General features: G+C 70.3%; 50 protein-coding genes, 1 tRNA gene and 2 pseudogenes (1 of these 53 cut by a window edge). 21 read left to right on the top strand and 32 right to left on the bottom strand.

Annotated features, from left to right (window positions below; genetic code table 11):
* From FB453_RS31725 to FB453_RS31695, 7 genes are all read left to right on the top strand, one after another.
* Positions 1-562, top strand: partial view of a LacI family DNA-binding transcriptional regulator gene (locus FB453_RS31725; RefSeq protein WP_145796194.1) — the 3' portion only. The gene continues 443 nt to the left of window position 1, outside the view; 562 of the gene's 1,005 nt are visible here — the last part of the coding sequence; the start codon falls outside the window, past its left edge; it ends in the stop codon at positions 560-562.
* Between the two features lie 333 nt (positions 563-895).
* Positions 896-2,275 (top strand): extracellular solute-binding protein, encoded by a 1,380-nt coding sequence (locus FB453_RS31720; protein WP_145796192.1) that lies wholly within the window; start codon positions 896-898, stop codon positions 2,273-2,275.
* 86 nt (positions 2,276-2,361) lie between these two features.
* On the top strand, positions 2,362-3,318 hold the full coding sequence (locus FB453_RS31715; RefSeq protein WP_145796190.1) for a carbohydrate ABC transporter permease: 957 nt from the start codon (positions 2,362-2,364) through the stop codon (positions 3,316-3,318).
* An 11-nt stretch (positions 3,319-3,329) separates the two neighbouring features.
* Entirely contained in the window at positions 3,330-4,217 is an 888-nt protein-coding gene (locus FB453_RS31710; protein ID WP_112586245.1) for a carbohydrate ABC transporter permease, read from the top strand.
* Positions 4,218-4,356: 139 nt separating this feature from the next.
* Positions 4,357-5,976, top strand: a complete 1,620-nt coding sequence (locus FB453_RS31705) for a glycoside hydrolase family 13 protein (protein ID WP_486480557.1) — start codon at positions 4,357-4,359, stop codon at positions 5,974-5,976.
* A 142-nt stretch (positions 5,977-6,118) separates the two neighbouring features.
* Positions 6,119-8,986 (top strand): galactose-binding domain-containing protein, encoded by a 2,868-nt coding sequence (locus FB453_RS31700; RefSeq protein ID WP_145796187.1) that lies wholly within the window; start codon positions 6,119-6,121, stop codon positions 8,984-8,986.
* Between the two features lie 190 nt (positions 8,987-9,176).
* Positions 9,177-12,869 (top strand): galactose-binding domain-containing protein, encoded by a 3,693-nt coding sequence (locus tag FB453_RS31695; protein ID WP_145796185.1) that lies wholly within the window; start codon positions 9,177-9,179, stop codon positions 12,867-12,869.
* A 1-nt stretch (position 12,870) separates the two neighbouring features.
* Here FB453_RS31695 and FB453_RS31690 read toward each other — a convergent pair whose 3' ends face one another.
* Positions 12,871-13,671 carry a crotonase/enoyl-CoA hydratase family protein gene (locus FB453_RS31690; protein WP_145796183.1) on the bottom strand — a complete coding sequence of 267 codons (801 nt, stop codon included), beginning with the start codon at positions 13,669-13,671 and terminating at the stop codon, positions 12,871-12,873.
* Between the two features lie 185 nt (positions 13,672-13,856).
* On the opposite strand from FB453_RS31690, the gene FB453_RS31685 reads away from it, so the two are divergent.
* Positions 13,857-14,711, top strand: a complete 855-nt coding sequence (locus tag FB453_RS31685) for a Rieske (2Fe-2S) protein (RefSeq protein WP_145796258.1) — start codon at positions 13,857-13,859, stop codon at positions 14,709-14,711.
* Between the two features lie 912 nt (positions 14,712-15,623).
* Here FB453_RS31685 and FB453_RS31680 read toward each other — a convergent pair.
* From FB453_RS31680 to FB453_RS31625, 12 genes and pseudogenes are all read right to left on the bottom strand, one after another.
* Positions 15,624-16,691: pseudogene (locus FB453_RS31680) on the bottom strand (LysM peptidoglycan-binding domain-containing protein); the annotation flags it as partial.
* A 14-nt stretch (positions 16,692-16,705) separates the two neighbouring features.
* Positions 16,706-17,155, bottom strand: coding sequence for a pilus assembly protein TadG-related protein (locus FB453_RS31675; RefSeq protein ID WP_145796179.1), 450 nt, complete (start codon positions 17,153-17,155; stop codon positions 16,706-16,708).
* Complete coding sequence (locus FB453_RS31670) at positions 17,152-17,619, bottom strand: TadE/TadG family type IV pilus assembly protein (RefSeq protein WP_112586257.1); 468 nt, start codon at positions 17,617-17,619, stop codon at positions 17,152-17,154. The genes FB453_RS31675 and FB453_RS31670 overlap by 4 nt, the downstream gene beginning before the upstream one ends.
* Positions 17,616-18,059 (bottom strand): TadE family protein, encoded by a 444-nt coding sequence (locus FB453_RS31665; protein ID WP_145796177.1) that lies wholly within the window; start codon positions 18,057-18,059, stop codon positions 17,616-17,618. Before FB453_RS31665 ends, FB453_RS31670 begins: the two co-directional genes overlap by 4 nt.
* 6 nt (positions 18,060-18,065) lie before the next feature.
* Complete coding sequence (locus tag FB453_RS31660; protein ID WP_145796175.1) at positions 18,066-18,269, bottom strand: hypothetical protein; 204 nt, start codon at positions 18,267-18,269, stop codon at positions 18,066-18,068.
* Positions 18,270-18,294: 25 nt separating this feature from the next.
* Positions 18,295-19,167, bottom strand: a complete 873-nt coding sequence (locus FB453_RS31655; RefSeq protein ID WP_145796173.1) for a type II secretion system F family protein — start codon at positions 19,165-19,167, stop codon at positions 18,295-18,297.
* A 114-nt stretch (positions 19,168-19,281) separates the two neighbouring features.
* The gene (locus FB453_RS31650; protein ID WP_112586450.1) at positions 19,282-20,184 is read right to left on the bottom strand and encodes a type II secretion system F family protein; all 903 of its coding nucleotides are present in this window, start codon (positions 20,182-20,184) and stop codon (positions 19,282-19,284) included.
* 4 nt (positions 20,185-20,188) lie between these two features.
* The gene (locus FB453_RS31645; protein ID WP_145796171.1) at positions 20,189-21,730 is read right to left on the bottom strand and encodes an ATPase, T2SS/T4P/T4SS family; all 1,542 of its coding nucleotides are present in this window, start codon (positions 21,728-21,730) and stop codon (positions 20,189-20,191) included.
* Entirely contained in the window at positions 21,720-22,520 is an 801-nt protein-coding gene (locus tag FB453_RS31640) for a P-loop NTPase family protein (RefSeq protein ID WP_145796169.1), read from the bottom strand. Before FB453_RS31640 ends, FB453_RS31645 begins: the two co-directional genes overlap by 11 nt.
* A 2-nt stretch (positions 22,521-22,522) precedes the next feature.
* Positions 22,523-23,182, bottom strand: a complete 660-nt coding sequence (locus FB453_RS31635; protein WP_112731507.1) for an SAF domain-containing protein — start codon at positions 23,180-23,182, stop codon at positions 22,523-22,525.
* Entirely contained in the window at positions 23,179-24,114 is a 936-nt protein-coding gene (locus FB453_RS31630; RefSeq protein WP_145796167.1) for a hypothetical protein, read from the bottom strand. Before FB453_RS31630 ends, FB453_RS31635 begins: the two co-directional genes overlap by 4 nt.
* The gene (locus FB453_RS31625) at positions 24,108-24,674 is read right to left on the bottom strand and encodes a hypothetical protein (protein ID WP_112586273.1); all 567 of its coding nucleotides are present in this window, start codon (positions 24,672-24,674) and stop codon (positions 24,108-24,110) included. The genes FB453_RS31630 and FB453_RS31625 overlap by 7 nt, the downstream gene beginning before the upstream one ends.
* A gap of 797 nt (positions 24,675-25,471) precedes the next feature.
* On the opposite strand from FB453_RS31625, the gene FB453_RS31620 reads away from it, so the two are divergent.
* Positions 25,472-26,149, top strand: coding sequence for a prepilin peptidase (locus FB453_RS31620; protein WP_244220421.1), 678 nt, complete (start codon positions 25,472-25,474; stop codon positions 26,147-26,149).
* Positions 26,150-26,184: 35 nt separating this feature from the next.
* Here FB453_RS31620 and FB453_RS31615 read toward each other — a convergent pair whose 3' ends face one another.
* Entirely contained in the window at positions 26,185-26,814 is a 630-nt protein-coding gene (locus tag FB453_RS31615; RefSeq protein WP_145796164.1) for a phosphatase PAP2 family protein, read from the bottom strand.
* Positions 26,815-26,984: 170 nt separating this feature from the next.
* Here FB453_RS31615 and FB453_RS31610 point away from each other — a divergent pair, with 170 nt between their 5' ends.
* Complete coding sequence (locus FB453_RS31610; protein ID WP_145796161.1) at positions 26,985-29,384, top strand: glycosyl hydrolase family 65 domain-containing protein; 2,400 nt, start codon at positions 26,985-26,987, stop codon at positions 29,382-29,384.
* 60 nt (positions 29,385-29,444) lie between these two features.
* Here FB453_RS31610 and FB453_RS31605 read toward each other — a convergent pair whose 3' ends face one another.
* Positions 29,445-29,909, bottom strand: coding sequence for a hypothetical protein (locus FB453_RS31605; protein ID WP_112586282.1), 465 nt, complete (start codon positions 29,907-29,909; stop codon positions 29,445-29,447).
* 145 nt (positions 29,910-30,054) lie between these two features.
* Here FB453_RS31605 and FB453_RS31600 point away from each other — a divergent pair, with 145 nt between their 5' ends.
* From FB453_RS31600 to FB453_RS31590, 3 genes are all read left to right on the top strand, one after another.
* Complete coding sequence (locus FB453_RS31600; protein WP_145796159.1) at positions 30,055-30,843, top strand: SAM-dependent methyltransferase; 789 nt, start codon at positions 30,055-30,057, stop codon at positions 30,841-30,843.
* Positions 30,844-30,918: 75 nt separating this feature from the next.
* Positions 30,919-32,079, top strand: a complete 1,161-nt coding sequence (locus tag FB453_RS31595; protein ID WP_145796158.1) for a low temperature requirement protein A — start codon at positions 30,919-30,921, stop codon at positions 32,077-32,079.
* A gap of 27 nt (positions 32,080-32,106) precedes the next feature.
* On the top strand, positions 32,107-33,003 hold the full coding sequence (locus FB453_RS31590; RefSeq protein ID WP_145796155.1) for a helix-turn-helix domain-containing GNAT family N-acetyltransferase: 897 nt from the start codon (positions 32,107-32,109) through the stop codon (positions 33,001-33,003).
* Positions 33,004-33,046: 43 nt separating this feature from the next.
* Here FB453_RS31590 and FB453_RS31585 read toward each other — a convergent pair whose 3' ends face one another.
* The 3 genes from FB453_RS31585 to FB453_RS31575 are packed head-to-tail and all read right to left on the bottom strand — an operon-like array spanning position 33,047 to position 34,622.
* Complete coding sequence (locus FB453_RS31585) at positions 33,047-33,430, bottom strand: hypothetical protein (RefSeq protein WP_145796154.1); 384 nt, start codon at positions 33,428-33,430, stop codon at positions 33,047-33,049.
* Entirely contained in the window at positions 33,427-34,329 is a 903-nt protein-coding gene (locus FB453_RS31580; RefSeq protein WP_145796152.1) for a class I SAM-dependent methyltransferase, read from the bottom strand. Before FB453_RS31580 ends, FB453_RS31585 begins: the two co-directional genes overlap by 4 nt.
* Positions 34,329-34,622, bottom strand: a complete 294-nt coding sequence (locus tag FB453_RS31575; protein WP_145796150.1) for a hypothetical protein — start codon at positions 34,620-34,622, stop codon at positions 34,329-34,331. The genes FB453_RS31580 and FB453_RS31575 overlap by 1 nt, the downstream gene beginning before the upstream one ends.
* 56 nt (positions 34,623-34,678) lie before the next feature.
* Between FB453_RS31575 and FB453_RS31570 the strand changes: the two genes are divergently transcribed.
* The gene (locus tag FB453_RS31570) at positions 34,679-35,323 is read left to right on the top strand and encodes a TetR/AcrR family transcriptional regulator (protein WP_486480556.1); all 645 of its coding nucleotides are present in this window, start codon (positions 34,679-34,681) and stop codon (positions 35,321-35,323) included.
* Positions 35,324-35,377: 54 nt separating this feature from the next.
* On the opposite strand, the gene FB453_RS31565 is transcribed toward FB453_RS31570, so the two are convergent.
* Entirely contained in the window at positions 35,378-36,259 is an 882-nt protein-coding gene (locus FB453_RS31565) for a LysR family transcriptional regulator (RefSeq protein WP_145796148.1), read from the bottom strand.
* A 137-nt stretch (positions 36,260-36,396) separates the two neighbouring features.
* Here FB453_RS31565 and FB453_RS31560 point away from each other — a divergent pair, with 137 nt between their 5' ends.
* Both FB453_RS31560 and FB453_RS31555 read left to right on the top strand, forming a co-directional pair.
* Positions 36,397-37,008, top strand: coding sequence for a dihydrofolate reductase family protein (locus tag FB453_RS31560; protein WP_145796146.1), 612 nt, complete (start codon positions 36,397-36,399; stop codon positions 37,006-37,008).
* Positions 37,005-37,949, top strand: coding sequence for a GNAT family N-acetyltransferase (locus FB453_RS31555; protein ID WP_145796144.1), 945 nt, complete (start codon positions 37,005-37,007; stop codon positions 37,947-37,949). The genes FB453_RS31560 and FB453_RS31555 overlap by 4 nt, the downstream gene beginning before the upstream one ends.
* Before the next feature lie 23 nt (positions 37,950-37,972).
* Here FB453_RS31555 and FB453_RS31550 read toward each other — a convergent pair whose 3' ends face one another.
* The 5 genes from FB453_RS31550 to FB453_RS31530 all read right to left on the bottom strand — a co-directional run bounded on the left by FB453_RS31550 (position 37,973) and on the right by FB453_RS31530 (position 46,202).
* Positions 37,973-39,880, bottom strand: coding sequence for an ABC transporter permease (locus FB453_RS31550; RefSeq protein ID WP_486480555.1), 1,908 nt, complete (start codon positions 39,878-39,880; stop codon positions 37,973-37,975).
* A 125-nt stretch (positions 39,881-40,005) separates the two neighbouring features.
* The gene (locus tag FB453_RS31545) at positions 40,006-41,436 is read right to left on the bottom strand and encodes an ABC transporter substrate-binding protein (protein ID WP_145796139.1); all 1,431 of its coding nucleotides are present in this window, start codon (positions 41,434-41,436) and stop codon (positions 40,006-40,008) included.
* A gap of 437 nt (positions 41,437-41,873) precedes the next feature.
* Positions 41,874-42,644 carry an IclR family transcriptional regulator gene (locus FB453_RS31540; RefSeq protein ID WP_145796253.1) on the bottom strand — a complete coding sequence of 257 codons (771 nt, stop codon included), beginning with the start codon at positions 42,642-42,644 and terminating at the stop codon, positions 41,874-41,876.
* 171 nt (positions 42,645-42,815) lie between these two features.
* On the bottom strand, positions 42,816-45,674 hold the full coding sequence (locus FB453_RS31535) for a hypothetical protein (RefSeq protein WP_145796137.1): 2,859 nt from the start codon (positions 45,672-45,674) through the stop codon (positions 42,816-42,818).
* A 456-nt stretch (positions 45,675-46,130) separates the two neighbouring features.
* A tRNA-Lys gene (locus FB453_RS31530) sits at positions 46,131-46,202 on the bottom strand.
* Between the two features lie 176 nt (positions 46,203-46,378).
* On the opposite strand from FB453_RS31530, the pseudogene FB453_RS31525 reads away from it, so the two are divergent.
* The 4 genes and pseudogenes from FB453_RS31525 to FB453_RS31510 form a co-directional block, all read left to right on the top strand.
* Positions 46,379-46,732, top strand: a pseudogene (locus FB453_RS31525) (PadR family transcriptional regulator); the annotation flags it as partial.
* A gap of 65 nt (positions 46,733-46,797) precedes the next feature.
* Entirely contained in the window at positions 46,798-47,847 is a 1,050-nt protein-coding gene (locus FB453_RS31520; RefSeq protein WP_145796133.1) for a GlsB/YeaQ/YmgE family stress response membrane protein, read from the top strand.
* Between the two features lie 104 nt (positions 47,848-47,951).
* Positions 47,952-48,254: a hypothetical protein gene (locus FB453_RS31515; protein ID WP_124861128.1), complete on the top strand. Its 303-nt coding sequence runs from the start codon at positions 47,952-47,954 to the stop codon at positions 48,252-48,254.
* Between the two features lie 148 nt (positions 48,255-48,402).
* Positions 48,403-49,485 carry an NAD-dependent epimerase/dehydratase family protein gene (locus FB453_RS31510; protein ID WP_145796131.1) on the top strand — a complete coding sequence of 361 codons (1,083 nt, stop codon included), beginning with the start codon at positions 48,403-48,405 and terminating at the stop codon, positions 49,483-49,485.
* 112 nt (positions 49,486-49,597) lie between these two features.
* On the opposite strand, the gene FB453_RS31505 is transcribed toward FB453_RS31510, so the two are convergent.
* The 7 genes from FB453_RS31505 to FB453_RS31475 form a co-directional block, all read right to left on the bottom strand.
* The gene (locus tag FB453_RS31505; RefSeq protein WP_145796251.1) at positions 49,598-50,782 is read right to left on the bottom strand and encodes a hypothetical protein; all 1,185 of its coding nucleotides are present in this window, start codon (positions 50,780-50,782) and stop codon (positions 49,598-49,600) included.
* 128 nt (positions 50,783-50,910) lie between these two features.
* Entirely contained in the window at positions 50,911-52,101 is a 1,191-nt protein-coding gene (locus FB453_RS31500) for a GNAT family N-acetyltransferase (RefSeq protein WP_145796130.1), read from the bottom strand.
* A 68-nt stretch (positions 52,102-52,169) separates the two neighbouring features.
* On the bottom strand, positions 52,170-52,862 hold the full coding sequence (locus FB453_RS31495) for a hypothetical protein (protein WP_112586327.1): 693 nt from the start codon (positions 52,860-52,862) through the stop codon (positions 52,170-52,172).
* The gene (locus FB453_RS31490) at positions 52,859-53,704 is read right to left on the bottom strand and encodes an ABC transporter ATP-binding protein (RefSeq protein WP_112698798.1); all 846 of its coding nucleotides are present in this window, start codon (positions 53,702-53,704) and stop codon (positions 52,859-52,861) included. Before FB453_RS31490 ends, FB453_RS31495 begins: the two co-directional genes overlap by 4 nt.
* Entirely contained in the window at positions 53,701-54,039 is a 339-nt protein-coding gene (locus tag FB453_RS31485; protein WP_112586330.1) for a PadR family transcriptional regulator, read from the bottom strand. Before FB453_RS31485 ends, FB453_RS31490 begins: the two co-directional genes overlap by 4 nt.
* A gap of 102 nt (positions 54,040-54,141) precedes the next feature.
* Positions 54,142-54,861, bottom strand: a complete 720-nt coding sequence (locus FB453_RS31480; protein ID WP_112586332.1) for a PP2C family protein-serine/threonine phosphatase — start codon at positions 54,859-54,861, stop codon at positions 54,142-54,144.
* Positions 54,862-54,976: 115 nt separating this feature from the next.
* Complete coding sequence (locus FB453_RS31475; RefSeq protein WP_486480554.1) at positions 54,977-55,534, bottom strand: helix-turn-helix domain-containing protein; 558 nt, start codon at positions 55,532-55,534, stop codon at positions 54,977-54,979.
* A 55-nt stretch (positions 55,535-55,589) separates the two neighbouring features.
* Between FB453_RS31475 and FB453_RS31470 the strand changes: the two genes are divergently transcribed.
* Positions 55,590-56,843 carry a benzoate/H(+) symporter BenE family transporter gene (locus FB453_RS31470; protein ID WP_145796127.1) on the top strand — a complete coding sequence of 418 codons (1,254 nt, stop codon included), beginning with the start codon at positions 55,590-55,592 and terminating at the stop codon, positions 56,841-56,843.
* A 68-nt stretch (positions 56,844-56,911) separates the two neighbouring features.
* Here FB453_RS31470 and FB453_RS31465 read toward each other — a convergent pair whose 3' ends face one another.
* A complete protein-coding gene (locus tag FB453_RS31465) occupies positions 56,912-57,283 on the bottom strand; it encodes a hypothetical protein (RefSeq protein ID WP_091395802.1) in 372 nt (123 codons plus the stop codon).
* Positions 57,284-57,505 lie beyond the last annotated feature (222 nt).

The following is a 57,505-nucleotide window of genomic DNA, read 5'->3' as shown; positions in this document are numbered from 1 at the left end:
CGCCGGTGTGGAGGAGTTGGGCTTCCCCCGGGTCTCCACGGATGACGCCGTGGCGGTGGAGCAGGCGTACGGGCACCTGCGCTCGCTCGGGCACGAACGGATCGGGATGGTGCTCGGTCCGGAGGGGCATGTGCCGTCGCGGCGCAAACTGGACGCGATGATCCGGGCCGCGGGCTGGGACGAGGGCGACAACGAGCGCGTCGAGCGTTCCAGCTTCTCCATGGAGGGGGCGCGGGTCGCCGCGACGAAGCTGGTCGAGCGTGGCGTGACCGGCATCATCTGCGCCAGCGACGTGCTCGCGTTGGGCACGATCCGTGCGGCTCGGCGACTGGGTCGGGCGGTGCCGACCGACGTGTCGGTGGTCGGCTACGACGACTCGGCGTTCATGACCTGCACCGACCCGCCGTTGACCACTGTGCGACAGCCGATCGAGACGATGGGGCAGGCCGCCGTGGATCTGCTGGTCACCCAGATCGAGGGTGCCGGCGTGCTGCACGACGAGCTGCTGTTCGAGCCGGAGTTGGTGGTGCGGGGTTCCACCGCGCCCGCCCCGGGCCGCTAGGCACCACACCGAACGACGCTTCGGCCGTCGACCGCCTCTCGCGGTCGGCGGCCGTTTTCGTCGTTGCTCGCCATGGTCGACATCGACCGGCCCGAATGACCGGTCATAAGGGATCAATAGCCGACAAGCCGGGCTGCTTTCAGCGACTTGCCAACATCTGTCGTCATCACGTCGTGTCCTTTCGGAACAGGGTCGATACCTTGCCGAAATGAGTCGGCCTCGCTACAGTGACTCCACTCACACCTGGCTCCGACGCAGCTACTGGGCGTCAGGTCGTATCACCGCAGATCAGCGAAGGTCATTGGAGACACCCGTTCCCGAAGGGATGGACAGATGTCCGTACCGCAATACCGAAAGGCTGCGGCGGTTGCGCTCGTGGCCGGCCTGGGGCTCAGCCTCACGGCATGCTCCACGAAGAGCGACGACAAGGGCTCGAACGCCAGCGGCAAGGTCACCATCACGGTCGACTGCCAGCCGGTCGGCGCCCAGAAAGAGCTGTTGAAGAACTGGAACGACGACGTCGCCGAGTTCCAGAAGCAGAACCCGGACATCACCATCAAGAGCGTCAGCGTCGGCGAGCAGTGCAACAACCCGCCGGACTTCACCGCCCGCCTCGCCGGCGGCACCGTGACCGACGTCTTCTACGGGTACATGACCGATCTCCAGCAGGTGCTCGACTCCGGTCAGGCGATGGACATCAGTCAGCACGTCAACAAGGACGCGATCTCGACCTGGGACAGCGTCGACCCGGCGCTCAAGGAGGTCTTCACCGACGGCGGCAAGCTCTACGCCGTTCCGGTGAAGAACTACTCGATGGGCCTGGTCTACAACAAGGCCCTGTTCCAGCAGGCGGGGCTGGACGTGAACAACCCGCCCAAGACCTGGGCCGAGGTCCGTGCCGCCGCCAAGAAGATCTCCGCGCTCGGCAACGGCATTGCCGGCTACTCGGAGTACAGCGCCGGCAACACCGGCGGCTGGCACTTCACCTCCCTGCTCTACTCGCAGGGCGGCCGTGTGCTGACCGAGGACGGCAAGAAGGCCGACTTCAACAACGCCATGGGCAAGCAGGTCCTGCAGAACCTCAAGGACATGCGGTACGGCGACAACAGCATGGGTGCCCGTCAGCTGCTCCAGTGGGGCGACCTGCTGACGAACGCCGGCGCGGGCAAGGTCGGCATGTTCATCGGCGCGCCGGACGCCACCCAGGCGATCGTCAGCCAGTTCCAGGGCAAGTTCCAGGACTGGGCGATGGCCCCACTGCCCGGCCAGGACGGCGCGGCGAAGGGGACGCTCGGTGGTGGAGAGGGCTACTTCTTCAAGAAGGACCTCACTCCCGAGCAGGTCAAGGCCGGCCTGAAGTGGATCGCGTACCAGAAGCTCACCCCGGGCAAGGGCCAGTTCGACTACGTGCGGGCCAAGCCGCAGAACTACCCGGTCGGTCTGCCCCAGCCGCTGCTCTTCGCCAACGGCAGTGACGCGCAGAAGCAGGAGCTGGAGCTGCGTAAGGCGAACGCGAACGTCGACACCGCGAACTTCGCGCTCTTCGAGGCGACCCCGGTTCCGATCAAGGGTGAGCCGCGCAACGCCCAGGCCGTCTACGCGGTGCTCGACGCCGCGATGTCGGGTGTGCTGACCAACCCGAACTCGAACATCGACGCACTGCTCAAGACCGCCGAAGAGAAGGTCAACCAGCTCCTCGCCGCCGAGAGCTGACCGATCGTGTGGGGGTCGGGACGCCGACCCGACCCCCACGCCACTCGCACCGCATCTCGACGTCACCGACTCACCCAGGAGTTGCCTTGGCGATCACCACCGTCCCGGAGACCCCCAGGAAACCGGGCCGCCCGCCGTCGCCGTACTCGGCGAGGCCGCAGCGCACCAGCCTCGGCCGCAAGGTACGGGACAACCTCACCGGTCACGCGTTCCTGATCGGGGCGGTGCTCTGCTTCGTCGTCTTCTCCTGGTACCCGATGGTCCGCGGCATCATCATGAGCTTCCAGCGGACCCGGCGCGGCGAGACCACCTGGGTGGGCTGGGACAACTACTCCCGCATCATCGCCGACCCCAGCTTCTGGACGGCCTGGCAGAACACCTTCTACTTCACGGTCCTGGCGCTGGCCCTCGGGTACGTGGTGCCGTTCTTCGTGGCGATCCTGCTCAACGAGTTCCGCCACGCCAAGGGGTACCTGCGGATCCTGGTCTACCTACCGGTGATGCTGCCGCCGGCCTCCGCGCTGTTCCTCTTCAAGTTCTACGCGTACGACCCGAGCGAGGCCGGGCTCTTCAACGCGATCCTCAAGGCACTGCACCTGCCCACCTCGCAGTGGATGCAGTCGCCCGAGATGACGATGCCGGCCATGGTGCTCGCGTCGACCTGGATGAACATGGGCGGCGCAGTGCTGATCTACCTGGCGTCGTTGCAGAACATCCCTGGTGAGCTGTACGAGGCGGCGGAGCTCGACGGCGCCGGGATCTGGCGCCGGATCATCCACGTGACGATCCCGCAGACCCGGTTGATCCTCGCGCTCCTGGCGATGTTGCAGATCGTCGCCACGATGCAGCTCTTCATCGAGCCACTGATCCTCGCCAACGGCGCGGGCGCGGAGGACTCGGCGACCTCGGTGGCGTACCTCATCTACCAGCACGGGTTCTTCCAGAACGACCTCAACGGCGCCGCCGCCCTGGGCGTGATCATGCTCGTGGTGCTGGCCGGCTTCTCCGCCGTGTACGTGCGGCTGACTGCGAAACAGGACTAGGACGGCGAGGAATGGCACAGGATTCCGGAACCCGGACCCTCATCTCCCAATCCCAGCTCAGCCGGGGGCGCGGCCGGGTCATCTACTGGACGTTGCTGGTCGTGGTCGTGGCGGGGTTCACGCTCGTCTTCCTCGGACCGCTCTACTGGATGGTCACCGGCGCGCTCAAGTCCGGCCAGGAGATCGCCCAGACCCCACCGTCGCTGTTCCCGAAGGACCCGCAGCCGCAGAACTACATCGACGCGTGGAACAACCTGGCCCTCGCCAAGCTGCTCTTCAACACCTTCTACTACGCCATCGGCGCGGTGCTGTTCCAACTGGTCTTCGACACCGCCGCCGCGTACTCGCTGTCCAAGCTTCGACCGATCTTCGGCAACGTGATCCTCGCCCTGATGCTGGGGACGCTGATGATCCCGGCGATGGTCCTCATCGTCCCGCAGTACGTGACGGTGATCGACCTGCCGATCGTGCACATCAACCTGCTCGACTCACCGTTCGCGATCTGGTTGCCTCTGGTCGCCAACGCGTTCAACATCTTCCTGTTGAAGCGGTTCTTCGACTCTATCCCCGAGGAGCTGATGGCGGCCGCCCTGATGGACGGGGCGACGTCGCTGCGCACGCTCTGGTCAATCATCCTGCCGCTGTCGCGCCCCATCCTCGGCGTCGTCTCGATCTTCGCCGTGACGGCGGTCTGGAAGGACTTCCTCTGGCCGAAGCTGGTCATGCCGTCACCCGAGACCCGGACGGTCAGCGTCGGCATCTACGCCTTCGCGGGTGGCACACCGATGAACGTGGTGATCGCCGCGTCGGTCATCGCCGCGATCCCCACTGTCATCATCTTCCTGATCTTCCAGCGGAACATCATGTCCGGTCTGACCACGGGCAGCATCAAGGGCTAGTGACCACCGGTCCTCCCGCGCGGCGAACAACGACCGTTCGCCCGACACATAACCAGGTCCGGCGAACCCGCCGACGTACTGACGCAGAAAGCAGGTGCTCGTGTCCACAGCTGACAGAAGTCCGTGGTGGCGTGGAGCCGTGATCTACCAGGTGTATCCCCGGAGCTTCGCCGACGGTAACGGCGACGGCATCGGTGACATCGCCGGCATCCGTTCCCGGCTGAACCACCTGTCCGCGCTCGGCGTCGACGCGATCTGGTTCAGCCCCTGGTACCCGTCCCCGATGGCCGACGCCGGCTACGACGTCTCCGACTACCGCGACATCGACCCGGTCTTCGGCACCCTGGCCGAGGTGGAGGCGCTGATCGCGGAGGCGCACGCGCTGGGCATCCGGACCATCGTCGACGTGGTGCCCAACCACTGCTCCGACGCGCACCCCTGGTTCCAGGCAGCGCTCGCCGGCGGCCCCGGCGCACCCGAACGGGACCTGTTCTGGTTCCGACCCGGCCGGGGTCCCGACGGCGACGAACGACCCACCGACTGGGTCGGCGAGTTCGGCGGCGAGACCTGGACCCGCACCACAAACCCGGACGGCACCCCCGGCGACTGGTACCTGCACCTGTTCGCCCCCCAGCAGCCGGACTTCAACTGGGACCACCCCCGGGTGCGGGAGGAGTTCGAGGACATCCTGCGGTTCTGGTTCGACCGGGGCGTGGACGGCATCCGGATCGACTCGGCCGGGCTCCTGGTCAAGGACGGGACGCTGCCCGAGGTCCGCGAGGACAAGCCGCACCCGTTCCACGACCTCGACGGGGTGCACGAGATTTACCGGGGCTGGCGTCGGGTCGCCGACGAGTACGCCGACCGGGCGCTGATCGGTGAGGTGTGGCTGCCGGACCGGCAGCGGTTCGCCAACTACCTGCGCCCGGACGAGCTGCACGCCGCGTTCAACTTCGACTTCCTCGGCTGCGCCTGGGACGCCGAGGCGCTGCGCGAGAGCATCGACGGGACGCTGAGCGCGCACGCGCCCGTCAACGCGCCGGCCACCTGGGTGCTCTCGAACCACGACGTCACCCGGCACGTCACCCGCTACGGTCGCGCGGACACCCGGTTCAGCTTCGCCGCCAAACGCGAGGGCATCCCCACCGACCTGGAGCTGGGCACCCGCCGGGCCCGCGCCGCCGCGCTGCTCTCGCTGTCGCTGCCCGGTGCCGCCTACGTCTACCAGGGCGAGGAACTGGGCCTCTACGAGGTCGAGGACATCCCGTACGCGATGCGGCAGGACCCCATGTGGGAGCGGTCCGGCCGGATCGACCCCGGTCGGGACGGCTGCCGGGTACCGCTGCCGTGGGCCGGGGACGAGCCGCCGTTCGAGTTCAGCCCTGAGGGTGCCGCGGCGCCCTGGCTGCCGCAGCCGGCCGACTGGAAGGACCGGACAGCCAGCGCGCAGACCGGCGACTCGGCCTCGATGCTGGAGCTGTACCGGGCGGCGATCCAGGCCCGAAAGGCCGACCCGGCGCTCGGTGACGGTGAGCTGACCTGGTTGCCCGCCCCGGACGGGGTGCTGGCGTTCAAGCGCGGCGGTGGCTTCACCTGCCTGGTCAACCTGTCCGCCGCGCCGGTGCCGATGCCAGCTCAGGGGGAGTTGCTGCTGGCCAGCGGGCCGCTCGACGACGGGTTGCTGCCGTCCGACACGGCGGTCTGGCTGCGTACCGCCGAATCCACCGACGGGCCGCGTGGGGCGGACGGCCCGGCCTGACCTGACTCTGCTCGCCGTGGTGCCGGCGGCCCGTCCCGGCCGCCGGCACCACACCACCAGGAAGGGAGAACCGAGGGGGACGCGCGACACCGCACCGACACGGGGGGATCTGGCCTGCCTGACGAAAGGGAGAGCGCAGCTCATGGCCAACCACACCACCGGCACCCCGCACCACCTTCGACACCCGACCCGGGCACTGTTGGCCGCCATCGCCGCCGCCCTGCTCGCCGCCACCTCGGTGACCGCCCTCGCGGTCACCGGCACCGCGACCCCGGCCTCGGCGGCGGGGTTGTCCCCCTTCGACATCCCCAACCGGGGCGCCACGGTTCCGTTCGTCGAGCAGGAGGCGGAGGAGACCGCCCACAACGGCACGAAGATCGGCCCGGACCGGCGCTACGGCACGCTGCCGTCGGAGGCGTCCGGCCGGGAGGCGGTCACCCTCGACGCCGTCGGCGAGTACGTCGAGTTCACCCTCACCGCTCCGGCCAACGCTGTCACCTTCCGCTACAGCCTGCCGGACAGCCCGGCCGGCACCGGCCGCGACGCCGCCATCGACCTGCGGGCCAACGGGGCGCTGCTGAAGTCGGTACCGGTGACGTCGAGGTACGGCTGGTACTACGGCGGATACCCGTTCAACAACAACCCGGGCGACACCAACCCGCACCACTTCTACGACGAGACCCGGGCGCTGTTCGGCAGCACCCAGCCGGCCGGCACGAAGATCCGGCTTCAGGTCTCCTCGACAGCCCAGTCGCCCACGTTCACCATCGACCTGGCCGACTTCGAGCTGGTCGCCCCGGCGATCACGAAGCCCTCCGGTGTGCTCGACGTGGTCACCGACTTCGGCGCCGACCCGAGCGGCGCCACCGACTCGACGGCGAAGTTCCAGGCGGCGGTCGACGCCGGCAAGGCCCAGGGCCGGGCGGTCTGGATTCCGACCGGCACCTTCACGCTCTGGGACCACGTGGTGGTCGACGGGGTGACGCTGCGAGGCGCGGGGCCCTGGTACTCGGTGCTCGGTGGCCGGCACCCCACCGAGCGGAACAGGTCCGTCGGCATCTACGGCAAGTACGTCCCCGGTGGCGGCTACACCGGCCCGGTCCGGGCACACGAGGCGAACGGGCCCAGCCGCAACGTCACGCTGCGGGACTTCGCCATCATCGGCGACATCCGCGAGCGCGTCGACGACGACCAGGTCAACGCCCTGGGCGGGGCGATGACCAACTCGGTGGTGGACAACCTCTGGCTGGAGAACACCAAGGTCGGGGCGTGGATGGACGGCCCGATGGACAACTTCACCATCCGCAACAGCCGGATCCTGGACCAGACCGCTGACGGGGTGAACTTCCACACCGGCGTGACCAACTCGACGGTGACGAACACGTTCGTCCGCAACACCGGTGACGACGCGTTGGCGATGTGGGCGCAGAGCGTGCCGAACGTCAACAACTCCTTCACCCGCAACACCATCGGGGTGACCCTGCTGGCGAACCACCTGGTCAGCTACGGCGGTCGGGACATCAAGATCACCGACAACGTGACGGCCGACTCGCTGACAAACGGCGGTGGCATCCACGTCGCGAACCGCTACCCCGGCGTGCAGGGCGCCACCGGAGTCCAGGGCACCTGGACGATCGCCCGCAACACGTTGATCCGTAACGGCAACTCGGACTACAACTGGAACTTCGGTGTCGGGGCGATCTGGTTCTCCGCGCTCAACGAGGCGTTCCAGAACCCCACCATCAACATCACCGACACCGACATCCTGGACAGCTCGTACGCGGCGCTGCACTGGATCGAGGGCCAGACCAACGGGATCAACCTCACCAACGTACGGATCGACGGCGCCGGCACGTACGCGCTCCAGGTGCAGGCGAACAGCCAGGTGTCGTTCACGAACGTGCGGGCCACCAACATCGCGCAGAGCAACCCGATGCACAACTGCGTGGGCGCCGGCTTCCAGATCACCCAGGGCTCCGGCAACTCCGGCTGGTACACCCCGACCCCGTACTGCGGCCCGTGGCCGAACCCCCAGTGGGGTGGCGGACCCACCTCGCCGCCGCCGACCACCCCACCGCCCACCACGCCGCCGCCGACCACCCCGCCGCCGACCAGCGGAAACCTGGCACTGGGCCGCTCGACGACAGCGACCAGCACCAACCAGAACTACACGGCCGCCAACGTGGTGGACGGCAACGCGTCGACGTACTGGGAGAGCGCCAACAACGCCTTCCCCCAGTCGGTCACCATCGACCTGGGCGCGTCCCGGTCTGTCGACCGGGTGGCGCTCAAGCTGCCCAGCGGTTGGGAGCAACGCACCCAGACCCTGTCGGTGCTCGGCTCCACCGACGGCTCGTCGTACACCACACTGGCGTCGTCCGCCGGTCGGGTCTTCGCCCCCGGTACGGGCAACACGGTGTCGATCGGGCTGCCCTCCGGTGACCGCCGCTACATCCGGGTCACCGTCACCGGCAACTCCGGCTGGCCGGCCGCGCAACTCTCTGAGGTCGAGGTGTACGGCGGCACCCAGACCACCCCGCCGCCGACCACGCCACCGCCGACCACCCCGCCCCCGACCACGCCGCCGCCCAGCGGCAACCTGGCGGCCGGACGGTCGATCACCGAGACCAGTCACTCCGACGTGTACGCCGCCACCAACGCGGTGGACGGCAACGCGAACACCTACTGGGAGAGCGCCAACAACGCGTTCCCGCAGTCGTTGACAGTGGACCTGGGCGCCGACCGGTCGGTGTCCCGGGTCGTGCTGAAGCTTCCACCCTCATCGGCCTGGCAGACGCGCACGCAGACGCTGGCGGTGCTCGGCTCCACGAACGGCTCGACGTTCAGCACGCTGAAGGCGTCCGCCGGCTACAGCTTCAACCCGGCCAGCGGCAACACGGTCACCGTGACCTTCACGGCGACCACCCAGCGGTACCTGCGGCTGACCGTCACCGGTAACAGCGGCTGGCCAGCCGGCCAGCTCAGCGAGTTCGAGATCTACTCCAGCTAGGTCGGGTGCCCCCGCCCGGACCGGGCGGGGGCACCCGGTCCCGGGCGCCCCGGCGCAACGCCGCGCCAGCCGTCTGACCCCGTCCCCAACCCGCACCGTCCCCCACCTGTCGCGGAACGACGGGCGTACCCCTGCACCCGTCACCGGGCAACGCACCCACACCCACCCCCGAAAGAGGTGTAGCGACCCCATGTCCAGGACCGGCACCAGACGAGGCACGCCGCCAACCGGCGCGCCCACCACCGTCCCCCGCACCGCCCGCACGGGCCGTCGGATGCTCGCCGGCGCGCTCGCCGGCATGCTCCTCGCCACTGCCCCGGTCGTCACCCCCATGGTGAGCGCGGCACCGGCGGCCGACCCGTCCGCAGCCGCCGCCCGCGTGGCCATGCTCGCCGGGCTCTCCGCCACCATGACCGCCAGCAGCTACAACCAGAACTACGTGGCGGGCAACGCCAACGACGGCAACGCGTCGACCTACTGGGAGAGCGCCAACAACGCGTTCCCGCAGTGGATCCAGGCGGACCTGGGCGCCACCGTCAGCGTGGACCGGGTGGTGCTCAAGCTGCCACCCGCGTCGGACTGGCAGACCCGTACCCAGACGCTGTCGGTGTTGGGTTCGACAAACGGCTCGTCCTTCACCACCCTGAAGGCGTCCGCCGGCTACACCTTCAACCCGAGCAGCGGCAACACCGCGACCGTCAGCTTCACCGCCGCCAGCACCCGCTACGTACGCCTGCAGGTCACCGGCAACACCGGTTGGCCGGCCGCCCAGCTGTCCGAGGTCGAGGTGTACGGCGCCACCGGCAGCACCGACACCCAGGCGCCCAGCGTGCCGGGCAACCTGGCGTACACCCAGCCGGCCAGTGGGCAGATCCGGCTCGCCTGGTCGGCGTCGACCGACAACGTCGGGGTGACCGGCTACGACGTCTACGCCAACGGCGCGCTGCGGGGCAGCGTCAACGGTTCGACGCTCACGTACACCGACAGCCAGCCGACCACTGCCACTGTCTCGTACTACGTGCGGGCCAAGGACGCGGCCGGCAACCAGTCGGCGAACAGCAACACCGTCACCCGTACCGGAACCGGCAACCCGCCGACCGGCACCAACCTGGCGATCGGCAAGCCGATCAGCGCCTCCGGGTTCGTTCACACGTTCGTGGCCACCAACGCCAACGACAACAACGTGGCCACCTACTGGGAGGGCAACGGCAACCCGAGCACGCTGACCGTGCAGCTCGGCGCCAACGCCAGCCTCAGCCAGGTCGTCGTGAAGCTCAACCCCGACTCGGCGTGGGGCGCGCGGACCCAGAACATCACAGTGCTGGGCCGTGACCAGGGCTCGTCGAGCTTCACCACACTGGTCGGCGCGGCGAACTACGCCTTCAACCCGGGCAGCGGCAACACGGTGACCATCCCGGTCTCCGGCGCGGCGGCCGACGTACGGCTCTCGATCGCCTCGAACACCGGCGCTCCGGCCGGTCAGGTGGCCGAGTTCCAGGTCTTCGGCACCCCCGCGCCGAACCCGGACCTGACCGTGACCGGTATGTCGTTCAGCCCGTCCGCACCGGTGGAGACGAGCACCATCACGCTCTCCGCGACCGTGCGCAACGCGGGCTCGGCGGCCTCCGGCGCTACCAACGTCAACTTCTACCTGGGCTCCACCCGGGTGGGCACGGCATCGGTCGGCGGTCTCGCGGCCGGTGCCTCGACCACTGTCAGCGCCAGCATCGGCACCCGGGACTCGGGCAGCTACCCGCTCAGCGCCAAGGTCGACGAGTCGAACACAGTCGTCGAGCAGGACGACACCAACAACAGCTACACGAACCCCAGCCCGTTGGTCGTCGCCGCGGTCGCCAGTTCCGACCTGGTCGCCTCGGCGGTCGCCTGGTCGCCGGGCAACCCGTCGGCGGGCAACACGGTGACCTTCTCCGTGTCCATCCGCAACGCCGGCAACCAGGCGTCCGCCTCCGGTGCGCACGGCATCACACTGACCGTGCTCAACGAATCCGGCACCGTGGTCCGTACCCTGACCGGCTCGTACTCCGGCGTGATCAACGCCGGCGCGACTGTCGGCCCGATCAGCCTGGGCACCTGGACCGCCGCGAACGGCAAGTACACAGTCCGGGTGGTGCTCGCCGTGGACGGCAACGAGTTGCCGGTGAAGCAGGCCAACAACACCAGTGACCGTCCGCTCTTCGTCGGTCGCGGCGCCAACATGCCGTACGACATGTACGAGGCTGAGGACGGCGTGATCGGCGGCGGCGCCGCCGTCGTCGGGCCGAACCGGGAGGTCGGCGACCTGGCGGGCGAGGCGTCCGGTCGGCGGGCGGTGACCCTCAACTCGAACGGCAGCTACGTCGAGTTCACCACTCGGGCCAGCACCAACACGCTGGTCACCCGCTTCTCCATCCCGGACGCCCCCGGCGGTGGCGGGATCAACTCGACGCTGAACGTCTACGTCAATGGCACGTTCCACAAGGCCATCGATCTGACGTCCCGGTACGCCTGGCTCTACGGCAACGAGACCAGCCCGGGCAACTCGCCGAGCGCGGGCGGTCCGCGGCACATCTACGACGAAGCCAACGTCATGCTCAACTCCACAGTTCCGGCCGGCAGCAAGATCCGCCTTCAGAAGGACCCGGCCAACACCACCACGTACGCCATCGACTTCATCAACACGGAGCAGGTGGCGCCGATCGCCAACCCGGACCCGGCGCGCTACACCACGCCGACCGGCTTCACCCACCAGGACGTGCAGAACGCCCTGGACCGGGTGCGGATGGACACCACCGGCAACCTGATCGGGGTGTACCTGCCGGCCGGTAACTACTCCACCTCGTCGAAGTTCCAGGTGTACGGCAAGGCGGTCCAGGTGACCGGCGCCGGCCCCTGGTACACCCGGTTCAACGCGCCGTCGGGCCAGGACAACACCGACATCGGCTTCCGGGCCGAGAACTCGGCGGCCAACTCGTCGTTCAAGAACTTCGCGTACTTCGGCAACTACACCTCGCGGATCGACGGCCCGGGCAAGGTGTTCGACTTCTCCAACGTGTCGAACATCGTGATCGACAACATCTGGAACGAGCACATGGTGTGCCTCTACTGGGGCGCGAACACCGACTACATGACGATCAAGAACTCCCGGATCCGGAACATGTTCGCCGACGGCATCAACATGACCAACGGGAGCACCAACAACCTGGTCAGCAACAACGACGCCCGGGCCACCGGCGACGACAGCTTCGCGCTGTTCTCGGCCATCGACGCGGGCGGCGCCGACATGAAGGACAACATCTACGAGAACCTGACCTCGACCCTGACCTGGCGGGCCGCCGGTGTCGCCGTGTACGGCGGCTACGGCAACACGTTCCGCAACATCTACATCGCGGACACGCTGGTCTACTCCGGCATCACCATCAGCTCGCTCGACTTCGGCTATCCGATGAACGGCTTCGGTGCCAGCCCGCCCACCCGGTTCGAGAACATCTCGATCGTGCGGGCCGGTGGGCATTTCTGGGGCTCACAAACCTTCCCGGCGATCTGGGTCTTCTCCGCCTCGAAGGTGTTCCAGGGCATCCGGGTCAGCGACGTCGACATCATCGATCCGACCTACAGCGGCATCATGTTCCAGACCAACTACGTCGGCGGGCAGCCGCAGAACCCGATCACCGACACGGTCTTCACGAACATCTCCATCAGCGGTGCCCGCAAGAGCGGGGACGCCTACGACGCGAAGTCCGGCTTCGCCATCTGGGCGAACCCGATGCCGGAGGCCGGGCAGGGGCCGGCCGTCGGGTCGGTCACCTTCAACAACCTCCGGTTGAGCAACAACGCGGTGGACATCCAGAACCCCACGACAACCTTCACCATCAACCGCAACTGAGCTAGCCGGTAGCCGACGCCGTCGGGGGGTGCATCCCTCCCGGCGGCGTCGCGCCGTGTCGGCCCTCGCCCGCGGCGAACCGGGCCGCGCCGGCCACCGCGTCCGTGGCCAGCGAGTCCATCCCGTACGCCAACTCGGTTGCCAGCGCCTCCGGCTCTCCTCGCCCCGCGCCGGCCAGCAGCGCCGCCCGGTCGTTGCGCAGGCAGGTCTGCGGGTGCCGGGCGATCGCCGCCGCCAACTCCTCGGCCGCGGCCCGCGCCTGGCCGGGTGGCACCAACCGATTGACCAACCCCATCGTGTACGCCTCGTCGGCCGGCACCGGGCGGCCGGTGAGGATCAGGTCCATGGCCCGACTCTCGCCGATCAACCGGGGCAGCCGGACGGTGCCACCGTCGATCAGCGGCACTCCCCAGCGGCGGCAGAACACCCCGAAGATCGCGTCGGACTCGGCGACCCGCAGGTCACACCAGAGCGCCAGTTCGAGCCCGCCCGCCACCGCGTACCCGGAGATCGCCGCGATCACCGGTTTGCTGAGGGTCATCCGGGTCGGACCCATCGGGCCGTCCCCCTCCGGCTCGACCCGGTTGCCGCTCGGTGTGCCGATCGCCTTGAGGTCGGCGCCGGCGCAGAACGTGCCACCGGCGCCCCAGAGCACGGCCACCGCCGCGTCCGGATCGGCGTCGAAGGCCCGGAACGCGTCGGCCAACGCCCGAGCCGTAGGACCGTCCACGGCGTTCCGAACGTCCGCCCGGTCCAACACGACCGTGGTGACCGCCCCGACCCGCTCCACCCGCACACCCATCCCGCCAGCATGCCGGGCCCGCCCCACGCCCACAATGCCCGTCGATCTTGCATTTCCGGTTGCCGGTTCGCGGCTGTTGTCCCGGATTGTCGGAGCAGAAACTACAAGATCGGCGGCGTGAGTGGTGCGGCAGGTTTGTCGCGGCCGACCGGTTTGCGACGGCGATCGCCGGGAAGTCGGTACTCGTGCGAGCACTTTTGACGAAAGTTGAGCAGGACTCCCGGCTGGACCGCGCGGGTGACCGGCTGCAGAAGGTCGTCCTTGGGACGCTGCGTCCGCGCCGGCTGCGCGACCTGCTGCACGGGGTGACCCTCGGGCATCCGCTGCACCCGGCGATGGTGCAGGTGCCGGTCGGCGCGTGGATCAGCGCCGCGGTGCTGGACCTCATGCCGGGGCAGCGCCGGCCCGCCACCGTGCTGGTCGGTCTGGGCACCGTCAGCGCGCTGCCAGCGGCGATCGCCGGTCTGAACGACTGGGCGGCACTCGCCCGGGACCAGCGCCGGGTCGGCCTGGTGCACGCCGCCGCCAACACCGTCGGCATGACGCTCTACGCCGGCTCGTTGGCCGCAAGGCTGTCCGGCCGCCACGGCATGGGTCGCGCCCTCGGCTTCCTCGGGCTCTCCACGGTGAGCCTTGGCGCGTACATCGGGGGTCACCTGGCGTACAAGCAGGGGGCGCAGGTCAACCAGAGCATCTCCGAGCTGCACCGGATGACCGATGGCTGGCACTCGCTGGCCGACATGGCCACGCTGCCGCAACGCACCCTGATCACCCGAGAGGTGGACGACGACATCTCGGTGATCCTCTACCGGCACGGTGACGAGGTGACCGTGATGTTGGAGCGCTGCCCGCACCAGAGCGGACCGCTCGGCGAGGGTGAGGTGCAGGAGATCGACGGGCACGCCTGCGTGGTCTGCCCGTGGCACGGCAGCGCCTTCCGGCTCAACGGCGGTGAGGTCGTGCAGGGACCGTCCGGCAACGACCAGCAGATCCTGCCCACCCGGATCCAGAACGGCGTGCTCCAGACCCGCCTGCCTTGACCCGCCTGCCCTGACCGGCCTGCCCTGACCGGCCTGCGGTGCCTTCGGCGTCGGTGTCTGCGACCCCGCGTCGCGGTGTGCCACCCCGCGTCGCGCTGTGCCATCCCGGCGCTGATGCTCCGCACCTCGGAGGCAGTACGTCCTCGACGCTTATACCTGTGAGTCATTGTTTATGACTCACAGGTATATCGCTCTCCGAGACATTGCCCGGGCCGCTCCCGCTAGGGCGGCGTGACCAGACCGTCGCGGCCGCGAATCGGCGCGACCTGGAGGAACCGGCCCGCATGCGATGGCCAGCCGAGTCGCCGGCCTGGCACCCGGCATGACCCTGCCTGAGTTTGCGGAGCCTCCGCAGGGCGGCGCAGAAAACAGGTCGTGCGGGCCCGCTCAGGTGCGTCGGTGTCGGCCGACCGGCGGACCGTCCGGTACGGAGTCCAGGCCGTGCCCGCCGTCGAACAGCCCGCCCTCACCACCAGCATCGGCCCAGCCGTCGTCACCACTCCAGCCCCCGGGGCCGGCGGTCGCCATTCCGCCGCCGGGGGGTGCCGTGCCGCCGGAGAGAGCCATCCCGCTGCCCGGGAACGCCGTGCTGCCAGGGAAAGCCATTCCGCTTCCGGCGGGTGCCGCCACACTGCTTGGTGGTGCTGCCCCGCTACCGGTAGGTGCCGCCCCACTGCCGGTGGATGTCACTCCGCCGCTGCGAGGTGCGAAGCCGTTCCCGCCCGGCGCCGCGCCGCCGTGCGGTGTCGCCGGCGCTTCGATGGCCGCCGCCGCTCGGCTGGCAGCCCAGGCGGCACCGCTCCCGGCCGCCCCACCACTGCCCCGCCGGCCCGCGCCGCTGCTGCCTTGGCCCGCGCCACGGCTTTGGCCCGCGCCACCACTGCTTCGGCCCGCGCCGCCCCGGGATGTGCGGGAGGGCGCCGCCAGTCGGGGAGCCGCCCCGGCGGTGGCTGGACGGCGGCGCAGCCCCAGAACCGCGCCGATCTGGGCGCCGACGATGCTCGCCACCGCCAGTACGGCGGAGACCGCCAGCGGACGGTTCACCCCATCGGCGGCACCGGCCCGGGCTGCACCGACCGTCATCGCTGGTGGTTGGCCCGCTGACTCCGTACCACTGGGTGGTGCCGGGGCCACCCGCGGCGGTGCGGCGCGCTCGGGCGCCGGCCGGGGCGCGGGTGGCTTCGGCGCTGCGGGCCGGTCGACGAGCCGACCGGTAGCGTGCCGCCGGGCCCCCTGGTCGGCGGCCTCGGTGGGCAGTCGGAGCAGTTGGCCGGGGCGGATCTGGTCCGGGTCGTCGAGCTTGTTCAGCTTGGCGAGCTGTCGGTAGTCCCCGAACTCGTCCAGGTACCGCTCGGCCACCTCTCCGAGGTAGTCGCCCCGTGCCACCCGGTACACCGGCGCGGCCTCGTCGTTCGCCGCCGAGGCACCGGGTGCGACCAGCCCTGTTCCGGCCATGCCGAGCAGCCCGCCCCGGGCCACCGGCGCGGCCGTGTCCGGTGTCGTCGCGGCGCGGGTCGGCGCGGCCATGGTGGTGACGGCCGTTGCGCTCGGACTCGCGTACACCGGAGTTCCGTAGACCGCTGCGGCGCTGGCGGCGGCCGGGCTGGCCACCAGGATCAGCGCGACCGAGCCGACCAGCGCAGCGGCGGCCTTCTGCTGGCGGCCCATCCCGGGCAGCTTCGGCGCCGGCCGGCGCAGGGTCTGCGCACCCAACTCGACGAGGACGGAGAAGGCGAACGTGGCCCAGCCGAACCAACCGGCCACGGCCAACGCCCGCAGGAAGAGCTGACCGTCGTCCCGGCTGGTCAGCGCGGTGCCGACCTCGCTGATCGTGGGGAGGTGATCGGGCAGAGGGTTACCGGCGAAGGCGAGCAGCGCGATCGGCGCGCCGACCAGCAGCACCAGGAGCACGGCCAGCGCGCCGATGCCGGTGAGGATCCGTCCGGTCCGCCGTACGACGGACCCACCCGATACGGGCATGGCTGCCTTCCTTCCTACGGTGTTGCGGTGATGGCACGCGCGGTCGCCTCGCCGGTGACGGTGACCGTCTTCTCCTGGACGAACGGTCCGACCATCGAGCGGTGGTAGGTGATGGAGACGGTCACCCGGATCAGGGTTTCCCCGTCGACCTGGGGGAAGTTCACGGTGTGGCTGGCGGTGTCCACGGCGTCCAGGTAGTTGGCGACCGCATCGCGCGCCTCCGGCTCATTGATCCGCTTCGGCCCGCCCTCGATGGCGGTGGCCCGGTCGATGGCCTGACCTCCGGCCCGGGCCGCCTCGGCGGCCAGGTTCTGGGCGCGTTGCAGGGTGCGGAGCTGCCCGGCGGCGTCGAAGGAGAGGCCGATGATGGCCAGTACGCCGACCATCGTCACCGCGAGGAAGATGCTCACCCGGCCGTGCTCACCTGCCCGCGAGGGACTGGCAGCCGACGTGGTGGCCGTCATTGCCGACTCCGGTAACGGTCAAGTGGGGAGGTGAACTGCGCGGAGATCAGCCGTTCACTCTCCATCCCGGGCAGGATGTCGAGGGTGATGTCCTTGAAGGACACGCGGCAGCTGATCGTCACCGTCACCGTGGCGTTCGTACCGACTGTGCTGCTGAAGGCTTTGTCGAAGCTGGACTCATTGCCGGGCGACTTGCCGGTGAATTCCGGATCCAGGCCGTTGGCGCAGGCCAGGCCGTGCCAGTCCAGCTGTTTCTGGGCAGCCTCCCGCGCCTCTTCTTTGGCGACGTCGGAGTTCCGGGAGATCGAGGCGGCCCGGGCGGCGTCGTGCGCGGCCGCTTCGAGCGCCTCCGCAGCAACCGCGCTGCGCCCGACCACGCCGGCCAGCACCATCAGCGCGATGAACGCGGGCGCGAGCACCGCCACCTCGATGGAGACCGAGCCCCGCTCGGCGGTACGGGTCATGGCGGGGTCACCCTCTCCACCGTTCCGTGGGCAGTCTGCTGTATTGCGAAGTCCACGCCCGGCACCACGGACAGGGACCGGCCGCTCACCGTGCAGGTCACGTCGGTCGTGGTGGTCACGCAGGTCGGGCCGGCCTTGTCCCAGCCCACCAGCCAACCGCCGGCGGCCGTCAGGAAGCGGGAGGCGCTGTCCACGCCGGCACCGTTGCGCGCCTGGTACGTCCGCTGCGCGTTGACGCCACTCTGCGCGGCGTTCAACGCGGTGGAGCGGGCGAGGAAGACGGCCGCGACCTGGATTGAGGCGAAGAGCAGCACCAGGATCAGCGGCATCATCACGGCCAGTTCCACCGGGTTGGCGCCCCGCTCCTGGTCGCCGGCCGCGAGGCGGCGCCGGGTGGCGTTGACCGCCCGGCTCCACCTCGGGTACGCGGCTCGACGCATCCCGGGCTACTTCGGGACCGTGTAGTCCGGGATGCCTTCCATCCAACCCTTGGCCTTGGTCAGGGCCAGTGCGGTGATGGCCATGGCGACGGCGACCAGGCCGGCGATGATCACCGCGGTGGGCACCGGGCTGTCGCCCCGTTCACCGTCCCGGCGCAGCTCGGCCAGGCGCGTCGTCACCACGACGTGCAGATAGCTGAGGATGGACATGGCGTTCTCCTTCAAGGGGGAGGGGTCAGACACGGGCGATGAACGGATAGAGGACGAACCCGAGCAGCACGAAGACGAGCAGCGCGCCCGGGATGTCGAGCTTGCTGGTCACTTGCTCGGCGCGGGCGAGGTTGTCGGTGCGGATCTGGTCGCGCAGCGAGTCGGCCCGGCTGCGCAGCGTCTCGTGCACCTGCGCGCCCTCGCTGCCGGAGGAGCGCATGATCGCGCCGACGTCGCCCAACTCCGGAATGCCGATCTTGTCGGCGAGGTCGCGCAGTTCGTCCCAGGGCGCGTGCATCTGCATCTGGGCGATCCGCAGCGACTCCTGGAGTCGGTCGAACACCCAACCGTCGCAGACCGCCGCCGCCCGCTCCAGCGACTGCACCGGCCCGTGGGCGGCGGAGAGCTGCAACGCCACCAGGTCGAGGTAGGTGCAGACGGCTTGGCGGAACTCGTCGCGGGCGGCGTTGGCCTTGGTCAGCACGGCGCGGTGCGCCAGCAGGCCGGCCAGCAGCGCCAGGCCGAGGCTGCCCAGCACCGGCACGACCACTGGGAACGGGATGCCAAGCACCCACAGCGCCACCCCGAGCACTGTCGGCGTGGCCAACCCGATCAGCGCGGAGAGCAGCACCGACAACGCGTACTGCTCGGAGGTCTGACCGATCAGGGCAAGCTGCATCTGCGGCGGCCGCAACCAGCGCGACATCCCGGTCAGCCAGTCGAGCCGCCGGGAAGCGGCCGTGGCCACCCGGCCGGTGCCCGGCGGCTGATGCAGTCGGCGCAGCGCAGGCCCGAGCGCCGGTGTCGCCGGCACCCACTCCCGGACGACCAGGAACACACCCAGACCGACCCCGGCGCCACCGCAGACCGCTAGGGCAAACTGCCAGTTCACGATCATGGGAGCCGCCTTTCGTTCGCGACTGCGGGGCTCCGCGGCGCTGCGCTCCTCGCGCTCACCGGGCTGGCCTTTCGTTCGCGACTGCGGGGCTCCGCTGCGCTGCACTCCTCGCGCTCACGCGATCACCTCGCTGGGGTTGGGCGCCGGCAGGAACCGGGCCGGCCGTTGCGGCTGGCTCATCGACCGCACCCAGGCCAGCAGGCCGATGAAGGCGGCACCGAGGGCGGCCATCACCAGCTGACCCACCGGTGTGCCGTACGGCCTGATGTACTCGGTGTTGATCAGCCCGTACGCCAGGGTCGCCAGCGTCATCCCGGTGAGGAAGCGGACAGCGAACCGGGGCTGGGTGCGCTTGGCCTCGATCTCCCGACGGGTCGCCACCTCTGCGGACGCCGCGCCGGCGATCGAACCGAGCACGTCACCCAGCCGCTCACCCCGATCCGACAGGTGCAGGATCAGCGCCGCGACCACCTGGTCGCAGACCGGGTCGGCGATCTCGTCGGCAAACGCCAACAGCGCGGAGCGGGCCATCCAGCCGGCCTGGAGGCGGGCCGCGAGCAGCCGTACCTCGTCCTCGACGCCGGGTGGCACGCTGCCGATCGTGCCGATGATCGCCTGCTGGAGGCCCTGCCCGGTGCCGGAGACGTCCTTGAGTCGGCGGGTCCACTCGCCGACCGCCTCGATCCGGGCGATCGCCCGCTGTTCGGCCTTGCCCACCCCGAAGAGCCACGGGGTGCCGGGCACCGCCACCGCCACCAGCAGGCCCACCACCGGCAACCCGGTCAGCAGGAACGCCAACGCGCCGGCGGCCAGCGCGGCCACCAGCAGCGCCTGATAGGCCCGGTGCTCGGCTGGAGTGCTGCCCGGCCCGCGCCACAGTCGGCTCAGCCCCGGCCCGCTGCCCGGCCGCGGCCCGGGGGGTCGACGGGTGCCGACCAGCGCGACCACGGCCAGCAGCAGCCCGGCCACACAGGCGGCGCCGGAGACCACCGCGATCAGTTCCAGGCTGTCGAGCATCAGATCACCGCCGGGCCAGTCGGGTCTGCCGAGGCCGCCGCCAGGCACCGGCACCGGCCTCGACCCACCGGGTCAGCAGCCGCGCGTCGTAACCCACCCGCAGCAACTGGTCGCGGACCCGCTCCGGCAGGTGCCGGGGGACCGCACGACCGTCCGGGCCAGGCCCGAAGACAGTGGTGGTGGTGATCCGACCGGCTTCGCCGGCCCCGATCACCTCCTCCACATGCGAGACGAACCGGTGCTTCCGCCCGCCGATCGCGGTCTCGTCCTCGATGGTGACGTAGACGATCAGGTCGAGCGCGTTGCCGGCCATCCGGCGAGCCTGGTCGACGGTCATCTCGCGGCCGTGCGCCAGGGCCAGCTCGACGATCCGTTCACCCACACCTGCGGCGGTACGGGCGTGGATGGTGCACATCGACCCCCGACTGGTGGTCATCGCCTGGAGCATCGGCACGATCTCCCGGGACCGAACCTCGCCCACGATGATCCGCAGGACCCCCATCCGCAGCGACAGTGGGATCAGGTCGGCGATTGTCACCTCACCGGCTGGGCGGCCGTCGAAGCCACGCTCGCCGTGACCCTCCCGGGCCTCGAAGCTCATCACCGCCCGGTGCCGCTCCCGGCGGCGGGCCGGGAGCAGCTCCCGACTCTCCTCCAGCAGCACGTACGGCTCATCCTGCGGGATCTCGTTCATCAGCGCGCGGATGACAGTGGTCTTTCCGGCGCCGGCCAACCCGGCGACCATGATGTTCAGACCGGCGCGCATCGCCGCGCGGAGGAAGTCGCGCAGCAGCGGGTCGATCATCTCGTCCAGGTCACCCCGGGCGCCCGCGAGGTCGTCGAGGCTCACGTCCAGTGTGTTGTGCTTGCGGATCACCGCGTACGGGCGGTGGCTGACCAGGAACACCGCCGCCAGCCGGCTGCCGTCGGGCAGTTGCAGGTCGAGGGTGGGCTTCACTGTCGAGAGGGACCGCTCGGTGGCACCCGCCCGACGGGCCGCCGCCTGAAGGATCTCCACCAACTCGGCGTCGCTGTCGGCGATCGGCTCGGCCCAGTCCACCCCACCGCCGTGGCGGGTGATGCGTACCTGGTCGCAGCCGAGGATGTGCACCTCCTCGATGGTGTCGTCGACCAGCAGCGTCTGTAGCCGGCCGAGCCCGACCAGCTCGGCGGTCACCTGGTCGAGCAGCAGGCGTTCATCGCCGGCGGCCATCGGCGTACCGGCCCGGCGCACCGAGTCCGCGTACGCGGCGACCACAGTGACGGCGAGTCGGGCCCGCTCGGTGTCCTCCTCGTCGGCTGTGAACTCCCGGCCGCGCTGCCAGAGGGTGAGCCGTTCGGTGAGTTCCCGGCGCAGCTCCCGGACCACCTGGAAGTCCATCCGGGCCCGGGGCGGCGACTCCGGCGGCGGGCTGGCCGCGGGCGTCGACTGCGGCTGCGGCCCGGACTGGTGGTGCCGGCCGTTCGGCACGGCCAGGGGCGGCGCGGTGGAGGTCACGGCCGGTGGCTGCTGGCGCGGATCGGTGGAGACCGGCTCAAACCGCATCCGGCACCCCCTGCTGCACGGGCCACGCCAACCGGGCCCGTCGCCGCTCCAGGAGCGCCCCGATCGGGACCTCCAGCGCGGCCGCCGCGCGCATCAGCGGCCGACCGGCCCGCACGGTCCCGCCCAGGGCGAGCACCCCGGCGGTACGCGGATCGTGCGGCAGCCGTGCGATGACCGGCAGTTTCAGGGCACGACTGATCTCGGCCCGCCCGTGCCCATCGCCGACCAGCAGCAGCCGCAGGGTGCCCGGGGGCACCCTGTGCTCGGCGAAGTCCCGTTCGATCGCGGTGACCACAGCGCGGGTGCCGGAGAGGTCCGGCAGGTTCGCCCGGGTCACCAACAGCACCACTGAGGCGGCCCGCAGCACCGGCCACGGAGGCCCGGTCACGTGCAGCCGACCACAGTCGACCAGGACGTCGTAGCCGGGGGTGCCGCGGTCGAGGGCGTCGAAGTAGTCGGCGAAGCGCTGCCAGAGCGGGGTGACGCTGCCGCCCTGGGCCGGGTCGACGAGGCCGGGCAGCAGCAGCCGTTCCCGGCGGGGGGCGTCCAGGTCGACCAACTGGGACCAGAACGCGGTCTCCAGGTTGCCGTCGCGCAACTCGCCGACGGCCAGCTCTCCAATGCCGCGCGGGCCGTCCAGCTGGCCGCCGAGGTATCCGGCGAGGACCGAGCCGCCGGCCGGGTCACATTCGGCGACCACCAGCCGCCGGTGCCAGGCCAGCGCACAGGCCAGCGCCGAGGTGGTGACGCCGGGCGAACCCTTCGCGGACACGAGCGCGATGATCGCCATCGTCAGGCCGCCTCGGTCAGTACGACGGCGAGCCGTTCCTGTGCGGCGAGCGCCACCACCGCAGGCACATCACGGGTCAGTAGCGCCAGGTACAGGACCTTGTCGTCGTTGGCCGGGCTGACCATGTCGATGACGGTGGCCGCGAACCGGGTGCCGGCGGCGGCCGCGTCCGCGTCGGCATCGTTGTCCGGAGTGCTGACCAGCAGGACCTTGTCGCCGGGGTGCAGTTCGCGGGCCGGCACCTGGGCGGTCTTCAGGCCGAGCGCGATCTGCTGCTGTCCGGGGCCGAGCAGCGGGTCGTCGGTGACCTGTCCCAGGGTGAGCAGCGTGCCCGGAAGCAGGGCGACCGCAGCCCGTTTGCCGACCACCTCGTCGAGCCGTGCGGCGGGCACCGGGCGCAACCCCTGGCCGCCGGCGACCTGCACGGTGACCAGGTCGGCTGCGCTGATCTCCCGGCCCACCTCCACCGGTCGTGCCACCGCCAGATAGCTGCCGGTGGCCCGTACCGAGGTGACCGCGAAGGCCGCGCCCAGTCCGCCCAGCGCGATCAGGAGGACGGCGAGACCGAGCAGCCCGGGACGGACCCGGCGCTGGCGGACCACTGTGGGCGGGTTGACGGGAGCGTCCACCGACGGGGTCCCGTTGCGCGTCGCGAGGCTCATCTGGTGACCACCTGAAGTTCGTTGATCCTGATCTGCACGATGCCGCTTCTCCGGGTCTGCGGGATCACCCGCCTTGTGGCGTCGCTGTTGGTCCACCAGCTCACCGTCCAGTGCGTGGTGGCGGTGACGTCGTAGGTGTCTGCCTTCGGGTAGCCCTCGTCGTAGCCGCAGTCCGGGGAGGTGGCACCCGCCCGCGTGCCTGTGGCCTTGTACTCGGTGCCGGCGTCGTCGCAGGTGACCTTCTCGCCGTTGCCCATGTCCCAGACGATCCGGTCGACCTTCGCTTCGATGTAGACGGTCAAACCCCGGTCGGACTCGTCGGCGTATATCGGGCCGAAGTAGTTCCTTCCCGCCGTTGCCCACATCCACACGGGCAGGCCGACCAGGCCGGGGCCGATGTTCCTGCGGGGTGCCACCTTCAGCCGGGCCGGCAACAGACTGATCGACGCCAGGGCGCGACGGGCCAGCTCCTCCGGGTTCGGCGGCGCGCCGAAGCCGGCCGGCGGATCGGCCAACGACACCACGTCCTGGGCACCCAGGTCGCCGCCGTTGCAGGTTTGCAGGTACCACTGCTCACCCTCGGGGGGCTCGACCGGCCCCTCGGTCGGCTTGTAGTAGCACCCGTCGCCGTTGTTGAACCAGCCAAGGTCCTCGTCGTAACAGGGGATGGTCCGCCCGTTCCACTGGCAGACGCCGCCACCGCCACCGCCGCCGTCGTCCCCGCCCCCACCGTTGTCCCCGCCGCCTCCAGGATCACCGGGGTTGCCGGGTTCGTCGTCCCAGACGCTGCAGTCGGGTTGGTCGGGTGGGCAGCCCGCTCCCGGGTCGGCCCGTAGGGCGGCGGTGGCCGGCGGGGCCGCACCGACTGCCAGCAGGAGCGTGAGGGCGAGCCCGGCGAGCGCCCGTCGGGTTGTCGCGGCCCGGCTCAGCACGGCTGGTCCCGGTGCGTCGCGCCGTAGTTGATCAGCCAGCGACCGTCGGGATAGCGGGTCGCGGTGGCGGTGGAGAGGTGTCTGCCGCCACCGCTGCCCGGGACCGAGCGCTTGTCCTTGGCGTAGACCAGCCGGTAGCCGGTCGTGTCCAGGCAGTCCTGGATCTCCACGGTTGCCGGCTTCGCGTCCAGGCTGACGGCGGTCACGGTCGGGTCGGACTTGAACGTCCCGGTACGCATAGCGCCGTGCTCCTTAGCCTCGCGAATGGACACTCGAACCCGGGTCAAAAGTGGATCACCGAGGAACCGGGACAGTTCCGGCGAACGCGGATCACTGCGCAGGCCCGCCGTGCGCGAGGCCGCGAGATACCCGGAGTACGCGTCAAGTGCCGCCTTTTCGGCAGCGCGTCGTTCGACGTCGGAATCGGTTTGGGGTCCGTTGTCGCGGACTTCCGTCGGCCGTTCGACCGTTTCCCGTCCGCTGGCGCAGGCGGTGACCGGCATCGCCGCCACACCCACCAGCAGGCAGATTGCCGCTCTTCTGAGCTGCCGTCCGCGCACCGTCGAGCCTCCTCGTGGTCGCCCGGGGCGGTGACGGTTCACCGCCGTCGGGCATGCGGAAGCGCGCCCGGATCAGCACATCCGGAGCCGTTCATTGCGCTTCTGCATTCACCGTTACGGATCTTCTACAAATTCGGGGTCCTGTGTCGTCCGATGGTGAAGGTGAGGCTTGCGTCACACCCAAGGGGCGAGCATAGGCTGACGTTCGCCGATGCAACAGAGGCAATTCAAGCGAACACTCAGCGTGATGACAGGTGGTGGTGGCGGGTGTCCAGACTGCTCCCCGGGCAATGGGCGAGGGAACTGTCGTTGTTGATGGGGCACCTTCGGGCCGCATTGGTCCACCGGAGTCGCGCCACCGGTCCCGGGAGTGGGACATCGCGGTCTCATCCCGGCATTCGGCCGGCATCGGCACCCTGTCGGCGGGCCGCCTCGTCCAACGGCGCGCCTGACTCGGAAGCGGTCAAAAGCGCCCACGCAGACTCCGGTCGGCAGGTCGCTTTCTGCGCCATCCGCTACACCATAGCGAGCGTTCAATCACGATCCGTGTTCACCATCGCGAGGGGGCAGTTGGCCGCAGTGGAGGCGACATGGCGCTGACCGGCCCTCCGGCGGCCATCCCCGGTCGGGAGGACCAACCCGATCGGAGCCCGGCACCCCCGCCGTCAGGTGATGCGGCGGAACCCGTCCGCCAGGCAACGCCTGCTCCGCCGAGCGAACGACCGGCGGGCCTCGCCTCGGCGGTGGCACGCACCCGGGTCTCGACAGTGTTAGCGATTCTCGCGATCAGCCCGCTGATGCGGTTGGCCGCGCTGCGCTACGCCGTACCCCCGGGTCTGCCCAGCCGGAGCGGCTGCGACGCCTGCGGCGCGCCGGTCGGCCTGACCCGCCCCTGGCCTGCGCTGGGCCCGGCAGCCCGGTGCGGCCACTGCCGCGCCCGGGTCGGCCAACCGCCGGCCACCGTCGAGCTGGCCGTGCTCGCGGCGGCGTTGCTGCTGGCGCTCGCCGGTCCGCCGGGCGGGGCGCTGCCGGCGCTGATCTGGTGGCTCGGCTGGACCATCCCGGCGATCCTCGTCGACCTGGCCGTGCACCGGTTGCCGGACCGGCTCACAGTGCCCGCGGCGGCCGGGACCTGGCTGCTGCTCGGCGTGGCCGCGCTCGACGCCGACCCGGGGCACTGGCTGCGAGCCGTCATCGGCGGCACCGGGCTGGCGCTCTTCTTCGCCAGCACCGCCCTGCTGCTCGGCCGCCGCGGCTTCGGACTGGGCGACGCCAAGCTGGCGCTCAGCGTCGGCGCGCTGCTCGGCTGGCACGGCTGGCCGGTGCTGCTGTTCGGGCTGGTACTCACCTTCGGGCTCTCCGCCCTGGTGAGTCTGGGCCTGCTGGCCACCCGCCGCGCCAACTGGAGCACCCACCTGCCGTTCGGCCCGTTCCTGCTGCTCGGCACAACGGCCGCCCTCCTACTGGCGACCTGACCCGCCCGGTCCGAGCGGCGAGGGGGCGTCGGTGGTCAGGGGCGGGAGCGGCTGGCCAGTTTGGGGACCGGGCTGTCGGGACGGTTGGCCCAGCGGCGAAGGACCTCGCTGGTCGGGCGGGCCAGCAACGGGGTGACCACCACGGCCACCAGGGCGCCGAACAGCACTCCCGCGATCACATCGTGCGGGTAGTGCACGCCCACGAAGACCCGGGAGAAGGCGCCGAGCGCGGCCAGGGGCAGCGCGATCAGTCCGAGTCGGCGGGAGAGCAGCAGCGTGGTGACCGCCAGCGCGCCGGCGATGGTGGCGTGGTTGCTCGGGAACGACCAGTCACCCGGCGGTGGGCAGGCGCCAGCGATGATCTCCCGACCGATCGTTCGGCAGGGGCGATCCTGGTCCACCACGGTCTTGAAGAACTCGCTGCCCACGTACGCCAGGAGGGCCGGCACCGGCGAGATCAGGGCGAGTGCCCGGTCGTGCGGGCCGCCGGACCGGCGGCTCAGCGCTGCCATCACCAGCAGCGCGCCGAGCAGCAGGATCACCCCCTCGGTGGCGTGTCCGACGAACCACTGCACCGGCTCTGGGCTGGCGGCGGCGGCGTCGACGACGTCGCGGTACCACTCGGCGCTGATCTCCGGAACGTCCGTGCTGCCGTTGTTGACCATGCATCACCTCACTTCACGTTCATACCCTGTTCACCTTGGGCACACCCTAGGAACGCGCCAGAGGGCATCGCTGCTGTCGAAGGTCGGGTGGTCTGTCAGACCTTCGTCCAGGATTCGCACAGCCGGCTCTGGTTGGCTGTCGCAGGACGTCGACATCGACAGGAGGCCTCGTGCAGACCGGTTCGGCCACCGATCAACCGCAGTCCACCGCCGCTACGGCGGACGAGGAGACCTGGCGGATCCGGCGTACGGCGGCCGACGTGGACCGGCTCGGCGAAACCGAGTCGATCTTCGCGTTGGGCAACGGGTGGATCGGTTGGCGTGGGGTGCTCGACGAGGGTGCTCCGTGCGGGATGCCAGGCAGTTACGTCAGTGGCTTTCACGAGCGGCGCGAGCTGAGCTATCCCGAGGAGGGGTACGCGTTTCCGTCGGCCAGCGACACCGTCATCAGCGCACCGAACGCCGCGCTGATCCGGCTCTGGGTCGAAAACGAGCCGCTGGATCTCCGGACCGGGACGCTGCGCAGCCATGAACGGGTGCTCGACCTGCGTACCGGCGTGCTGCGCCGGGAGACCGAGTGGATTTCACCGGCCGGGCGGGGCGTACGCATTCGCAGCACCCGGTTGGTGTCCCTGCCGCGTCGTCCGGTGGCCGCCGTCCGGTACGAGGTCGAGCCGCTGGACGCCGCCATCGAGCTGCGGGTCTGCTCGGACCTGCTGGCCAACGAGAAGGTGCCGGAGCGTTCGGACGACCCTCGGGCCGCCTCGGTGCCCACCGACCCGCTGACCGCCGAGACGTACCGTGCGACAGGCCTCGACGGGGTGCTGGTGCACCGCACCGAGCGCAGCAGCCAGCGAGTCGCGGTCGCGGTCAGTCACCTGCTGGAGGCCCCGGGCACGGTGACCACCGGCGGTGACTGCACCCCGGACCGGGTACGGCTGACCGTGACAGGTCGCCTGCACCCGGGGGAGCGGTTGCGGCTGACGAAGTTCGCCGCCTACGAGTGGGCGGCGGTCGACGCGACGCCCGCCGACCAGTTGGCCGACCTGGTCGCCGCCGAGGCGGACGCTGCGCGCGCGGACGGCTTCGACGCCCTGCTCACCGACCAGCGCGCCGCCCTGGATGCGGCCTGGCAGGTCGCCGACGTGCAGCTCGACGGCGATCCGGAGCTTCAGCAGGCCGTTCGGTTCGCGATGTTCCACCTGATCCAGGCCGGTCGGCCGGACTCCGACCGCACCATCTCGGCCAAGGGGTTGACCGGCAACGGCTACGACGGGCACGTCCTCTGGGACACCGAGAGTTACGTCCTGCCGGTGCTCACCTACCTGGCCCCGACGGTGGCCCGCTCGGCGTTGAGTTGGCGGCACGCCCACCTTCCGGAGGCGCGGGAGCGGGCGACCGAGCTGCGGTTGACCGGCGCGACCTTCCCGTGGCGCACCATCGGCGGCCAGGAGAGCTCCGGCTACTGGCCGGCGGGCACCGCTGCGCTGCATGTCAACGCCGACATCGCCGACGCGGTGCTGCGCTACCTGGCGGCAACGGACGACCAGCGGTTCCTGGCCGAGGCGGGGCTGGAACTGCTGGTGGAGACCGCCCGGCTCTGGCACGGCTTCGGCCACTGGTCGGACGAGGGCGACTTCCACCTGCACGGGGTGACCGGCCCGGACGAGTACGCCGCGCTGGTCGACGACAACATGTTCACCAACCTGATGGCGAAGCGCAATCTGCGCGGCGCGGCGGACGCCGCCGAGGGACATCCCGAGCTGGCCGGCCGGCTCGGCGTGGACCGCGACGAGGTGGCCGGCTGGCGGGCCGCCGCCGACGCGATGGCCATCCCGTACGACCGCGAGCGTGGGGTGCACCAGCAGGCCGCCGGCTTCACCGAACAGCCCGAGTGGGACTTCGCGAACACCGGCGAGGACGACTACCCGCTGCTGCTGCACTTCCCGTATTTGGAGCTGTACCGCAAGCAGGTGGTGAAGCAGGCCGATCTGGTGCTGGCCATGCAGCTCTGCCCCGGCGAGTTCACCGCCGACGAGAAGGCCCGCAACCTGGCCTACTACCAGGCCCGCACGGTCCGCGACTCGTCGCTGTCGGCGGCACCGCAGGCCGTGCTGGCCGCCGAGGTCGGGCACCTGGATCTGGCGTACGACCTGTTCGCCGAGTCTGTCCTTCAGGACCTGGCGGATTTGGGCGACAAGACCGCCGACGGGCTGCACCTGGCCTCGCTGGCTGGCGCGTGGCTGGCGCTGGTGCAGGGCTTCGGTGGGCTGCGCGACGACCGGGGGGTGCTCTCCTTCGACCCCCGGCTGCCGCGTCGGATCGACCGGCTGGCGTTCAGCCTGCGCTGGCGCGGCCACCGGCTGCGGGTCACGTTGACTTCGGCCGAGGCCCGCTACGAGCTGCCCGACGCCGCCGCGGATGCCGAGGTCGAGCTGTGGCACCACGGCGAGTCGCTGCGGATCACCGTCGCGGAACCGGTCACCCGGCCGATGCCGCCGGTGCCCGACCCCGGCCCGGAGCCACCCTCCCCGCCCGGTCGCCGCCCCACCCGCCGCTCAGCCGACTGAGCCGCCCCGACCGGCTCAGGGGCCGCCACGGCTTCGGCTCAGGTAGGCGCGGGCTTCAGCTCAGGTCGGGGCGGGACCGCCGGCCATCCGCTCGCGGACGGCCTCCAGCGCTTCGAAGGCGTACGCCCAGTTGTGGCACTTGAAGCTGCGCAGACCGTCGATCGCTGTGTGACAGTCGGAGCAGCGCACCCCGGCGATGGCATCCGGGATCTCGGTGTTGACGTATTTGCGCTCGCCCAGGATGACCGTGGCGATCATGGCCTTGTCGTGCAGGCCGGAGAGCGCCGACGAGACGATGTCGTACCAGGTGACCCGCCGGCGGCACTTCGGGCAGTCGGGTTCGTCGCCGCTGACCCAGAGCGGGGCGCCGATGCTGCGCGCCGGCATGCCGAGCAGTTTCTCCAGCCGCCGGACGTCCGACTCGGGGGTGGTCCAGCGGTGTCGGCCGGGCAGTGATGCGGGCGAGTCGTACACGGCGCGGAACAGGTCGTGGTCGACCTGCACGGTCTCGCGCTGAGCGGTCATCGGCGTCCCTCCTCGTTGAGTCGGTGCCCCCACCGTGGTCAGCGGTGACCATGGGCGCAGCCGGATCAACGACACGAGGGGTCAGCGGGTCATCGCCGCGGGTGTTAGACATCGAGTTCCGCGCCCGCCGCCGAAGGGATCCCGCATGACCGATCAGCCGGTACCTGACGTCACCACCAGACCCAACGTCGCCCGGATGTACGACTACTTCCTCGGGGGCAGCCACAACTTCCCGGCCGACCGGGCCGCCGCCGACCGGGTGCTGGAGATCTTCCCGGAGACCGGGGTCGCCGCTCAGACCAACCGGCACTTCCTGCGCCGAGCCGTCCGGTACGCCGCCGAGCAGGGCGTACGCCAGTTCCTGGACATTGGCGCCGGGTTGCCCACCCAGGACGCCGTGCACGAGGTGGTGCGGGCCGTGGCGCCCGACGCGCGGGTGGTCTACGTCGACTACGACGAGGTGGCCGTCGGGTACGCCCGGCAGTTGCTGACTGGCGTACCCGGCACCGCTGTCGTTCAGGGCGACCTGCGGCGGCCGGACGAGCTGCTGGCCCACCCGGGCGTGCGGGCCACTCTCGACCTGGACCAGCCGGTGGCGGTGCTGCTCCTCGCGGTGCTGCACTTCGTGCCGGACCAGGACGACCCGTGGGCGGCGATCGCCCGGCTGCGCGACGCCACGGTGCCCGGCAGTCACCTGGTGCTGTCCCACCTGACGTTGGACGGCATCGCGCCGGAGTTGGCCGAGCGCGGCCAGGCGGTCTACCGCAACAGCAGCGCCCCGCTGGTGCCCCGGACGCGCGCCGAGACGGCACGCTTCTTCGCCGGGTACGACCTGGTGGAACCCGGCCTGGTCGCCGCCACCCGGTGGCGACCGGACGGCGACCCGGAGACCGTGGACGCCCACGGGTACGCGGGGGTCGGCGTCCGCCGCTGACAGCGCTTTCGCCTGCGGTGGCCGGCTTCGGGTGGTACGACGGACGCAGGGCGTGCGTCGGCGGGAGGAGCGCCGATGGCGAGCAGACCCGAACGGCTGCTGCGGGGCGGTGACTCGCCGCTGAGCGCCTCGTTCCTGGAGCTGTTCTTCGATCTGGCGTTCGTGCTCGCGCTCAGTCAGCTGGCCGCCCACCTGCTGCACGACCTCAGCCTGGCTGGCACGCTGCACACCGCAGTGCTGTTGACCGGGATCTGGTGGATCTGGGTGACCACCACCTGGTTCGCGGACTGGTACGACCCGGAGAGCCCGGCGGTGCGGTGGCTGCTGGTCGGTGCCGCGCTGGGCAGCCTGCTGGCCGGGGTGGCGATCCCGCAGGCGTTGGACGGGCGGGGCCTGCTCTTCGCCGGAGCGTACGTCTCGGTGCACATCGCCCGAGGCATCTTCACCGTTCTCGCGCTCCGCGGTCACCCGCGGCAGCGCCGGGCGCTGCGCATCCTCTGCTGGTTCAGCGTCTCCGCCGTACCGTGGTTGGCCGGTGGGTTTCTGCCGGAGTGGCGGACGCCGCTCTGGCTGCTCGCCCTCGCCATCGATCTCATCGGTCCACGACTTGGCTGGCCCACTCCGCTGATGGGCCGGACCGGGCCGCAGGAGTTGCACCTGGCCGGTGAGCACTTCGCCGAGCGGTACCAGCAGATCATGATCATCGCGCTTGGCGAGCTCGTCCTGGTCGCTGGTCTCTCGTACGCCAGCACCGACCTCGCCCTGCCGCAGACCGCCGCTTTCCTGTTGGTCTTCGCGGCCGCGGTGCTGATCGGTCTGCTCTACGTCACGCCCGCCGGCCAGCGCCTCGGCCCGGCCATCGAGCACGCCGACCCATCCCGGCTCGGGGTCGTCACCGGATACCTGCACCTGGTGATGATCGCCGGGCTGGTGGTCACCGCCGTCGGCGCCGAACTCAGCATCGCGCACCCCCTGCGAACCGGTGACAGGACCGCGGTTCTGGTCATCCTGAGCGGCCCGTTGCTGTTTCTGGCCGGGCGGATCCTCTTCTCGGCGGCGATCCACCGGCGACTCTCCTGGCCCCGGGTTGCCGCCCTGGTCGTGCTGACCGGTGCGGCGGCCGTCGTGCGGCTGCCGCTGTTGGCGGTCAGTGCGGTCGCCACCGGTGTGGTGCTCGTGGTGGTCGTCCTGGACCACGCCGGCATCCGCTCCTACCGCCGCCGAGCTGGCGCGTAGTCGAGAAGCCTGACTAAAGTCAGGTATATGGACTCAGCTCTCATCGCCGCGGTGCGGCGGTTCAACCGGACGGTCACCCAACGGGTGGGTGCGCTCGACGACGAGTACATGGCCCAGGGGCGCCCCCTGGGGCAGGCCCGGCTGCTCTGGGAGATCGGCCCCGCCGGTGCCGAGATCGCCGCCCTGCGGGCCCGGCTCGGCCTGGACTCCGGATATCTCAGCCGACTCCTGCGCACCCTGGAGAACGACGGCCTCGTCGCTGTGGGGCCAGCCGACCGAACCGGCGGCGACGGCCGCGTCCGCGTCGCCACCCTCACCGACGCCGGCCGGACCCAGTGGGCCGACCTCGACCAGCGGTCGGACGATCTCGCCGCCTCGATCCTCGAACCGCTCACCGAACACCGCCGTGAACGACTCGTCACCGCCATGGCCGAGGTCGAACGGCTGCTCATCGGCTCGATGGTCGTCATCGAGCCATGCCCGCCGAGCGACCCGCGAGCCCGCGCGTGCCTGCGGGCCTACGCCCGCGACATCGCGCGACGATTCGACGACGGGTTCGACCCCGAACTGAGCAAACCGGTCCACGACGATGCGCTCGTCCCGCCCAACGGGGTGCTCCTGCTCGCCACCCTCAACAGCGAACCGATCGGCTGCGGAGCAGTCAAACTCCACAGCGACGCGCCCGCCGAGATCAAACGCGTGTGGGTGGACGACACCGTACGTGGGCTCGGCGTGGGGCGGCGGCTGCTGGGCGAGTTGGAACGGTACGCCGCCGAGCGCGGCGCGACCGCCGTCCGGCTGGACACCAACCGCAACCTCACCGAGGCGATCGCCCTGTACCGGGCGACCGGTTACCGGGAGATCGAGGCGTACAACACCGAGCGCTACGCCCACCACTGGTTCGAGAAGCAGTTGGGGCACTGACGGCCCCCAACCGTCCGGTGATCAGGCGCCGCGTACGCGGCGGCTACAGCCGCTCGAAGCTCTCCATGCCGGCGAGTTTCAGCACCTCGGTCCGGGTCGCCGGGCATTCCTTGCGGGTCTGGTCGTCGATCTCACGGCCGTTGGGCACCGGGCCCTGCTTCTCGTACCAGGAATAGAGGTTCACGGTGAGGTTCGCCATCGCGCCCGTCTCGGACCCGATCCCCTTGAGGGTCGGCACCTGGCCGTCCAGGTAGGCGCACACTTCCTTCGCCGACACCGGGGACCCGCCGGCCGGAGCGGATACGGCCGCGCCGGTCGGTCGTGTCGTGTCTGGCGCCGCAGCGGGCTCGGGCGCGTCGGCCTCGGTGCACGCGGTCAGGGCGAGCACGAGGCAGAGGGCTGGTGCGAGCGGTCGGAACGTACTCATTGGCTCTTGTCCTCACGGGGTTCGTGGTGGGTGGGGGTTTCGGCGGCGTTCGCGGTGACGAGCCAGAGGCCGGTGGGCAGCCGGTAGCCGACGCCAGGCTCACGGAACCGGCCGAGCAGCCGGGCGACCCCCGCCCGGGCCGAAGCCTGACCAGCCGGCGGAGCCGTCCGGTACGCGGCACCGGCCGGGCCGACCTCGATGAGCCATTCGGCCACCGCGTCGGCGTCGTCCGGAGTTTCCAGTGCGACATCGCACTGTGCGATCGTGACGGCGGTGAAGCCGGCGGTGGTGAGGATCCGGACGAGCCGCGCCGGGTCGGCGAACGCGAACGGGCCGGGCTCGTCACCGACCGGGAGCGGTGGTAACGGCCCGAGATGCGGCGCGGCGCCGAGCATCGCCGCGGACAGCCACGGGTTGACGCCGCCGTCGCGGAAGACGGTCGCGGCGAGGCGCCCTCCCGGGCGTAGTGATCGCCGGATCGTGCGGCAGCCGGCAACAGGGTCCGCCAACAGCATCAGGGTCATTCGTGAGAACGCCGCGTCGAACGGGGCACCAGGCACGACATCGAGAGTCTCGATGTCGGCCACGTGGAATCGGATGCCCGGGTACCCGTCGGTGGGGAACCGGCGCCGAGCGGCGGTCACCATCGCCTCGTCGATGTCGACACCGATCGCCGTGCCGGTCCCGCCGACCGCGGCGGCGATCTCGGCAGTGGTGCCGCCGCAACCGCAGCCCACATCGAGGATCCGCTCGGCGGGCCGTGCGGCCAGTCGGTCCATGGCCGCCGCTCCCAGCGGCCGACCGGTCTCGTCCTGCCGATCGGCGTGGCGAATCCAGCCAGCTGCCGCTCCCGCCCAGAAAGCGGCGCCGCGGGCCCGCAGGCTGGCGGTGTCGGTCATCAGAACGGCATCTCGGCGCCGTCGACGCTCATCGAGCGGAAGTGAGCCGCCTTCGTCGGGTCGAAGCCGTCCTCCTGTGCCGCCAGGCCAGCAGCCCGGACCAGCCGTTCGGACTGGAACCGGCGGAATGCCGCTTCGTCCTGCCAGACGTTGATGATCCGCCAGCCGTCCTCCATCGGCCCGGCGACATGGGCGAGGAGGCCCGGCGGTCGGTCCGGTCCGAGGTGTCGTTCCACCTGGCGGTATTCCGCCTCGCTGACGCCGGGCATCTCCTGCAACACACCGAACGGCATGACCGTCACCTCTCGATAGAGTGAGCCTCTATCCAATAGAGCACTACACTTGAGAGGTGGTTGTCAAGAGACGTTATGACTCTTCCCGCCGACAGGAGCAGGCCCGACAGACCCGGCGAGCGATCCTCGAAGCGGCTGGCCGGCTGTTCGTCGACCCGGGCTACGCGGCCACACCGCTGACAGCTGTCGCCATGGAAGCCGGCGTCGCGGTCCAGACCCTGTACGCGGTGTTCGGCAGCAAACGGCAACTGCTCTCCCAGCTGGTCGACGTCACCCTGGCCGGCGACGACGAACCGGTGGCCCTGCCGGACCGGCCCTTCGTCGCCGAGATCCGCGCCCTCACCGACCCTCGGGCCAAGCTCGCCCGCTACGCCCACCACCTGGCCGAGGTCAACGCTCGGCAGGCCCAGGTGATGCTCGCGCTGGCCGGTGCCGCCACTGCCGATCCGGACGCCGCCGAGATCTGGCGCAAGAACGTCGACGACCGCCGCCGCGGCATGGCCATGTTCGCCGCCGAACTCGTCGGCACGGGAGGCGTACGCCCCGGCCTGGGCGTCGATCAGGTGGCCGACATCCTCTGGTTGGCCCAGGACGTCCGCAACTTCGACTGGCTCGTCCGGCAACGCGGATGGGCGATCGAGCAGTACCAGCGGTGGTACGTGGACACGGTCGGCGGCGCGATCATCGCCGGCACCGAATAGCGGAGAGCGCTGGTCATGGCGTGCTGTGGTCACCTGGCCCGCCGACCCGGCGGGCTATTCGACGGGGTGGAGACCCTGCGCGATGCCGGCGAAGGAGCGGATGAGTTCCGTCTCGCCGCCGGTACGCCAGATCAGCCCCCACCGGCCCGGCGGGGCGTCGTGGATGGGCACGTAGGCGATGTCCGGCCGCGCGTAGTAGCGGGCGGCCTGGGCGTGCACCGGCGAGACGGCTTCGCCGGTGACGAGGATCGGGATCATCTCCTGGAAGTTGGAGACCGACGGGCCGATCGGAATCAACCGTCCGCTGGGTGTGCGTACGGGCACCAGGATCTCCCGCCAGTAGTCCGGCCGGGCCCCGCCCATGACCGTCTCGTCCGCCAGATCCTCGTAGGAGACCGACGTCCGGCCGGCCAGCCGGTGGGTTGCCCCGACGGCCAGCACGATGGGTTCGGTATAGATCACCGGGCCGACGGTGAGGTCCGGCTCCTTGACCGGCAGCCACACGATCTGCACGTCGATGTCACCGGCGCGCAGCCGACCGAAGGGATCGCCGAAGTCGACGTGCCGGAGCTGCACCTCGCAATCAGGGTGGTCCTTGGCGAACCCGTCGAACAACTCGCGGAAATCGTGGAGGTTGACGGCGATCGACCCGACCCGCAGCACCCCGGTCTTGCCGCGGGCGGCGAGCCTGGCCCGGTCCATCCCCTCGTGCAGACCTCGGTACATGGGCTGAATGTCGTCGAAGAGCCGTTGGCCGATCGGTGTGAGTGCCACCTGCCTGTTGTTCCGCTCGAACAGCGCGGCGCCGATCCGACGTTCCTGCTTCTTGATCGCCTGGCTGACCCGGGCCTGGGTCACGTGCAGCCGCTCGGCGGTGCGGGTGAAGTGCAGTTCCTCCGCCAGGGTCAGAAAGATCTCGATGTCGCGGAGTTCCATGTACTGTTCCCGATCTACCCATTAGCGAAGGGTTATGGCACGTAACCAGTTTTGATCTTGTACCCCGGTGCCTCGCCGGGCAGGCTGATGGACGTTGCCGCCGAACAGCATCTGGCAGCCTGAACGAGGAGATCGTCGTGCGCAAGCTCGTGTATTACATCGCCACCACCCTGGACGGCTTCATCGCCGGCCCCGACGGCGCCGACCCCACCGGCCCCGGCGGGTTCTGGCCCGTCCCGGACGACTACCTGCACCATCTCGTGAGCGAATATCCGGAGACGCTCCCCGGTCCGGCCCGGCAGGCGTTCGGCATCACCGACCAGGGCAGCCGGTTCGACACCGTGCTGGAAGGGCGCCACTCGTACGAGGTGGGCCTGAAGGCCGGCGTGACCGACGCGTACCCGCACCTGCGCCACCTGGTGTTCTCCCGCACGCTGGGCAGCAGCCCGGACCCGGCCATCGAGGTCATCGGCCAAGACCCGATTGCCACCGTACGAGAGCTGAAGCGGCACGACGGCAAGGACGTCTGGGTGATCGGCGGCGGCGCACTGGCCGGTGCCCTCTACCCCGAGATCGACCAGCTGATCATCAAGCTCGCCCCGTTGACCATTGGCGCCGGCATCCCGCTCTTCGGCCGCGACGCCGTCTTCGCACCACGCACCTGGCGCCTGACCGACCACACCGTTCTGGACAGTGGCGCTCTCTTCCTCACCTACACGCGCACACAGACCGGAAACGAGCCCGCATGAGCACGTCCAATGACACCGTCACGATCCGTCCCATCACCGGGCCGGACGAGATCGCCCTGTTCAACCGTCTGCCGTACACCATCAATCACGAGCTCGACGACGACCTTGCCGACAAGCGCCGCCGACCGGAGTGGATGTGGGTGGCAGTGCGCGGCGATCGACTGCTGGCCAGGGTCGCCTGGTGGGGCCGCAGCGGCGACGACACTCCGCTGCTGCTGGACATCCTCGACGTCGACGACACCGCCGAGGACCTGACCGAGGTGGCACAGGCGTTGTACGAGACCGCCGCGAAGCAGGTCCTGGCACCCGGCGAGGTCCCTCCCGAATACGGCCGCTTCATCCCGGCGGACTGGCGCGAGAACCCGGACACCTACCGGGCGGTGCGTACCAGGATGGGCGTCCTCGAGAGCACCGGAGCACGGCTGACTGTCGAACGCCTACGCCTGGAGTGGCGCCCCGCAGCCGGCCTGCCCACGCCCGACCGGCGACTGGCCTTCCGCCCGGCCCTGGACACCGACGAGCTGGTCGCGCTGATGACCCGCGCACTGGACGGGACCCTGGACGCGCACAGCCGTACCGACCTGGCACAGATGTCGCCCCACGAGGCCGCGCTCAAGCACTACGAGCAGGAACTGGCCACGTACTCCAGCCCTCGTGAGTGGTGGCGCATCGGCACGTTGGGCGAGAACGGCGAGCCCGTCGGGTTCGTCGTTCCGGCCCGCAACGCCTACCACCCGGTGATCGCCTACCTCGGCGTCGTTCCGGAGCACCGGGGCCACGGGTACGTCGACGGCCTCCTCGCCGAAGGCACCCGGACCCTGGCCGCCGAGGACGTCCCACGCATCCGGGCGGCCACCGACCTGGGCAACGTACCCATGGCAAAGGCCTTCGCCCGCGCCGGTTACGTCAACTTCGAGCGGGCCATCAACATGGCCTGGTAGCGCGAGCGGCCGGCTGCCCCCAATCAGCCCTTCACCGCGCCCGCGGTGAGCCCTTCGGTCAGGAAGCGCTGCCCGAGGGCGTACATGATCACCACGGGGATGCTGACGAGCAGCGACGCCGCGGCGAGTTGTCCTTGCGGCACGACGTCTCCGGCGATCATCGATTGCATCCCCACCGGGAGCGTCTTGTACTCGTCTTTCGTGATGAACACGAAGGCGAAGAGGAACTCGTTCCAGGCGTTGGTCAGGGTGAAGAGCGCGACCGCCAGCAGCCCTGGCTTGGCCAGCGGCAGCACCACCCGGCCGAACGCCTGGATGCGGCTGCAACCGTCGACCAGCGCGGCCTCCTCCAACTCGATGGGGATCGACGAGAAGTACCCCACCAGCAGCCAGGTGGCGAACGGCAGCGTGAAGGTCGGGTACGTCACCACCAGGGACCACAACGAGTCGGTGAGCCGGGCGCCGATGAGCATCTGGTACAGCGGGATGAACAGCAGCGCGCCCGGCATCACGTAGGTGAGCAGCACCGTGACGGTGAAGCCCTGCGCCCCGCGGAACCGCAGCCGGGCCAGCGCGTACCCCGCAAGAGCGGCGCAGACCAGTGCCACAGCTGTCGACGCCGCGGACACCAGCAGGGTGTTGAGATACCAGCGACCGAACGGCTGGTTGTCGAACAGGGCGCCGAACTGCTCAAGCGTCCACGGCGTCGGCCACAGGTCGTCGGTACGCATGACGACCTGGCCCTCGGACTTGAAGGCCGTGACGGCGATCCAGTACAGCGGGCCCAGCACGAAGAAGAGCAGGCCGGCCAGCGCGGCCCAGGAACCCAGGCCCGACACCGCTGACGACGAACGGCGACCACCTCGGGACTGAAGGGTCGAGACCACCTGGCCGACCCCCGCCGCGATGAGCAGGATCACGCCGAGGACCACCGCCGCCTTCCAGAAGATCTGCGGTGACGCCCAGGCCAGCAGGCCGGTGACCAGCGCGGTGACGACCCACGGCAGCGCCTTGCGCGCCGTTCCGGCCCACCGCCGTGCCCCGATCCACCGCGCTGTCCGGCGTCGCCGGGGGAGTCTGATGTTGGTGTCCTGGCGCAACAACCGGACCAGGACGAACACCAGCCCGCCGATGATCGGCAGCATGACGAGCGTGACCGCCGCGCCCGCGCCGTACTGGAGCTGCAGGATGGCCTTCGAGTAGGCGATGAGCACGTACGGCGCTGTCACGTCGCCCGGGCCGCCCTGCGTCAGCAACCAGACGAGGTCGAAGTTGTTGAACGTCCAGATCGACGACAGGGTCACCGTCACGGTGATCACGTGGCGCAGTCCGGGCAGCGTCACGCTTCTGAACCGCTGCCACGCCGAGGCGCCGTCGATGGTCGCCGCCTCGTAGAGGTCCGCCGGGATGGCCTTCAACCCCGCGAGGAAACACACGGTGAAGAACGGCACCCCCTTCCAGACGTTGACGAGGATCACCGACGGCATGGCCAGCGACGGGTCGGACAGCCAGCCCGCGGGCCAGCTGTCGACCAGGTGCGCGCTGGCCAGCAGCGGCCCGATTCCGGTGGCGGTGAGCAGCGTGTTGACGCTGCCGAAGATCGGGTCGAGCAGCGCACGCCAGCTGAACGCCGTCACCACCGTCGGCACCACCCACGGCACCAGGAGCAGCCCGGCCAGCACGGCCCGCCCACGGCGGCGATGGTGCAGCAGCAGGGCTGCGGCCAACCCCAGTACGACCTTGAAAACCTCGGCGTACGCGGTGAAGACGAACGAGTTCACCACGCCGGTGTGGAACTGGTCGTCGCCGACGAGCGCGAGGTAGTTGTCCAGGCCGACGAAGACGCTGTCCTGCCCGTGCCGTTCGGTGGTGCTGGTGATGATCGATCGGGCGATCGGCACGAGAACGAGCCCGCCGACCAGCACGGCCATCGGCGCCAGGAACAGTGCCGCGAGTCGCCAGTCGCGGCCCAGCCGCCGTTGGACCGCGGTGAGGGAGCCAGGCCCCGACGGCGGGGATTTCCTCGCCGTCGGGACCCGCGCAGGACGAACCGACCTCACTGCGGCAGCCCCTGCTGGTTGAAGATCTGCACCATCTTCGCGTGGGCGGCCGTCACGGCCTGCGCCGGCGCCGCTCCCTGCACGACCTGCTGCATCATGTCGGTGAGGACGTAGGCCGAACCCACCGCCTGCTGGCCCGCGCTGGCCTTCTGCGGGAAGGCCAGGCCGTTCTTCGTGTTCAGCGGCAGCTTCAGTTCAGTGATCTTGCGCAGCATGGGGAACGCCGGGTCGCCGCTGGTGAAGAAGGGGTCGGCGTCCCAGACCTTCTCCCAGGCAGGCATCACCAGGCCGGGTGCCTCCTTCGCCACCCCGAGCAGCGCGGGCGCGCTCACCAGGTACTGCGCCAGGAGCTTGGCGAGCGCCGGGTTCTTGGCGCCCTTGAAGACGACGAAGCCCTGCGACTGGCCGAGCAGCAGCGGATTGTCGGTCGCTGGCCCGATGCAGTCGGAGAACACGTGGGTGTTCGCGTGCACCGGGTTCTTCTTGGTCCTGGAGTCCGCGTAGACGCTGAACTGGTTGCGGGTGTAACCGAGGATCCCGGCGAGCCAGTTCTCGTTGTTGCTGGTGTCGGTCCAGCTCGCGATCCCCGGCGGCAACATCGGCTTGTACTTGGGGTTGGTGTAGATGTCGCCGAGGAAGGTCACCGCCTGCACCGTCTCCGGTGAGTTGAAGGTGACCTTCCGGCCGTCGTTTGCGGCGATCGACCCGCCGTAGGCGTTGATCAGCGCCTCGATCATTCCGTTGCCGTCGCCGGACCGGTTCACCGTCATGCCCCAGCCGAACCGGCGCTTGGTCGGATCGGAGATCTCCAGGCACAGGTCTCGCAGCTCCTCCCAGCTGTAGATGTCCTTGGGGGAGATGCCCTTGTCCTGCATCCAGTCCTTGCGCAGGAACGACCCGATCCCGATGAAGTGGTACGGGATGGCGAACCACTTGCCGTCGAAGACGCAGAAGTTCTTGGCCTCGGCGCAGGGCTCGCCGTACTTGGCGGTCAGCGCCTTGACGACGTCGGTCACGTCCTCCAGGTCGCCCAGCGCCTGGAACTGCGCGACGAACCGCGAGTCGGTCATGAACGCCAGGTCACGGGCCACCCCGCCCTTGACCTCGGCGTCGATCTTGGCAACCACGTCACCGGCGTCGGCTTGGACCAGACTGTTCTCGATCTTCGTTCCGGTGGTGTCGGCGAACTTCTTGATCGAGCTGTCGAGGGCTTCGTTCGCCGTCGTCGAGTACAGCTTCTGCGACAGCATGCCCATCGAGGAGCCCTTCATCGCCGCCGCGGCGTCGATCAGCTCCTGCGGAACTTCCGCCTGCACCCTGGTGGGCGATTCGGAACCGTCCCCACACGCGGCCAGACCGGCCGCGCCGAGCACCCCCACCCCCATCCCCAGAAAGCCGCGCCGTGACCACCCCGACTTGTCCTCCATGGACACCCGCCTCCTTCTTTTCCCGCGCACGGCTGCACGCCGAAGGTCTGCCTGGCGAACACCGCGATGGTTGTGTTGCAGTTGGTTTCTGCCGGCGACCACCGAGGGACGCCCGTCGAGATCAGTGCGTTCGTGGGTTCCTACGCTGGTGAGCGGGCCCGCCCGTCACCGTGGGGCGTCCGCTTACGCGCGCTTCGTCGGAGCCACCCGAGACATGTCGGGTGGCGCCCTCCGGGTAGCGCGACGAGGTTGAGGCGATCGGCGACCGGGCCGAGGCAGTAGCGCTGGCGTTCCAGTTCGGTCGGGTCACAGGACCACCGCCGTTCGAGATTTCGAACTAGGTTCGATATACCGTATCGAGTGGTCGCGACGCTAGGGCAGTGCGATAAGCCATGTCAATGTTTCGATGTGATTTCGAACCGAAAGCGGGAGGTTGCCTACCGAGGTGGCGCCCGGTAACCCATTCGAGCTGACAGCGCAGCCGCTCCCTCGCGAACCAGCCCGGTCCACTCCACCTGCACCTGAGGCGTCCAACGAATGATCGGTGCGGACAGACTCATCCCAGCGATGATGGTGCCGGTATGGTCCCGGATCCCCGCAGCGACACAGCGCATCGCGGTGTCCGACTCGCCGATGTCGACCGCGACACCCTCCGCCCGGACACGGTTCAGATGCTCACGAAGAAGATCCGGGTCGGTGATGCTGTCCGGCGTCATGCCCGGCAGGGGGCCCTTCAGCAGGACGGCGTCCAATTCCGCCTGGCCGAGAGCCGACAGCAGTACCTTGCCGACGGCCGTGCAGTGAGCGGGCAGCCGCAGCCCGACCCCGGAAACCATCCGAACGGGGTGGGTGCTGTCGAATTTGACGAGATAGATGACATCGGCGCCGTCGAGCACCGCCACATGGACCGCCTCGTCGCACGCAGCGGCCATGTCCCGCGCGACGCCCTGCGCCTCGCGTACCAGATCAAGCCGGCCCGCGAACGCCGCGCCCAGCTGGAACAGCGGCATGCCGAGCCGATACTGCACAGGCTGACCCGGTATGGAGATCAGGTACGCGCGAGCCTCGAGCGTCACGAGCAACTCGTGGACAGTCGTGCGCGGCAGGTCGAGTCGCTCCATCACCTGGCGGGCCGACAGCTGGGGGCAGTCCAGGAACAGTTCGAGGACGTCGAGGGCGCGGATGACCGCCGGTACCACACGGGGCATGTCGATAGTCCCTTCGCAGTGCCGGACCCGTGTCAACGATCTCCACACGGGCCAGCACCTGAAGAGGATATCTACGTCGGCCCCCGGCGCCAGGTGCCCGTACGCCGACGGCCGGCCCCCTGGCGTCCCGATCACTGACACCAGGGGGCCGGCCGTGGCACATCGCGGTCGTCAGGCGCCGTTTGCCACGTATATGGAGTACTGGGTGGGATCGGTGTCCGTGCCGTCCGCCTTGTGGCCGGTCACCGTCAAGGTGTGCGTCTCGAAGTCCTGGGCCGGCGTGTAAGTGATCGACGCCTTCCCGTTGCTGTCGGCCGGCACGTCCGCGGACGGGCCGTCGTCGATCTGCCAGGAGAAGGACACGATTCCCGCAGTGCCGCCGCTGAACTCGAAGGTGCCGGGAACACCGCCACCGCCCGACCAGGTGCCGTTCGGATACTCGGCGCTCACGACGTAGGGCGCGTTGCCGACAGTGAAGTCGTAGTCCGTCACCGGCGAGAGTTCGCCGCCCGCCGTCAGGCTCTGTACGTGCAGCGTATTAGTGCCGTTGCGTTCGAACAGCACCGCAACCAGCGTCGACGTGCCGTCAGTGCTGGCCGGCAGCACCTGCTCCGGGCCGTCGTTGACGCGGTAGTGGTACTCGGTCACCTCGCCGAACAGTTGGGTGTGGAAGTAGAAGTACCCCGTCCAGCCGATCCCTCTGCGCGACCAGTCGAAGGTGCTGTACACATCGACCTTGTTGTCCCGCACATCGAAGGGCGCCATCCGCAGGTTCGATTCGGTGCCGTCCGCACCAACGCTCGTGACCCGCACCTCGTTGTAGCCCCACGAGGTCGGCGTGTGCGTGACCGTCGCGGTGCCGTCGGGACCGGCCACGATCGTCTCCTCGTCGGCGCCGTTCAACGAGTAGCGGTAGGAGGCGACATTGGGCAGCCCTGGGTGGAAGGTGAACGTCACGGGCCGGCCGACGGTGCCACTGCCCTCGGGCGTGTGCGTGACCACCGGACCGGACCAGATGCCGAACGTGTAGGTGGTGGCGGGCGATCGCGTACCGTCCGACAACAGCGCCTGAACGACCACGGCATTGTCGCCGGCATGGGTCGGCGTGACAGTGATGTACGCGTAGGGATTGCCCTCGTTGGACACGGTCTGCTCGGCACCGCCATCGAACCGGTAGGCGAATCCGGTCAGGTTCGGCAGTTGGCTCCCCAACTCGATGCTCAGCGGCACGCCGACCCCGTCCCGGCGCGGCCAGCTCGTCAGATCGTTGGAGTAGGCAGTCGGACGCGTGTCGATGATGTTGAACTGATGGTCCGCCACCATCGACGTGGAACCATCCGACCGCACCGACCGTACGTACATCGAATGCCAGCCCGGCGTCGCCGTCCACTGCAGTACGGCGGTGTCGTCGTCCGCCGCCGGAATGGTCTTCCACTCGTCGTCGAGGTTGTACTCGTAGGCGACGACGTCGTTGCTGTGCGGCGTGAACCGGAACGAGCCGGTCGTGCCCGCGACCTGATCGGTGTCCAGGTTGAACTCCGCCGACTCCACACTGGGAGCGTCGGTGACCCAGACCTGCAGGGATTCCTGCCCAATCAGCGCGTTCTTGGCGTAGCTGCGGACGGCCACCTCGACCTGCCCGGTGGCGGTGAACGTGATACGGCCGGTCGCCTTACCGTCGACCGCCGGAACGCGGACCTCCGCGCCGTCCTTGAGCTGGTACCCGAATGCGGTGGTCTCGGGCTTCGAGGCAACGAACGTGATCGTGCTCGGCAGGCCGACGCCACTCACGGCGACACTGGCGTTCGGTGCCGTGTCGGCGACCCGGAACTGATAGTTCTTCTCGGGCCCGCGGTTGCCCGCCGCGTCGGCGGACGCGACATAGAGGTCATTCGTGAACCGCAGCTTCGGGGTGTACTTCAGGATCGCCTTGCCACCCGGGCGCTTGGCCGGAATCTGCCCAGACGACCCCATGGAGTCACGCCAGGTGAAGGCGACCACGTCACGGTCGCCAGCCCCGTCGAGGCGGAACGTCCCCTCGATGCCGGTGCCACCGCCCGGGGTGTCGCCCTCGGGATAGGTCCGCGACGAGACCTTCGGCGGATTCGCCGGGGCGGTCCGGTCCATGACGAGATAGCAGGTCGCGCTCCACGGGCCCTGGTCGTAGTAGTCGCTGGCCTGTGCCTGCCAGGCGAGGACTGCGCCGTCGGCGTACTGGCTCAGGTCGGTGCCGCCGTAGTCACGGAACTCGCGACGCTGATCGGGGTGGTCCACCGGCCAGATCGCGTACAGCACGGTCGGGTGGTCGTCCTCGTCAGCATCGTTGGCGGTGGACGCGAACACCACGTTCCGTGCCGCCGGCGATGGCTTGGCCAGCGTGCCGCACGGCCGGTCCGGGTACGCCAGATGGAGGTTCGTGACCGTGGGCGGATGGTTCACCGTCGCACTGAGCACCGGCTTGTCAAAGGTGCGACCGGTCCGGGCGTCGGCTTCCTGATTGGCGGTCACCCGATACTCCAGGGTGATGCTCTTCTCCTGCCGGCCCAGCGCCGCGTTGAGCGTGGTCACCATGTCGATGCCCAGGTAGCCCGGGCAGTAGACAGCGCCGGCGCCCCGGTTGGCGGACACCAGCTTCTCAAGCTCGGCCGGCGGGCGCAGCCAGGTCGTGTTGCCCTTGACCGGGCTGGTCCGCCACACCTCGATGGTCGCCGGGGCGGAGCAATCGGCAACCGTGTTCTCGTTCGTCCACAGGTACGAGTTGTGGACGACCGTGCCCTTCAACTTGGTCAGGTCGTACGTGAAGTAGGAGCGGTAGGTGTGCGTCCGGTTGGCGGCGTCGCGGGACGTACCGACCGGCGGTGCCACCGCCGCGTCGACGACCTTCGCGTGTGGATTCTGCGAGTCGAGGTAGGCCCAACTCGTCAGAGGTGCATCGGACGAAGTGGCGGCCGAGGCCGGAGAGCTGGTGGTCAGCATCGCGGCCGTGACGGCGATGACCGTCAACGGGACAGCGGCTCTGAGGCGTTTCATGTGGACTTGTTTCCTCCCCACGGCGGCGCCCCGATCGACGCCGGCGGGCGTCATGGTAGCTAGGCGGCACCAGCGGTAGGGGGTGGCGGCGACGCCTCCCGCCGCGCGCTCACCCGGTACCGAACCAGCCGAACGCGTCGGCAGGCGTCGTAGTCGTGCAGCCATCGCACGGAGATCATCCTTGGACGGCCGCGCAGGCAGTACGGCCGCGCAGGCAGTCAGGCGTCAGGACGGCGCGCCGGAGCGGTGCCAGCGACCACGGCGGTGTCGATTCCGACACGACGCAGTACGGTGCGCGTCTTCATGTCGTACGGGTCGCCAAAGGCGCAGCGCGTCGCGCCCAGCGCGTCGGCGAGGTGCAGTGACGCCCGCAAGCCGAGGCGGCGGACTAGCTGCTGCGCGGGCCGCAAGCGCCCGGACGGCGGACCCATGAAGGGCCGCTGGCCTGCGGAAGAGTGGGCCGCCAGGGACTCGAACCCTGAACCTATGGATTAAAAGTCCACAGCTCTGCCATTGAGCTAGCGGCCCGCGCGCTCAGGTTACCCGACCGTCTGCGCCCCGGCTGATGTCCGCCCCCGGTCTAGAGGAGCGATGCTGATCTACGCCCGCGACGATGTGGGCTAGGGCTACCGCCGTTGACGCCTTCGGCAAACTTCCGCACTACTTTGTCACCGGTATAGCTTTATCACCGATATATTGACGTCATGGCCACACCGACGCCGCTGCGGGAACCCACCTTCTTGATCCTCACTGCCTTGGCGCGGGAATCCATGCACGGCTACGGCATCATCAGCGACGTCGCGGCCCTCTCCGGGGGACGGTTGGCGCTGCGGCCTGGCACCCTCTACGGCGCACTGGACCGCCTCACCGACGAAGGGCTGGTCGAGCGGGCCCACGAGGAGGTCGTCGGGGGACGGCTGCGCCGCTACTACCGGCTCACCGAAGCCGGCCGGGCCGTGCTCACCGCCGAGACCGAACGACTACGCCGCAACGTCGACGCCGCCACGCAGCGGCTACGTGCTCGACCTGCGGGCCCCCGCACCGCCGACGGCATCTCACGCGGCCCTCTCACCATCCCCGGAACGGCCGCCCGCCCCATCCTTCGACCGACCGGAGGCCTGGCATGAACCAGCCCAACCCCGCGCAGGAACAGGCCGGGTCGCCGCTGGAGTCCCGCTACCGGCGGCTGCTGTGGGCCTACCCGGGTGACTACCAGGCTGAGCGGGGCGACGAGATCGTCGGGACGTACCTCGACACCGTCGATCCGGGGCGGCGCTGGCCGTCCCCACACGACGCCGTCGATCTGCTCGGGGCCGGGCTCCGGGAGCGACTGCGTGGGTACGGCGCTCTCGGACTGGTTGCGGCTCTCCCGCTGGCCGCGACCGCCGCGCTGAACATCCTGGTCGCGGTCTCCGCCTTCCTGCTCCTGCAGGTCGAGTTCGAAGATCCGCGTTTCGCTCGGCTGGACCCGGTTGGTCCGTTCCAGACCCTCGGCGCAGTGATCTGGCTTGGCTGGCTGCTCGTCGGCCTCGCCGCCACGGCGCTGCCCGGGGCCTGGGCTCGAACCGTCGCGGCCGGTGGTCTCCTACTGACCGTCGCCGTGCCGCCAGTGGCCGCCGTCACCGGCCAACCTGGGCCGCCGCTGTTCGTGCTGGTCCCCGCCGTCGCGCTCGGCCTGGCCACGCTTGCGCTGCCCTCCCATCCCGGTTGGGTCGCGCGTAGCCTGCCGCCGCTCACGGCCGGCTGCGTGACGGCTGCATCCGTGGCACTCAGCGCCGCCGAGAGCGGCGGGGGAATGTTCACTTCGTACGGCTCGACCCCCGAACTGCTGGCGATGGCCGGGGGGCTGATGTTCGCACTGGTCCTGCTTGTGGGCCTCGGTCGCGCCCTGCGAGCTGATGACACCGGCCTCTGGGCGACCCTGCTGCTCGCCACCCCGGCCGGCCTCTTCGGCGCCAACCAGCTCAGCCAGGCGACCTGGGGCACCAGCGGCGGCGGACCCACCCCGATGGCCTTCGCCATCACAGCCGGGTTGATCCTTGTTGTCGGCGCGGCACTGCTGGCAGCGGCCCTCGCCGGCCAGGCCGCCCGACACCAGACCGTACGTCGACGAGTGCTCGACGGCGCCTGTCCGACCTGCGGGCACCGCTCGACTGCGATGACAGGGGCCTGACTTCGGCAGGATCAGCGATGTGGCGGGGTCGGTGATTTGGGGTGGATCTAGATGGCCTCGTTCGGCGGCGCATGGGTGTGGGTCGGTGGGGAACCAGAACCGGCATGGGATCGAGCCGATTGCCGGCCGTGGCGGCCTCCGGGGAGGAGGTCGGGCGCGATGGTGTACGCCAACCGGGTGGCGAGGTGCACGCCTGGCTGCCGGGCCAGAACCAGACGGTCTGTGGCCTGGCACTGAGCCGGACCCGACTGCGTCGCTTCCCGCATGTGCGCTTCGACTACTCGGGTACCGACGTGCTCACCGAGGCGGACGCGGTGGGCTGGATCTGCCCACGCTGCCTGGCCGCCACCGCCGGTAGGCGGGGCAAGGAGAAGCACGGCTGGGTACGGGAGTCTCCTCGCCCTTGATCGACTCGGGATCCCGGAAGTCGCGGTGTTCTGTGCGCGCGGATGCCGCGACTTTCAGGAAGGCGAGTGGATCAAGCCACGAGCGCCGCAGGCCCCACGCCGCGCTGGTGGGCGGTTGAGCTGCTGCTGGGCGGGTACGGGGTCGGGCATGCGGATCGTGGTGGTGGGGGCGAGCGGCAACGTCGGTACGGCGCTGCTGCGGCGGCTGCGCCGGGAGCGGGGCGTGGAGCTGGCCGGGGTCGTTCGACGGTTGCCCGGCCCGGATGCCGGCGAGCCGTACGACCAGGTGGAGTGGCACTCCTGCGACATCGGCGCGCCGAGCGCGACCGGGCAGCTTGCCGAGGTGTTCGCGGGTGCGGACGTCGTGGTGCACCTGGCCTGGCAGATCCAGCCCAGCCACGACCAGCGGGTGCTGCGCCGGACCAACGTCGAGGGCAGCCGGGCGGTGATCAACGCGGTGGTCCAGGCCGGTGTTCCGGCCCTGGTGTACGCCTCGTCGGTCGGCACCTACGCGCCCGGCCCGAAGGATCACCCGATCAGTGAGCGTTGGCCGGCCACCGGTGTGCCCGGTTCGTCGTACAGCGAGCACAAGGCGGAGGTGGAGGCGCTGCTGGATGGGGTCGAACGGGATCAACCGTCGCTGCGGGTGGTGCGGATGCGACCCGGGCTGATCTTCCAGCGGGCTGCGGGTGCGGAGATCACGCGTTACTTCCTCGGCCCGTTGGCGCCGGTGCGGCTGCTGCGCTACGGCCGGATCCCCCTGGTGCCGACGAACCGCCGGTTGCGGATGCAGGCGGTGCACGCCGATGACGTGGCTGACGCGTACGCCCGAGCGGTGTTGGGTGATGCGCGCGGCGCCTTCAACGTCGCCGCGGACCCGGTGCTCACTCCCGAGCTGGTGGCCCGGCACTTCCACGGTTGGACGGTGCCGGTCGCCGCGCCGGTGCTGCGGGCGGCGGCGGCGCTGACCTGGCGGGCGCGGCTGCAACCGGTCGACGTGGGCTGGGTGGAGCTGGGTCTGAACGCCCCGCTGATGTCCAGCGAGCGCGCGGAGACCGAGCTGGGTTGGCAGCCCAAGATCAGTGCGCTGACGGCGCTCAAGGAACTCTTCGCCGGGATGGCCGACGGCGACCACACGCCGAGCCCGCCGATGTCCGGCGCACGGGATCTGCCCGGCCGCCCCGCCGCCCTCCTCCGCGCCCGCCCCCCAGGCGAAGGAAACCCCTACTGACCCACCCCAGCTTGTTGATCAAGAGCTTTCGGTCAGGAAACACCGCCCCGATGACCGAAACCTCTTGATCACCGGCGCGGTCGCAAGCGGGGGCAGGGGGGCGGCGGCCTGGTTAGGAGAGCTTGGAGTTGGTCAGGGTGGGGTTGCGGGCGCCCAGGAAGAAGATGCCGGGGAAGCCGCGGGTCTCGAACTTGGCGCTGGAGTTGCGGCGCAGCGTCGAGTTTTCGATCCTCATCGTGCCGGTGCGGTTGTTGCTCACGAAGAAGACAGCGCCGCCACCCTCGTTGGCAGTGTTGTTCTCGATGATCGTGCCGGCGATCCGTACGGTGAACTCGTTGCCGTCGCAGTAGATCGCGCCGCCGCTGCCGCCGCCGGGCGTACCGGACTTGGCCGGGTTGGCACCGCTGCCGATCGCCTCGTTGTTCCTGAGCAGGCTGTTCAGCACCACCCACGACACGCCGATGCTGCTCAACGCCCCTCCGTTGGAGCAGGAACCGCCGTCGAAGGTGCTGCCCACCACGTACACCGGCTTGTTCTCGTACTGGCTCAGCACCCGGACGGCCGCGCCACCCAGGTCGGGGCCGGTGCGGTCGCAGCGGTTGCGGACGAAGCGCGAGTTGACAACCTTCAGCCGCCCGCCGCGTACGAAGATCGCCCCACCGCCGCCGCCCTCGGCCTTCTCACCGGTGGAGTTGCCGTCGGCGAAGGTGAGGTTCTGCACGGTGAGCTGCGGGTGATCCTGGTTCTGGCAGTGGGAGGTGGTGAAGCCCTGGGCCTCGTCGCAGGTGTTCATGTAGAGGATGCGGCGCTGCCCCTGGCCGCTCAGCGTGACAGTGCCGCCGCCGTCGAGCACGATCTTCGGCCCGTTGGCGTTGCGGACCTTCGCGGTGGCGGCCATCTTGATCGTCACCGGGGCCGGTCCGCAGTTGAACGTGATGACACCGCCGGCCGCGACGGCCTTCACGACCGCCGCGGAGGTGCAGCTCGCCGGGGTGCCGGTGCCGATGGTCCGGGTCGGCTTCGAGGCGTCCACCGCCCGCGCCTCGGTCGGCACTGTGGCCCTGCCGTTCGGGTTGCCGGCGGCGAGCACCTTGTTGGCAGGCTTCGGGCTGGCGCTGGCCCCCGGGCCGCCGAGGCCGTCCCGCGCACCCGGCGCTTCGCTCTGACCGCCGGTCGGCAGCGCCGTCGGCGAGGCGGTCGAGCCGGCCTCGAAGGCGGGAGCCGGGTCGTTGGGCGCGCAGGCGGGCAGGGCCGCGGTGGCGACACCGAGGACGAGGAGAGCAGCAAGCGACGTCATGCGCACCCCGTGATGCTAGGAGCCGCGACGGCGTCGCGACGAATCCGCCGGGCCGGCTTAATGCACCGCTAAGCCACGCCCGCCGCCCGCCTGCTGCGGCGCGGTGGGGCCCCGGCGGCAAATCGGGCTCAGAAGTCGGCGAAGAGGTACGGCACCCGGCGGGGGAAGAGGCCGCGCAGCTCCGTGGCGGCGTCCACCGGCACCTCACCCAGACCGCGTAGCGGCAGCTCGGCTGGGTCCAGCACCCCGTACGCGAGGGCGGAGAGCCCGGCGGCGGTGAGCGTGGCGGTCGGCGCGCGGCCGGTGGTGTCGTCGACCAACTCCAGCGCGCCGGTCGTGCCGTCGAGCAGGTGGGTGCCAGCCAACCAGCGGTCCCCGGTCAGCGCGATCCGCACCCGGCCCGGGCCGGCGGGCAGCCCGCTCAACGCGTCCAGCGACAGCAGCCGGGCCATCGGCGCGGACGAACCCGGCACGGCCGTACGGGCCTCGACGTGCACGTCCAGGTCGGTCAGCCACAGCTCGGGCAACTCGTCCGGCGGAACCTGGACGGTGACCCGCTCGATCTGGTCGACGTGCCGGGCGAAGAACTGCAACAGCAGCGCCCGCGCGAGCGGGTCGGTGACCAGCAGTTCGTTGCCGTGCAGCGTGCCGCCGTGCTCGTCGATCCGGTACGTCACCGCGCCGGTGACCTCCCCGCCGACCCGGGCGGTGAGCAGCCAGTACTCGTCACGGTCACGCATTCCGATCGCCCGGTAGTCCGGGAAGATCGCGAAGCCGTGTCTTTCCTGGAGGTTGCGCTCGGTGAACGCCCGCCACGCCGGATAGCCGGCGGCGACGCGTTCCCAGCCGACCTCGCCGGGCAGGTCCACCCGGAGCAGCGAACCCAGGTTGGCCGGAGTGAAGGTGACCCGGCGCGGCTTGGGCAGCCCGACGTAGCCGAACCGGGCGTAGAAGCTGGGCCGGAACGGATAGAGCGCGCTGAGCGGGTGGCCCTCGTCGCGCATCTCGTCGAGGAGTTGGTGCAGCAACGTCCGGACGTGCCCCTGCCGGCGGGCCAGCGGATGGGTCGCCACCCCGGCGACACCGGCCATCGGCAGCACCACCCCGCGCAGGTTCTGTCGCATCGGGATGGCCGAGACGGCGGCCAACGTGGTGCCGTCCTCCTCGGCGATCAGCGTCCGGTTGCCCTGGTTGTAGGGCAGGTAGTCGCGGAACTCCGCAGTCCGGGCAGCGCTGAGCGGCGAGGACTCGAAGGCGTACGCGGCCAGCGGGAAGCTGGTGGTGAGACGGTCGTCGTCGGTCACCCGGCGGATGGTCATTCGCCCATCTCAACCCGCCGCGCGAGTCGCAGCAACCGGATTGGCCCGATCCGCGGCCGGCACGGCGGTCAGCCGACCGGCAGGTGCCGCAGGTGGCGACGGCGGCGCAGGCGGACGCTGGCCACCGCGGCCACGCCCAGGGCCAGCAGGGCGGTGACGACGAGCCCGTGCAGCAGGCCGCGGGAGAGGTAGCCCTGGTCGGTGTTGTCGACTGTCCAGGTGGCGATCTCCCGGCTCGACCAGAACGGCGTCAACCTCGCCCCGGACCCGGCCGGGTCGATCAGCATCTGCACCGTCACCACTGTCAGCAGCAGCAGCGTGCCCTCCAACTCGCGGGGCAGCAGCGCACCGATCAGCATCCCGAAGGGCGCCGCCACCGCGACGGAACAGAGCAGCGCCGCCGCGAGGCCGCCGTACCGCAGGTCCGCGCCGTCGATAATCGGGAGCAGGAAGAAGGGTACGGAGATGACCAGCCCCACCGTCCACAGGCCGAGCATCCGACCGAGATAGAGATGGTGTGGACGGTAGCCGGCCAGCCGCAGCCGCGGCTCCAACTCACGGGCCGCGGTCGTGGCGAACAGCGCGGCGGTGCTCACCGCCCACCCCACGCCGAGCAGCAGCGAGCGAACCGACTGCCCGAGGTAGGCGTCCCGCCGGATCAGGTAGAAGGTCAACGGCATCAACAACAACAGCAGGAGTACGCCCCGACGCCGCAGCAGCTCCCGCAGGGTCATCTCGGCGACGGTGACGAGCCGGTTCACGGGCGACCTCCCTGGATGCCGGGCGCGTGCCACCCGGTCTCGTGTGCCGGGGTCAGGTCGAGCACGATGTCCACCCGGTCGAGTTGGTTGAGCAGGTGGGTCACCACGACGATGGCCGTGCCGGCGTCGCGCAACCTGCTGAGCTGGTCCCAGAAGTTGACGTACGTGCCCTGGTCGAAGCCCTGGTACGGCTCGTCGAGCAGCAGCACGTCGGGGGCGCTGAGCGTGGACATGGTCAGGTTGAGCTTCTGTCGGGTGCCGCCGGACAGGTGGCGGGCCTGCACATCGCCGCCCGCTTCCCAGCCGAGCTGCCGGGCCGCCGCCCGACCGGCGCGGCGGGCCGGGCCCCGGGCCACACCCTGACCGGCGCCGACCAGCACGAAGTGCTCGTCGGCGAGCAGGAAGTCGGCGGTGCCGCCGGACTGCGGGCAGTAGCCGAGCCGCCCGGAGACGGTCACCTCGCCGGCGTCCGGTGACATGAGGCCGGCGCAGATCCGGAGGAAGGTGCTCTTGCCGCAGCCGTTCGCGCCGACGACGGCCGCGATCTGTCCGGCCCGGACGGTCAGCGTGGCGTCGCGCAGCACGGTTCGTCGCCCGTACCTCTTGGTGATGCCCGCCGCGTGCAGCCGGACCGGCCCGGGGCGCGGTCCGGGCGCGGTGCCGATGCTCTCCACGACCGCGCCCGCGTACTGCTGGGGTGGGCCGAAGACGACCCAGGGGTCGCCGCCGCCCTCGCGTAGGTGCGTGGCGGCCTCGGCGACCACGTGCCGTGCGGCGTCCGCCGCGACCCGGCGCTGGTGCAGCTCGGCTGTGAGCGTACGCAGCCAATCGTCGGCGTTCACCGGGTGACCCCCTTCGTGACGATGTCGTTCACCGGCTGGACGAAGGTGAGCCAGGCGCTGCCGCCGGCGCGGAGCGCCGCGTGCCCGTCGTCGGTGAGCCGGTAGTACTTACGGGCCGGCCCGGCGTTGCCCTCCCGCCACTGCGCGGTCACCAGGCCGGTCTTCTGTAGGCGCAGCAGCACGGGATAGAGCGTGCCGCCCTGGATCGGCCCGACGCCCGCCGCGTCGAGCGCCTGGGCGAGCTGGTAGCCGTAGGACTCGCCTTTGGACAGCAGGGCCAGGACGCAGATGTCGAGCACCCCCCGCAGCCACTGCCCGCGCCGGTCGGAATCCACGCGTGGGACAGTAGCGGCGCAAGCTAGATGGCACAACCACCTACTGTGGCAGCGGAACCCAAACCAGTCGGTTCGGGTGAGCCGCCGAGTGAGCCCTACGGGTCAGCGGGCGACGACGTCGGAGACCACGACCGTGACGTTGTCCGGCGCGCCGGCGTGGTGGGCCAGCTTCACCAACTGCTCGCCGCACTGCTGGCGGTCGGCGTACATGCCCAGGGCCGCGGCGATGGCCTCGTCCTCGACGTAGTCGGAGAGCCCGTCGCTGCACAGCAGCAGCCGGTCACCAGGGACCACGGTGAGCACCCCGACCGCGGGTGGGGTGTCGGCGCCCTGCACGGCCCGGGTCACCAGGGACCGCTGCGGGTGGTGGCGGGCCTGCTCGGGAGAGAGGGTGCCCTGATCGACAAGCGCCTGCACGAACGTGTCGTCCCGGGTGAGCTGGGTCAGCTCCCCCTCGCGCAGCAGGTAGCAGCGGGAGTCGCCCACCTGGGCCAGCACCAGCGTCTCCCCGGCCAGCAGCGCCGCGGTGAGCGTCGTACCCATGCCGTCCCGGCTCGGGTCGACGGTGATGGCGGCGTGGATGCGCTGGTTGGCGGTGCTGACCACGGCACGCAGCGCGTCGGCGGCGCCGTCGGGGTCGGTGGGCGGAGCCAGCTCGTCCAGGATCCGGATCACGATCTCGCTCGCCACCTCGCCCGCAGGCAGCCCACCCATGCCGTCGGCGACGGCGATCAGGCGGTCACCGGCGAGGGCGGAGTCCTCGTTGTTGGTGCGCACCAAGCCGATGTCGTTGAGGATGACCGAGCGGAGGATCAGCGTCATGGGGTCAAGCTTGCCAAGAACAACCCGCATTCGTCTCTACGCCTCCTACCTAGGTCGAGAAATGATTGCGATTTTCGTCGACGGGGCCGACGGTCCGTGACCGATCGGCGGGGTCTCAGCGACGCGGATAGCACAGGAGCAGGCTCGCGGCGACCTCCTCGTCACCCACCGCCGCGTAGCTGTGTGGCACGTCCGACACCCAGCGGAGGTGACCGCCGGCCGGGGCGGTCAGCGGTGCGTCGGCCGGCCCGGCGCGCAGCACCCCGGCGAACACGGTGACGTGCTCGGTGACCCCCGACGCGTGGGCGGGGGAGAGCTGGGTGACGCCGGGCGCGACCCGCATCCGGTACAGCTCGTAGGTCGCGTCGGTGTCGGTGAACACCTCCAGCAGGGTGGCGGTGACCGCGGTGCCGTGCACGGTGGGCTCGGCCGCCGGTTCGGCCAGCAGGGCGGTGAACGGTACGCCGAGCTGCGCGGTGACCGCCCAGAGCGTCTCCAGGGTCGGGTTGCGGGTGCCGTGTTCCAGGCCGGAGAGGGTGGCCTTTCCGACACCGGCGAGCCGGGCGAGTGTGGACAGCGAGATCCCCTGCTCCTCGCGCAGGGCGCGGACCCGGCGCCCGACGACGGCGGGATCCACGTCGAGGCCCGGGCGGGCTGGTGGTGAGTGCGGCACCCGGCTATCGTGCTACACGCTTCCGTTCCGTAAACGGAACAGTCGGGAGGGTGGGGTGGCCGGACGCGTGCAACCGGTGCTGGCGGGGGTGGTGACCGCGCTGGTGGGCTTCGCCAGTTCGTTCACCGTCGTGCTGGCCGGGCTCCGAGCGGCGGGCGCGTCGGACGCACAGGCCGCCTCCGGCCTGCTCGCTCTCTGCGTGGCGAGTGGGTTCGTCGCCGTCTGGCTGGGCTGGCGGTACCGGATACCGATGAGCGCGGCCTGGTCCACTCCGGGCGCGGCGCTGCTGGTGGCGACCGGGTCGCCACCGGGCGGATGGCCGGTAGCGGTGGGCGCCTTCCTCGTCTCCGGCTTGCTGATCGTCGCGGCCGGGTTGTTCCCGCCGCTCGGCCGTGCGGTGGCCGCCATCCCCAAGCCGGTGGCCGGCGCGATGCTCGCCGGGGTGCTGCTGCCGCTGTGCACCGCCCCGGTCCGCGCGCTGGTCGAGCTGCCGGTGGTGGCCGGATCGGTGGTGGTCGGTTGGCTGCTGCTGCACCGGTTCGCCCGACGCTGGGCGGTGCCCGGTGCGCTGGTGGTGGCCGTGGCGGCGATCGCACTGACCGCACCGCCGACCGGCCTGACCGGTGCCGCGCTGATCCCGTCGGTCACGCTCACCGCGCCGGCCTGGAACGCGTCCGCACTGGTCGGGTTGGCCCTGCCGCTGTTCCTGGTCACCATGGCCGCGCAGAACGTACCCGGCATGGCGGTGCTGGTCGGCTACGGCTACCGGCCGCCGTTCGGCGCCGCGCTGCGGACCACCGGCCTGGCCAGTCTGCTCGCCGCCCCGGCCGGCGGGCACGCGGTGAACCTCGCGGCGATCACCGCCGCGCTGGCCGCCGGCCCCGACGCGCACCCCGACCCGGAGCGCCGATGGATCGCCTCGGTCACCGCGGGCGCTGGGCTGGCCGTGCTCGGCCTGGGCGCCGGCGTGGCCACCACGCTGGTGGCGGCCGCCCCACCGATCCTCATCGAGGCGGTCGCCGGGCTGGCGCTACTGGGCGCCCTCGCCACCGCGCTCGCCTCGGCGGTGACCGACCCGGCGACCCGGGAGGCCGCCGTGGTCACCTTCGTGGTCACCGCGTCCGGGGTGACGCTGATCGGCGTGGGCGGCGCGTTCTGGGGCCTGGTCGCGGGCTGCCTGATGCTGCTGCTCTTCCATCGCCGCCAGCCCGCCGCGCCCGACCAACCCGCCCTCACCACGCCGGATCAGCCGGCCGCGCCGGACCAGCCGGCCCCCGCCGCGCAGGGAAGATCCACTCGGGTTTCATGAAGTCGGGCGGTCCCGAGGCTCCGGATGCCCCGATTTCCGTGAACCCGAGTCGATCAGGGCGGTGGGGGTCACTCCTCGGGCGGCAGGTCGGCCACCCCTACGGCCAGGAGGACCCGGCCGTCGGCCACTGACCCGATCCGGTCGGCCGGTACGTAGACCGCGCCGGTGCGGGTCAGGTCGGTCGAGACCTTCAGATAGCCGCTGTGCAGCAGCCGCGCCGCCAGGTCGGCCGGGACGTCCGGTTCCTCGACCGCAGTCGCCTCGATCAGCTCGTCCAGGCTGCTGCCCGGGTCGGCGGTCGGTGTCTGGACGGTCACCGCGTTCGGGTCACCCCGCTGGACGAGGTCCACGGTGCCGACCTCGGTGCCAGCTGAGTCGATCACCGGCATCCCGGTGGTGATCCGCGAGATTGTCGCCTGCTGCTCGTCCTGCTGGTCCATCCCGCTGCGGTTCCCGGGGCGGCGCGCCGCTAAACGCCGCCGCCTGTCCGCCCGACGCTCAGCAACTGCGGCAGCGGCCTGGAGGCGACAGGTCCGGAGGCGGTGGCCCGGAGAGCGCTATGACTCTGAGGCATATTTATGGGTCTTGTGTTGGATGTGTGGGTCGGTGGTGGTCATCGGTGGGGTAGTTGGGGTCGGTGGCCGCCGAGGCTGAGCATGGCT

The sequence above is a fragment of the Micromonospora sp. CNZ322 genome, from assembly GCF_007827755.1.
This window is presented reverse-complemented; position numbering and strand designations above follow the sequence as displayed.

What these genes read in the sequence shown, in the direction of transcription:
- FB453_RS31710 (WP_112586245.1), top strand. Translation starts at nt 3,330, where the DNA reads ATGGCACAGGATTCCGGAACCCGGACCCTCATCTCCCAATCCCAGCTC.
- FB453_RS31510 (WP_145796131.1), top strand. Translation starts at nt 48,403, where the DNA reads ATGCGGATCGTGGTGGTGGGGGCGAGCGGCAACGTCGGTACGGCGCTG.
- FB453_RS31645 (WP_145796171.1), bottom strand. Translation starts at nt 21,730, where the DNA reads ATGCGGTTTGAGCCGGTCTCCACCGATCCGCGCCAGCAGCCACCGGCC.
- FB453_RS31720 (WP_145796192.1), top strand. Translation starts at nt 896, where the DNA reads ATGTCCGTACCGCAATACCGAAAGGCTGCGGCGGTTGCGCTCGTGGCC.
- FB453_RS31675 (WP_145796179.1), bottom strand. Translation starts at nt 17,155, where the DNA reads ATGACGGCCACCACGTCGGCTGCCAGTCCCTCGCGGGCAGGTGAGCAC.
- FB453_RS31655 (WP_145796173.1), bottom strand. Translation starts at nt 19,167, where the DNA reads ATGATCGTGAACTGGCAGTTTGCCCTAGCGGTCTGCGGTGGCGCCGGG.
- FB453_RS31615 (WP_145796164.1), bottom strand. Translation starts at nt 26,814, where the DNA reads ATGGTCAACAACGGCAGCACGGACGTTCCGGAGATCAGCGCCGAGTGG.
- FB453_RS31660 (WP_145796175.1), bottom strand. Translation starts at nt 18,269, where the DNA reads ATGTCCATCCTCAGCTATCTGCACGTCGTGGTGACGACGCGCCTGGCC.
- FB453_RS31575 (WP_145796150.1), bottom strand. Translation starts at nt 34,622, where the DNA reads ATGCCGTTCGGTGTGTTGCAGGAGATGCCCGGCGTCAGCGAGGCGGAA.
- FB453_RS31620 (WP_244220421.1), top strand. Translation starts at nt 25,472, where the DNA reads ATGCGGTTGGCCGCGCTGCGCTACGCCGTACCCCCGGGTCTGCCCAGC.
- FB453_RS31650 (WP_112586450.1), bottom strand. Translation starts at nt 20,184, where the DNA reads ATGCTCGACAGCCTGGAACTGATCGCGGTGGTCTCCGGCGCCGCCTGT.
- FB453_RS31640 (WP_145796169.1), bottom strand. Translation starts at nt 22,520, where the DNA reads ATGGCGATCATCGCGCTCGTGTCCGCGAAGGGTTCGCCCGGCGTCACC.
- FB453_RS31535 (WP_145796137.1), bottom strand. Translation starts at nt 45,674, where the DNA reads ATGAAACGCCTCAGAGCCGCTGTCCCGTTGACGGTCATCGCCGTCACG.
- FB453_RS31515 (WP_124861128.1), top strand. Translation starts at nt 47,952, where the DNA reads ATGGGATCGAGCCGATTGCCGGCCGTGGCGGCCTCCGGGGAGGAGGTC.
- FB453_RS31545 (WP_145796139.1), bottom strand. Translation starts at nt 41,436, where the DNA reads ATGGAGGACAAGTCGGGGTGGTCACGGCGCGGCTTTCTGGGGATGGGG.
- FB453_RS31605 (WP_112586282.1), bottom strand. Translation starts at nt 29,909, where the DNA reads ATGACCGCTCAGCGCGAGACCGTGCAGGTCGACCACGACCTGTTCCGC.
- FB453_RS31635 (WP_112731507.1), bottom strand. Translation starts at nt 23,182, where the DNA reads ATGAGCCTCGCGACGCGCAACGGGACCCCGTCGGTGGACGCTCCCGTC.
- FB453_RS31690 (WP_145796183.1), bottom strand. Translation starts at nt 13,671, where the DNA reads ATGGGTGTGCGGGTGGAGCGGGTCGGGGCGGTCACCACGGTCGTGTTG.
- FB453_RS31590 (WP_145796155.1), top strand. Translation starts at nt 32,107, where the DNA reads ATGGACTCAGCTCTCATCGCCGCGGTGCGGCGGTTCAACCGGACGGTC.
- FB453_RS31665 (WP_145796177.1), bottom strand. Translation starts at nt 18,059, where the DNA reads ATGCGTCGAGCCGCGTACCCGAGGTGGAGCCGGGCGGTCAACGCCACC.
- FB453_RS31555 (WP_145796144.1), top strand. Translation starts at nt 37,005, where the DNA reads ATGAGCACGTCCAATGACACCGTCACGATCCGTCCCATCACCGGGCCG.
- FB453_RS31500 (WP_145796130.1), bottom strand. Translation starts at nt 52,101, where the DNA reads ATGACCATCCGCCGGGTGACCGACGACGACCGTCTCACCACCAGCTTC.
- FB453_RS31480 (WP_112586332.1), bottom strand. Translation starts at nt 54,861, where the DNA reads ATGACGCTGATCCTCCGCTCGGTCATCCTCAACGACATCGGCTTGGTG.
- FB453_RS31585 (WP_145796154.1), bottom strand. Translation starts at nt 33,430, where the DNA reads ATGAGTACGTTCCGACCGCTCGCACCAGCCCTCTGCCTCGTGCTCGCC.
- FB453_RS31540 (WP_145796253.1), bottom strand. Translation starts at nt 42,644, where the DNA reads ATGCCCCGTGTGGTACCGGCGGTCATCCGCGCCCTCGACGTCCTCGAA.
- FB453_RS31595 (WP_145796158.1), top strand. Translation starts at nt 30,919, where the DNA reads ATGGCGAGCAGACCCGAACGGCTGCTGCGGGGCGGTGACTCGCCGCTG.
- FB453_RS31670 (WP_112586257.1), bottom strand. Translation starts at nt 17,619, where the DNA reads ATGACCCGTACCGCCGAGCGGGGCTCGGTCTCCATCGAGGTGGCGGTG.
- FB453_RS31465 (WP_091395802.1), bottom strand. Translation starts at nt 57,283, where the DNA reads ATGGACCAGCAGGACGAGCAGCAGGCGACAATCTCGCGGATCACCACC.
- FB453_RS31700 (WP_145796187.1), top strand. Translation starts at nt 6,119, where the DNA reads ATGGCCAACCACACCACCGGCACCCCGCACCACCTTCGACACCCGACC.
- FB453_RS31695 (WP_145796185.1), top strand. Translation starts at nt 9,177, where the DNA reads ATGTCCAGGACCGGCACCAGACGAGGCACGCCGCCAACCGGCGCGCCC.
- FB453_RS31505 (WP_145796251.1), bottom strand. Translation starts at nt 50,782, where the DNA reads ATGACGTCGCTTGCTGCTCTCCTCGTCCTCGGTGTCGCCACCGCGGCC.
- FB453_RS31550 (WP_486480555.1), bottom strand. Translation starts at nt 39,880, where the DNA reads ATGGCCGTGCTGGTCGGCGGGCTCGTTCTCGTGCCGATCGCCCGATCG.
- FB453_RS31600 (WP_145796159.1), top strand. Translation starts at nt 30,055, where the DNA reads ATGACCGATCAGCCGGTACCTGACGTCACCACCAGACCCAACGTCGCC.
- FB453_RS31565 (WP_145796148.1), bottom strand. Translation starts at nt 36,259, where the DNA reads ATGGAACTCCGCGACATCGAGATCTTTCTGACCCTGGCGGAGGAACTG.
- FB453_RS31580 (WP_145796152.1), bottom strand. Translation starts at nt 34,329, where the DNA reads ATGACCGACACCGCCAGCCTGCGGGCCCGCGGCGCCGCTTTCTGGGCG.
- FB453_RS31520 (WP_145796133.1), top strand. Translation starts at nt 46,798, where the DNA reads ATGAACCAGCCCAACCCCGCGCAGGAACAGGCCGGGTCGCCGCTGGAG.